General features: G+C 43.4%; 44 protein-coding genes and 1 pseudogene (1 of these 45 running past the window's edge). 28 read left to right on the forward strand and 17 right to left on the reverse strand.

Going from position 1 to position 57,671, the window contains the following annotated elements; all coding sequences use genetic code 11:
• The 3 genes from PN466_RS23025 to gor all read right to left on the reverse strand — a co-directional run.
• On the reverse strand, positions 1-2,219 hold a 2,219-nt coding region (locus tag PN466_RS23025), incomplete at its 3' end, for a two-partner secretion domain-containing protein (RefSeq protein ID WP_271944396.1).
• Positions 2,220-2,225: 6 nt separating this feature from the next.
• Positions 2,226-2,978: a DUF928 domain-containing protein gene (locus PN466_RS23030; protein WP_271944397.1), complete on the reverse strand. Its 753-nt coding sequence runs from the start codon at positions 2,976-2,978 to the stop codon at positions 2,226-2,228.
• 492 nt (positions 2,979-3,470) lie between these two features.
• Positions 3,471-4,820: a glutathione-disulfide reductase gene (gene gor, locus PN466_RS23035; RefSeq protein ID WP_271944399.1), complete on the reverse strand. Its 1,350-nt coding sequence runs from the start codon at positions 4,818-4,820 to the stop codon at positions 3,471-3,473.
• A 241-nt stretch (positions 4,821-5,061) separates the two neighbouring features.
• Here gor and PN466_RS23040 point away from each other — a divergent pair, with 241 nt between their 5' ends.
• Together PN466_RS23040 and PN466_RS23045 are read left to right on the forward strand one after the other, a co-directional pair.
• Positions 5,062-5,298 carry a DUF4160 domain-containing protein gene (locus tag PN466_RS23040; protein WP_271944401.1) on the forward strand — a complete coding sequence of 79 codons (237 nt, stop codon included), beginning with the start codon at positions 5,062-5,064 and terminating at the stop codon, positions 5,296-5,298.
• Positions 5,279-5,548: a DUF2442 domain-containing protein gene (locus PN466_RS23045; RefSeq protein ID WP_271944403.1), complete on the forward strand. Its 270-nt coding sequence runs from the start codon at positions 5,279-5,281 to the stop codon at positions 5,546-5,548. The genes PN466_RS23040 and PN466_RS23045 overlap by 20 nt, the downstream gene beginning before the upstream one ends.
• Positions 5,549-5,598: 50 nt before the next feature.
• Here the strand turns inward: PN466_RS23045 and PN466_RS23050 are convergent, their stop codons facing one another.
• On the reverse strand, positions 5,599-5,925 hold the full coding sequence (locus tag PN466_RS23050) for a GUN4 domain-containing protein (RefSeq protein ID WP_271944405.1): 327 nt from the start codon (positions 5,923-5,925) through the stop codon (positions 5,599-5,601).
• Positions 5,926-6,210: 285 nt separating this feature from the next.
• On the opposite strand from PN466_RS23050, the gene tatC reads away from it, so the two are divergent.
• Positions 6,211-6,972 (forward strand): twin-arginine translocase subunit TatC, encoded by a 762-nt coding sequence (gene tatC, locus PN466_RS23055; RefSeq protein ID WP_271944407.1) that lies wholly within the window; start codon positions 6,211-6,213, stop codon positions 6,970-6,972.
• Positions 6,973-7,074: 102 nt separating this feature from the next.
• A complete protein-coding gene (locus tag PN466_RS23060; protein ID WP_271944409.1) occupies positions 7,075-7,746 on the forward strand; it encodes a lamin tail domain-containing protein in 672 nt (223 codons plus the stop codon).
• Positions 7,747-8,222: 476 nt separating this feature from the next.
• Here the strand turns inward: PN466_RS23060 and PN466_RS23065 are convergent, their stop codons facing one another.
• Positions 8,223-9,623 (reverse strand): DUF1517 domain-containing protein, encoded by a 1,401-nt coding sequence (locus tag PN466_RS23065; protein WP_271944410.1) that lies wholly within the window; start codon positions 9,621-9,623, stop codon positions 8,223-8,225.
• 220 nt (positions 9,624-9,843) lie between these two features.
• On the opposite strand from PN466_RS23065, the gene PN466_RS23070 reads away from it, so the two are divergent.
• The 6 genes from PN466_RS23070 to PN466_RS23095 all read left to right on the forward strand — a co-directional run bounded on the left by PN466_RS23070 (position 9,844) and on the right by PN466_RS23095 (position 19,246).
• Entirely contained in the window at positions 9,844-11,238 is a 1,395-nt protein-coding gene (locus tag PN466_RS23070; RefSeq protein ID WP_313898687.1) for an NCS2 family permease, read from the forward strand.
• A 223-nt stretch (positions 11,239-11,461) separates the two neighbouring features.
• On the forward strand, positions 11,462-11,851 hold the full coding sequence (locus PN466_RS23075) for a DUF1823 family protein (RefSeq protein WP_271944412.1): 390 nt from the start codon (positions 11,462-11,464) through the stop codon (positions 11,849-11,851).
• Positions 11,852-12,141: 290 nt separating this feature from the next.
• Positions 12,142-15,315 (forward strand): PAS domain-containing sensor histidine kinase, encoded by a 3,174-nt coding sequence (locus PN466_RS23080; protein ID WP_271944414.1) that lies wholly within the window; start codon positions 12,142-12,144, stop codon positions 15,313-15,315.
• A 15-nt stretch (positions 15,316-15,330) separates the two neighbouring features.
• Positions 15,331-15,786 carry a response regulator gene (locus tag PN466_RS23085; protein ID WP_271944416.1) on the forward strand — a complete coding sequence of 152 codons (456 nt, stop codon included), beginning with the start codon at positions 15,331-15,333 and terminating at the stop codon, positions 15,784-15,786.
• Positions 15,787-15,960: 174 nt separating this feature from the next.
• Positions 15,961-17,886: a diguanylate cyclase domain-containing protein gene (locus PN466_RS23090; protein WP_271944418.1), complete on the forward strand. Its 1,926-nt coding sequence runs from the start codon at positions 15,961-15,963 to the stop codon at positions 17,884-17,886.
• 190 nt (positions 17,887-18,076) lie between these two features.
• Positions 18,077-19,246 carry an ATP-binding response regulator gene (locus PN466_RS23095; RefSeq protein WP_271944420.1) on the forward strand — a complete coding sequence of 390 codons (1,170 nt, stop codon included), beginning with the start codon at positions 18,077-18,079 and terminating at the stop codon, positions 19,244-19,246.
• On the opposite strand, the gene patD is transcribed toward PN466_RS23095, so the two are convergent.
• A complete protein-coding gene (gene patD / locus PN466_RS23100; RefSeq protein WP_271944422.1) occupies positions 19,229-19,591 on the reverse strand; it encodes a heterocyst frequency control protein PatD in 363 nt (120 codons plus the stop codon). The genes PN466_RS23095 and patD overlap by 18 nt on opposite strands.
• 214 nt (positions 19,592-19,805) lie before the next feature.
• On the opposite strand from patD, the gene PN466_RS23105 reads away from it, so the two are divergent.
• From PN466_RS23105 to PN466_RS23115, 3 genes are all read left to right on the forward strand, one after another.
• Positions 19,806-22,094 (forward strand): RelA/SpoT family protein, encoded by a 2,289-nt coding sequence (locus PN466_RS23105; protein WP_271944424.1) that lies wholly within the window; start codon positions 19,806-19,808, stop codon positions 22,092-22,094.
• A gap of 25 nt (positions 22,095-22,119) precedes the next feature.
• On the forward strand, positions 22,120-23,559 hold the full coding sequence (locus tag PN466_RS23110) for a protein adenylyltransferase SelO (protein WP_271944426.1): 1,440 nt from the start codon (positions 22,120-22,122) through the stop codon (positions 23,557-23,559).
• 85 nt (positions 23,560-23,644) lie between these two features.
• Positions 23,645-25,900 carry a sensor histidine kinase gene (locus PN466_RS23115; RefSeq protein WP_271944428.1) on the forward strand — a complete coding sequence of 752 codons (2,256 nt, stop codon included), beginning with the start codon at positions 23,645-23,647 and terminating at the stop codon, positions 25,898-25,900.
• On the opposite strand, the gene PN466_RS23120 is transcribed toward PN466_RS23115, so the two are convergent.
• Entirely contained in the window at positions 25,890-26,075 is a 186-nt protein-coding gene (locus PN466_RS23120; RefSeq protein WP_271944430.1) for a hypothetical protein, read from the reverse strand. The two genes, PN466_RS23115 and PN466_RS23120, sit on opposite strands and share 11 nt — an antisense overlap.
• 68 nt (positions 26,076-26,143) lie before the next feature.
• Here PN466_RS23120 and PN466_RS23125 point away from each other — a divergent pair, with 68 nt between their 5' ends.
• Both PN466_RS23125 and PN466_RS23130 read left to right on the forward strand, forming a co-directional pair.
• Positions 26,144-26,980: an LmeA family phospholipid-binding protein gene (locus PN466_RS23125; RefSeq protein WP_271944431.1), complete on the forward strand. Its 837-nt coding sequence runs from the start codon at positions 26,144-26,146 to the stop codon at positions 26,978-26,980.
• Positions 26,981-27,090: 110 nt separating this feature from the next.
• Positions 27,091-27,687, forward strand: coding sequence for a GerMN domain-containing protein (locus tag PN466_RS23130; protein ID WP_271944433.1), 597 nt, complete (start codon positions 27,091-27,093; stop codon positions 27,685-27,687).
• On the opposite strand, the gene PN466_RS23135 is transcribed toward PN466_RS23130, so the two are convergent.
• A complete protein-coding gene (locus PN466_RS23135; RefSeq protein WP_271944434.1) occupies positions 27,684-28,043 on the reverse strand; it encodes an ArsR/SmtB family transcription factor in 360 nt (119 codons plus the stop codon). The two genes, PN466_RS23130 and PN466_RS23135, sit on opposite strands and share 4 nt — an antisense overlap.
• Before the next feature lie 150 nt (positions 28,044-28,193).
• Here PN466_RS23135 and PN466_RS26545 point away from each other — a divergent pair, with 150 nt between their 5' ends.
• Positions 28,194-28,499 carry an EF-Tu C-terminal domain-related protein gene (locus tag PN466_RS26545; protein WP_390890059.1) on the forward strand — a complete coding sequence of 102 codons (306 nt, stop codon included), beginning with the start codon at positions 28,194-28,196 and terminating at the stop codon, positions 28,497-28,499.
• Positions 28,500-28,554: 55 nt separating this feature from the next.
• Here PN466_RS26545 and argZ read toward each other — a convergent pair whose 3' ends face one another.
• Positions 28,555-30,663 carry a bifunctional arginine dihydrolase/ornithine cyclodeaminase gene (gene argZ, locus PN466_RS23140; protein WP_271944436.1) on the reverse strand — a complete coding sequence of 703 codons (2,109 nt, stop codon included), beginning with the start codon at positions 30,661-30,663 and terminating at the stop codon, positions 28,555-28,557.
• A 377-nt stretch (positions 30,664-31,040) separates the two neighbouring features.
• Between argZ and PN466_RS23145 the strand changes: the two genes are divergently transcribed.
• Entirely contained in the window at positions 31,041-32,162 is a 1,122-nt protein-coding gene (locus PN466_RS23145) for a saccharopine dehydrogenase family protein (protein ID WP_271944438.1), read from the forward strand.
• Between the two features lie 72 nt (positions 32,163-32,234).
• Here the strand turns inward: PN466_RS23145 and hpsJ-A are convergent, their stop codons facing one another.
• Positions 32,235-33,020, reverse strand: coding sequence for an HpsJ-like protein, cyanoexosortase A-associated (hpsJ-A, locus tag PN466_RS23150; protein ID WP_271944440.1), 786 nt, complete (start codon positions 33,018-33,020; stop codon positions 32,235-32,237).
• Positions 33,021-33,217: 197 nt separating this feature from the next.
• Here hpsJ-A and PN466_RS23155 point away from each other — a divergent pair, with 197 nt between their 5' ends.
• Positions 33,218-34,612 carry an adenylate/guanylate cyclase domain-containing protein gene (locus tag PN466_RS23155; protein WP_271944442.1) on the forward strand — a complete coding sequence of 465 codons (1,395 nt, stop codon included), beginning with the start codon at positions 33,218-33,220 and terminating at the stop codon, positions 34,610-34,612.
• 42 nt (positions 34,613-34,654) lie between these two features.
• On the opposite strand, the gene PN466_RS23160 is transcribed toward PN466_RS23155, so the two are convergent.
• Both PN466_RS23160 and PN466_RS23165 read right to left on the reverse strand, forming a co-directional pair.
• Positions 34,655-35,497, reverse strand: a complete 843-nt coding sequence (locus PN466_RS23160; protein WP_271944444.1) for a calcium-binding protein — start codon at positions 35,495-35,497, stop codon at positions 34,655-34,657.
• Positions 35,498-35,709: 212 nt separating this feature from the next.
• A complete protein-coding gene (locus PN466_RS23165; RefSeq protein ID WP_271944527.1) occupies positions 35,710-36,099 on the reverse strand; it encodes a hypothetical protein in 390 nt (129 codons plus the stop codon).
• Positions 36,100-36,312: 213 nt separating this feature from the next.
• On the opposite strand from PN466_RS23165, the gene queA reads away from it, so the two are divergent.
• Positions 36,313-37,491 (forward strand): tRNA preQ1(34) S-adenosylmethionine ribosyltransferase-isomerase QueA, encoded by a 1,179-nt coding sequence (gene queA, locus PN466_RS23170; RefSeq protein ID WP_271944446.1) that lies wholly within the window; start codon positions 36,313-36,315, stop codon positions 37,489-37,491.
• Between the two features lie 48 nt (positions 37,492-37,539).
• Complete coding sequence (locus PN466_RS23175; RefSeq protein ID WP_271944448.1) at positions 37,540-38,202, forward strand: tetratricopeptide repeat protein; 663 nt, start codon at positions 37,540-37,542, stop codon at positions 38,200-38,202.
• On the opposite strand, the gene PN466_RS23180 is transcribed toward PN466_RS23175, so the two are convergent.
• On the reverse strand, positions 38,203-40,197 hold the full coding sequence (locus PN466_RS23180; protein ID WP_271944450.1) for a response regulator: 1,995 nt from the start codon (positions 40,195-40,197) through the stop codon (positions 38,203-38,205).
• Positions 40,198-40,696: 499 nt separating this feature from the next.
• On the opposite strand from PN466_RS23180, the gene PN466_RS23185 reads away from it, so the two are divergent.
• From PN466_RS23185 to PN466_RS23195, 3 genes are all read left to right on the forward strand, one after another.
• Positions 40,697-42,760 carry an adenylate/guanylate cyclase domain-containing protein gene (locus PN466_RS23185; RefSeq protein ID WP_271944452.1) on the forward strand — a complete coding sequence of 688 codons (2,064 nt, stop codon included), beginning with the start codon at positions 40,697-40,699 and terminating at the stop codon, positions 42,758-42,760.
• A 26-nt stretch (positions 42,761-42,786) separates the two neighbouring features.
• Positions 42,787-43,473: a DUF3386 domain-containing protein gene (locus tag PN466_RS23190; RefSeq protein ID WP_313898688.1), complete on the forward strand. Its 687-nt coding sequence runs from the start codon at positions 42,787-42,789 to the stop codon at positions 43,471-43,473.
• Positions 43,474-43,547: 74 nt separating this feature from the next.
• Entirely contained in the window at positions 43,548-43,802 is a 255-nt protein-coding gene (locus PN466_RS23195) for a NifU family protein (protein ID WP_271944454.1), read from the forward strand.
• Between the two features lie 327 nt (positions 43,803-44,129).
• Here the strand turns inward: PN466_RS23195 and PN466_RS23200 are convergent, their stop codons facing one another.
• Complete coding sequence (locus PN466_RS23200; protein ID WP_271944456.1) at positions 44,130-48,827, reverse strand: hypothetical protein; 4,698 nt, start codon at positions 48,825-48,827, stop codon at positions 44,130-44,132.
• 59 nt (positions 48,828-48,886) lie between these two features.
• Positions 48,887-51,355 carry an MAC/perforin domain-containing protein gene (locus tag PN466_RS23205; RefSeq protein WP_271944458.1) on the reverse strand — a complete coding sequence of 823 codons (2,469 nt, stop codon included), beginning with the start codon at positions 51,353-51,355 and terminating at the stop codon, positions 48,887-48,889.
• Between the two features lie 884 nt (positions 51,356-52,239).
• Between PN466_RS23205 and PN466_RS23210 the strand changes: the two genes are divergently transcribed.
• The 4 genes and pseudogenes from PN466_RS23210 to PN466_RS26550 form a co-directional block, all read left to right on the forward strand.
• A complete protein-coding gene (locus PN466_RS23210; RefSeq protein WP_271944460.1) occupies positions 52,240-52,875 on the forward strand; it encodes a MerR family transcriptional regulator in 636 nt (211 codons plus the stop codon).
• A gap of 20 nt (positions 52,876-52,895) precedes the next feature.
• Positions 52,896-54,704: a macro domain-containing protein gene (locus PN466_RS23215; protein ID WP_271944462.1), complete on the forward strand. Its 1,809-nt coding sequence runs from the start codon at positions 52,896-52,898 to the stop codon at positions 54,702-54,704.
• A 218-nt stretch (positions 54,705-54,922) separates the two neighbouring features.
• Positions 54,923-55,321 (forward strand): Uma2 family endonuclease, encoded by a 399-nt coding sequence (locus PN466_RS23220; protein ID WP_271944464.1) that lies wholly within the window; start codon positions 54,923-54,925, stop codon positions 55,319-55,321.
• A gap of 202 nt (positions 55,322-55,523) precedes the next feature.
• Positions 55,524-55,631: pseudogene (locus tag PN466_RS26550) on the forward strand (Uma2 family endonuclease); the annotation flags it as partial.
• Between the two features lie 509 nt (positions 55,632-56,140).
• Here the strand turns inward: PN466_RS26550 and PN466_RS23225 are convergent.
• Positions 56,141-56,434, reverse strand: a complete 294-nt coding sequence (locus PN466_RS23225; RefSeq protein WP_271944466.1) for a hypothetical protein — start codon at positions 56,432-56,434, stop codon at positions 56,141-56,143.
• 57 nt (positions 56,435-56,491) lie between these two features.
• The gene (locus tag PN466_RS23230; RefSeq protein ID WP_271944468.1) at positions 56,492-56,950 is read right to left on the reverse strand and encodes a hypothetical protein; all 459 of its coding nucleotides are present in this window, start codon (positions 56,948-56,950) and stop codon (positions 56,492-56,494) included.
• Between the two features lie 219 nt (positions 56,951-57,169).
• Between PN466_RS23230 and PN466_RS23235 the strand changes: the two genes are divergently transcribed.
• On the forward strand, positions 57,170-57,671 hold the beginning of the coding sequence (locus tag PN466_RS23235) for a DUF262 domain-containing protein (RefSeq protein ID WP_271944470.1). The gene runs 1,289 nt beyond the window's last position; 502 of the gene's 1,791 nt are visible here — the first part of the coding sequence; the start codon lies at positions 57,170-57,172; the stop codon falls past the right edge of the window.

Genomic DNA, 57,671 nt, shown 5'->3' on the forward strand with positions numbered 1-57,671 from the left:
GGCGTTGGGGTTGGAGTCGGCGTTGGGGTTGGAGTCGGCGTTGGAGTCGGGGTGGGAGAAACAAGAATTATGCCATTGCTGCCATTATTTGCACTAGCATCTAAGATTCCATGGGAGATCGACCCATTTCCGGAAGTAATTTTGAGGGTAATATCCCCCCCCTGACTATCATTGGTCGTTGAGTCAATACCTTGTACAACAATGTTCCCTTGTTGAGTTTCAAAGAAAACATGTCCTGCATTCCCATTTTGGGCACTCGAACGGATAGAACTCAATGTTGTAATGTTCCCAATTGTTTGAATCCATAGGTTAATGTTGCCACCGTTTCCAGCTAGCTGAGTAGCGCTTGAGTTCAATTCTCCTGTGGTTATATCACCCATCTCCGTCGTCAATTGAATCGTACCAGCATTACCGGCTTGGGTGGATGTATTCAGATTTCCCGTACTAATACTTCCCCCAGAAGTAGTTAGGGATATATTCCCCCCTTGTCCATCGGAATGAGTATTGAGGTTTGCGGTGGTAATAGTGCCCGCAGAAGCCGTTAAAGAAATATTTCCCCCTTGTGAATTATCGCTGGTATTTAAGTTTCCAAGGGTAATACTGGCTCCTGAAATATTAATCTCTCTACCCGGAGCGGTAAAGGTGGCGGATGAGTCCATCATAAATGAACCGTTGTTATTCCTATCCGCATCAGCCCTAAAGATGATAGAACCCGTACCCGGTAAGAAATTTAAGGAGACTCCATTGGCAATGGTAATGTTCTTGGTCGCTTCTAAAACAATATTGCCTGCCACCTGTTCTAAAGTAGTAGCATTAAGGGTAATATCAGTTCCTGGAAATTGGTTAAAGTCAATGCTGGGCAGGTTATTCTCGGCTTCTGGAGGGTCAAAGGTATTGGCAATTAGAATATTTTCCGGATCGAGTAAGAGGGTTCCCCAATTTCCGGCTGGAGCGCTGACATTAACTTTGCCGGAAAAAGTAAGGGTGTCTTTGCCGGAAACTTCTACTAATCCCCCATTTCCTCCAGTTTCTCCTCCTCGCGCTTCTACTGTGCCGTAAAATTGGGTATTTCCATCTGACCAAATGATAATTTCTCCTCCATTTCCGTTATCCAAACTATTAGAGCGGATGTGGGAATCAGGACTAATGAGGGTTTGTTGGGCGTTGGGTAGGGGGCCTTTTCCTTGGTAAGATCCGCCGATGTAAATTTGACCGCCATTTTCAGGACTAGAAGCATCAAGGTTTGCGTCAATTACGCCGACTTGAGTACCGATTACGTTTATGGTTCCGGAGGTGAAGGTAGGTTGGGTATGGGAAACATCGAGAGTGCCAGAGGCGATCGCCACACCTGGATTGTCTGGTATGGTAATCTCAGAACGGGTTAATACCAATTGTCCCTGAGCATTTACCTCGATCTGGGAAACATGATGGGGAATCTTTCCCCCCGTGAGCAATTCAGGAACCGACAGGGGGTTAAAGGGGATAGACTGGCGATCGCCAGCCGGAATTTCTAAACTGAGTAAATGTCCCTCTTGGGAAATCCGTAGAGTATGATGACCTGGAACTGCGCCCAAGGTGATTGTACCTCCTGGTGCATTGAGGGTTCCTAAATTGATGACTGTGCCACCAGTTAAGCTCAAGGCTTCACCGTCATCAACCGTTAAGTTGCCCCAATTCAAAATTACACCTGGACTGGCTCCATCAAACCTAAATTCATTGGGTGTACCGGTCAAAATTTGCCAGTTATTGTCCCCAAATGCATTCAACCATTGATTTTGACCAAAACCAATACCCGTGGCAGTTGTAGCGTGAAATGCAGCGGGAACATTGAGTTGAGTATTGGGGCCAAATAGAATCCCCGCAGGATTAATGAGATAGAGGTTAGAATTACCTCCTAAAACTTGGATTAACCCATTAATCGTAGATGGGTTTCCCCCATTAATGCGGCTGAAAATATTCTCAATTCCTGGTGTAGACAAAAAATTGGCCACCTGATGAGGGGTCAGGCCAAATTGAATAAAACTATGAAAGAGGTTCGCACCATCAGCAGAGGTACTCCCCCCTTGGATATAGAATTGATTCCCCTGGGGAATCACTGTCGTTCCTGTACCATCAGCCGCTGGTACAATGGTTTGGGCTTGGGTAATTTGGACATAGCTTCCGCACAACCACAGGGATAGGGTGAGCAGGAGATTCAAGCTGTTTATCCGCAGGGACATAAGTAATTACTCGGATTCACTCGATGAAAGGAGTTGGCTTTGGGCAAATGCATCGAGTTGAACAGAGCGGAGCAACGTTTCCCATTGGTTGGCGATCGCCCCATCTTGGGGATGGCGATCGTAGAGTTGAGCCATCGCTGATAGCGCGTCATGCCAAATACCTGACTCAGCATAAATCTTGGGGAGAGCTTCTGGACTAGCTTGTTGAATTTGGGCTTTTAGAGGGTCGCTTGCTTCAATACGTTCTATCCAACCATCTACAATTATATCACCCGTACGGTCTTGAGGATCGCAAACCAAGGATAAATACCAATGGTAGAGTTCATTGTTTTTGAGTCCTTCTGCTTCCTCTTTCGATAAGCGGATACTGACAATTCCCGATTCAGAAGGAGCAGGCAGTGCTTTCTCGTAGATAATTGTTGTGTCGTTTTTGTCCATCAAGGTGAATTTCAGCATTTTACCTTCAGCATGAGGCACATACCAGAAGAGGGTAGGATGGCTTTCTAAAGTTAAGGCTAAATCTTTGACAGGAACTAAAGCGGTTAAGGGTTGGTTATTCCCTTCAGAAACACTACAGCCACGAGTTCCTGCATCTGAGGTTCTGGGGGGTGCTCCTCTTCTTGGAGGATTAAAGGCTTGGGCAATTTCAAAACTGGGTTTAGGGAGGGCAGTAGATCCACTGTGCCAACCCAGAATTGCCAAGAAAGTTAAGGTGGCTAGTTTACGGGTTGTTCCTGACAAAAAAGTATTTTTTTTCACCTTAAATAACCTCAATTATTACGATGGACACAAGGGAGGCGATCTAGAGATCTCAGCAATCTTAATGATAGTCTTCATCTACCTGCTCGGAAGATAAGGAAGGAGAGACGTTCTCATATAACCAGTTTAGTTTTTTCCCGTTCTCTTTTTAACCGAACAAGTACGGATTTTTCTTTTAAGTTTTCATTAAGACATCCACCAAGAGTTTTCAAGGAGGATCGAGCACTGAAATCAAATATTTTGGGTTTAGGTTTCAAAAATTTTCCGGAAGAGACCAAAGGATTGAGCTAGATTGTAGATTGATCTTAAGTGATACATTGGTGAGAAAAAAAGGGGGTGAGACCCCCTCCTCTCTGACCATCCTCTCTTCTATGGAGTACAACTTGAAGCTTTATACCCTAAGCAATGCAAGCCTATTGCCTAGCGCTTCGCGCTATATTACGGCAATGCTTCAATATGATTCTCAATCCCTCAATCTTTCAGGGATTAGAACTAACGCATGGTGACAAATTCTTCGGCTGAACTGGGGTGGATGCCAACTGTAGCATCAAAGTTGGCTTTAGTGGCTCCCATTTTCAGAGCGATCGCCACGCCTTGGATAATTTCTCCCGCATGTTCTCCTACCATATGCGCTCCTAATACTTTATCCGTTTCCTCATTAACTACCAATTTCATTAATGTACGGTCTTCTTGGCCACTCACAGTATGATAAAGGGGTCTAAATTTGGCACGGTAAATTTTAACCTTATCACCATACTGAGCGCGAGCTTCTTCTTCCGTCAAGCCTACAGTTCCTGCTTCAGGATTAGAAAAGACAGCAGTCGGTATATTATCATAACTCATTTGCCGAGATTTCCCCCCAAAATGGGTATCAGAAAAAGCGCGACCTTCTCCAATGGCAACCGGGGTTAAATTTACCCGATCTGTACAGTCTCCAACAGCGTAGATATGTTCGATGTTGGTGCGACTATTAGCATCAACGGCGATCGCCCCTTTTTCCACGGTTATCCCTACTTTATCTAACCCTAATTTCTCTAAATTGGGTTTGCGTCCCGTCGCCGAGATTCCCACCGCATCAGCAATAACGATTTCCTCCTCATTTTCTCGCGCAATCGTCACCGCCAGTCCTGCGTCCGTTTTTTCCACCTGCTTAATCACACTCTTATTTAAAACTCGGACACCATGGCGCTCCATTTCCGATTGAATATGGGTGCGAATATCCTCATCGAAGCCATGAAGAATATGCTCCCGACGGATCACTTCCGTCACTTCCGTTCCCAGTCCATGGAGAATACAGGCAAACTCTACGCCAATATAGCCACCCCCTAAAATCACCACCCGTTTCGGTTGCTCCGCGATCTGGAAAATTTGATCGGAAATTAAGGTATGTTCAATTCCCGGAATATCGGGTTTAACCGGTTTGCCTCCCACGGCAATCAGGATTTTATCCGCCGTTACTGTATCTTCACCAATTTTCAGGGTATGGGGATCGACAAACTCAGCATATCCCTGGTATACTTTTACCTCAGACTTATCTAACATTCTCTGATACACCCCATTCAGGCGATCGACTTCCCCATTCACGGCGGTAATCATTTTCGTCCAATCTAGGTGACTTTCCACCGGACTCCAGCCGTAGCCTTGGCTCTCTTCAAACAAACTGGGAAAATGGGAAGCGTACACCATTAGTTTTTTGGGAATACAGCCTCGGTTCACGCAGGTTCCCCCCAGGCGATCGAATTCAGCAATTCCCACCTTAGCGCCATATTCGGCGGCACGTCTAGCACTGGCAATACCCCCTGAACCGGCACCAATGACAAATAAATCGAAATCGTAACTCATGGTTGTGTTTCTCTCAAATTTCCCCTATTGTAGTAGACCAAGCATCACAAGTTGTTGCACTTCAGCACTAAATCCTTCAGAGTACTAAAGCACAATAATGAACCCAGTCAGGACAGTAAGGTGGACAGGAGAATAAGGATATTGTTGGGCGAGTTCAAGTACACGGGTTTCTAGAGACTAATCCCTGACCAAATTGTGATAAAATCTTCCTAGTCAATATAAAAAATAAAATCTTGCTTGAGTGCCAACTGTTTTAAGATTTGAAGCTTATCGCTTTTATTTTTATAGTCATGAGCCGAATGAACCACCCCATATTCACGTTGATAGAGATAATCAATCAGCTAAATTCTGGTTATCTCGTGTATCATTGGCAAAAAATATTGGCTTTAGTGCTAAAGAGTTAAGGAAAATTCAATCCATTGTAGAATCTCATCAGGAACAATTTTTAGAGGCATGGTATGAATACTTTGATAGTTGAAACGGATATTCGTGTCAACCAAGTTCTTATTCATGATGATTCCTTTAGTGTGGAATTGATGGATGGACGAACGATTACTGTTCCCTTAGCTTGGTTTCCTCGTCTTTTAAGTGCCACTTCTGAGCAGTTACAAAACTGGGAAATTTGTGGCGGTGGGTATGGAATTCACTGGGAAGATATCGATGAAGATATCAGTACTGAAGGATTGTTACGTGGTGCTGCTGCTCCTCGTCGTTCTTCTCCTGTTTGAAGGCAGATCGTGGGGGTGGGGCGAGTTTACGATATGTATGGATGAGTTTCCTATAGCTTTCCTCCCAAGTCAAGCCAAATCTGCTTTTGCACGCTAAAACCAAATTGACCCTTACTATATTTCACCCATAATCGGTCAATGCTTCTCAAGTCAGTGCGCGAAAAATTTCTTAAGTCTTTAACACGCAACCACTCCTCTTTTTTCCGTTTCACCGCTTCGAGTATCCTGCGGCAGCTTTCCTCATCCGCGTCTTTCCATCTCTGCTGCTGCAACAGTCTCTGCAACCGAGTATAGTCCACCCCTCGCTCTGACTTTAAATCATCCCCTGGGGGCGGATTTAGATTTAAGTTTAGTGTAGGAAAAGGAGAACTAGTCACTGGTGATTTAACGCTTTGTTGAGGAGCAGGAGCCGCAGCCCCCCGAAAAACAGGGTAACTCCAACCATTTCTGTATCGACTGCGGACGATCTTTTGCTTCCAATGCCATCCCCCAGACAATGGCATAGTTCAAATTGGCACTAATCCCTCAATGCTGTTTCGGCTCAATCAATTTTGCATTCCGCATCCCCCTACCGGTTTACTTGAGCTGAAACGGTCTACTCGGTCGTAAATTCTGCCAATTCTCGATACAATTTTCATAGACCTGGTGACTGATAACTGAACATGACTGTAGAGACCGAAACACCAACTCCATTGCCTGCTGTAGATCCTCTGGATGAATTGCCCGATGATGTGGAAATGTCGTTGTTTGACCATTTGGAAGAACTACGGCAACGGTTTTTCTATGCCTTGATTGCGGTGGCGATCGCCGTGGTAGGCTGTTTTGTGTTAGTCAAGCCGATTGTACAATTCCTGGAAATTCCCGCAGGAAATGTGAAGTTTTTACAATTAGCTCCGGGAGAATACTTCTTTGTTTCCCTGAAAGTGGCCGGCTATAGTGGTATCATTCTGGCTACTCCGGCGATTCTCTATCAAATTATCCAATTTGTTCTCCCTGGACTGACGCGCAGAGAGCGGCGCTTAGTGCTGCCAGTGGTAGTGGGATCGAGTGTCTTATTTCTCACTGGGCTGCTGTTTGCCCAAATGGTGTTAATTCCCGCAGCGCTGAACTTTTTTATCACCTATGGCGCGGAAGTCGTTGAGCAAGCCTGGTCAATTGACCGCTATTTTGAGTTTGTATTGCTGCTGATGTTTAGTACCGGATTGGCGTTTCAAGTCCCCGTCATTCAAGTACTATTGAGTGTCTTAGGACTCGTTTCATCGCAACAAATGCTTGCCGGATGGCGCTATGTGGTGATGGGAGGCGTACTCCTTGGCGCTATCCTGACTCCCTCTACCGATCCGGTGACGCAAAGTTTACTCGCGGGAGCCGTTTTAGGGCTGTATTTTGGGGGTGTTGGGTTAGTAAAGGCGATCGGTCGTTAACAGTGTGGTAAAATACGGGTTCTGAACCTTAAAATTGGCTCTCAACTGGGTTTTCACCAGTATGAGCTGTGGTCAAAGATAGGATAATTAGGAATTAAATAGATGGAAGTTGTATTAAGCAAGATTCTTTATAAGGGTGAAATCAAAGGGTCTCAATCCGATGAATATATTGAGATCGCCAATTATGGAGATGGAAGTGCGGATTTATCGGGTTGGAAAGTTGCTTCATCAGGAACCAACCAAGAATTTACTTTTCCCGAAGGGACAGCTTTAGCCTCGGGTAAAAAATGCCGGGTATATACCAATCAAATTAATCAAGAGTCCGGTGGATTTAGTTTTGAACATAAAAGTGCCCTCTGGAACGATCTAGGAAGTACAGGAAAACTCTTTGATGACCAAGGCAATGAAGTCTCTAGTATTTCTTATTCATCCAATGGTAAAGTGGCGATCTCCGAAATTGGCTATAAAGGCCAGATCAAAGGATCTCAATCTGATGAATATATTGCGATCGCCAATCATAGCGATAAAAGTGCTGATTTATCAGGCTGGAAGGTTCTTTCCTCCGGCAGAAATAAAGAATTTATCTTTCCTGAAAGCACATCTTTAGCCTCTAGTCAAACCGTACGAGTCTATACGGATCAAATCAATCAAGAGTCCGGGGGATTTAGTTTTGAGTACAAAAGTGCCCTCTGGAACGATCAAGGGGGTACGGGAAAACTCTTTGACGCTCAAGGAAATGAGGTTTCCAGTTATAGCTATCAAAATTCTAATTAACAACCGAACCCACACTGTCCTTAACAACTGGATTAGAGCTAAGTTTTCTTCCTTTCAAATTAAGTAGTCGACCGTTTTATCTAATTTGGTATAGCAGTGGAAAGGATAGTTAGGACATTTTCCATTGCCTGTTGCCTATTACCTCAAACCATAACCTCACTGTCCTAACCAACTTATTCACTGCTATAAATTAGATAAAAATGGGGATAGGGAGAGAAATGTGCCATACACTTTCCTTCGTTGTTGCACTTTAGTACTATGGCAGCTCAGAGTACTAAAGTGCAACAACGAAGGAAATCTAATTCAGCATTTTAGACAGGTATAGTTGTTTTAATTAAGGATGGGACATGGTTGTAGGGGCGAACGGCCGTTCGCCCCTACAGATACCGTTGTTGTAGATAAATCTTGGTGTGTCAATCTTAATTAAAATGACTATAACAGTAATACAGAATTTATCTATTTCCTGGTATTTATCACTATAACGGAATCATATGGCTGTAGGAAGTTAGGAGTTCATCACTCGATAAGTTAGCACTTTCTTCTTGGGGACTCCACAGTAATTCAAACACGAGGAGATAGTCGGGAGAAATAGCACCTAAACGTCCTAATACTTCTCTTAAAGATTCTGGAGTTTGGATATCCTTAAATAGAGGTTGATCGTCGGCGGTTCCCACTAGGAAGGTGACGACGACATAAGAACCGGGAGTGGAGAATTCCTGACTTAAAGCGGCGAGTTTTTCTTGGACTGCACCGTTAACATTCACTAAGGTTTCGGAGGTGAATTTACTCCTTTCCTCTAGAGAGAGTTGTTCAAATAACTGTTGTGCTTCTTCGCGAGAGTTAACGGTTTGAGAACTGGAAGAAACATAACACCAGCGATCGCTCCTTCGCATGAGAGCCAATGCTCCCTCTTGCAACATATCTATCAATCCCTCTGGCGTTTCGGTATCCCCATTGAACGTTAACTGAGTTAACTGCTGTTGAAGATCGCCTTCTGGAGCCAACAGAGCCACTTGTAACTTACTCACCGTCACAATATCATTGTCCAACTCATTACCAGGAGAACGACGAGTGAAAATTAAATAAGCAATAAATACAACGCCCCCAATAATGAGCAACCACAGCACAAAGCCCATCCAGTTGGCTCGCGAATGATGATGACTGGCATAAGCGCCACTCCTGCCCGGGTCGGGCCTGCGATGCCGATGAGGAGGAGGAGGGGCATGATTTAAGGGCTGATGTGGTTCTAGATGGCTACCAGGAGGTGGTGGTTCAGGAGAATGAGGGGGGGGATCGGTTCTGGGAACAACATCCTCAGCAGGGCGGCGATCGCCCGATATGGGCACAGGAACAGGAACGGGAATAACCGGTCTTGGGGGAGGTGGTGCAGCATGACCTGGAGGAGGAGGTGGTGGTGGAGCAGAATGCAGTGGAGGGGGCGGGGGGGCAAACGATCCCCCCCGTATCCGTCCCCCTGTACTATTGCTATTGGAAGAATTTGGGGCAACTGAAGGTCTAGGCTGAGAACGAGGCGTTGAGGTTGGAGATTTCTGTAGAGACGGTGTAGAACTTGATGAACTGCCAGAGCGGTTAGTAGAACTGCTCGAACTACCTGAAGACCGAGGGCGTGAAGAACCCCCACTAGCGCTAGAACCGCTAGAACGAGAGCGATTACCACCCGATCGCGATCGCCCCCCAGAGCTAGAACCAAACGATCCGCCTCGCGATCGCCCCCCACTCCTTTTCGCCACTGCTTCCGTACCGATCTCAAACTCCGTATTCAGCAATGATGCAGATACCGAAATCGGAACCCCTTGAATCATCAACCACAAGACGATCGTCGTGACCAAAAACCTTAAATTAGCATTAAGACGCATCTTAAGCTTATCCTCTGAAGCCCATTACCTCCAGTGTGCCGTTTCCATCCTCCAACTGTCCAATTAAACGCTCAAAAAGCACTCTAGTAATAGGCAAAAGGGGAAACAGAGCTTTACTCTTTCCTTCAACTGTCGATCAACGCGTTTTTGTATTCACGGTTGCTCCCTTAGAGCAGCAGACAGTGGTATTGTGTGGTGACACGGCTTAATTTTAACAGTTATGAGTGCAGACCAAGAACAATCTCAGTCTAATTCCTCATCTTTATTAGAAAGGATGGGTGCATTCTTCCAATGGGAGAGTTTGAATACAAGTTGGCAGACGGAAGTTTTAGCCGGAGCGACGACATTTATTACCATGGCCTATATTTTGGTCGTCAATCCTGATATTCTGTCGAACGCCATTTTTTTACAAGAGAGTCGCGATTTATTTGGGGAATTGGTCATTGCTACGGCCTTCTCAGCAGCGATCGCCTCTTTAATCATGGGATGCTATGCAAAATACCCCTTTGCCCTCGCTCCAGGCATGGGATTGAACGCCTATTTTGCCTTCTCCATTGTCCTCAGACTTGGCATTGATTGGCGAGTTGCCTTAACCGCAGTTTTTCTCGAAGGGCTGATTTTTATCGGTTTAACGCTCTCCAATATTCGCGCTCAGATGGTAACGGCCATTCCCGCTTGTATTAAGCAATCTACCGCTGCTGGAATTGGCTTATTTATTACTTATATTGGACTCAAAAATGGTGGATTAATCGTCGGCGATCAAATCACCATAACCACTTTAGGAGAATTAAATAGTCCCGTCACCTTAATGGCTATTTTCGGAATCCTGATTACCTCCGCATTTATGGTACGACGAATTCGGGGAGCGTTGCTATTAGGAATCTTGGCTACCGCCATTTTAGCCTGGATTTTGGGTGTTGCCCCCTTACCAAGCGGTATTCTCGCCTTTCCCCAATGGCCGAGTGATTTATTCGGTCAAGCCTTTGTTGGATTGGCAAACCTGAATCAAATCCCCTTTTGGGAACTGTTAGCCATTCTATTTGTTCTCCTATTTGTTGATTTATTTGATACTGTAGGAACCCTGGCCGGCATTGGCATGAAAGCGGGTTTAATTAATGACCGAGGAGAACTTCCCCGAGCCAGTCAAGCATTTATGGCTGATGCCGTTGGCACGACCATGGGCGCAATTTTAGGGACATCAACTGTAACCACTTACATCGAGTCAGCTTCGGGAATTTCCGAGGGAGGGAGATCGGGATTTACCTCCGTGGTTTGTGCCCTATTGTTTGCACTCTCCATCTTCTTTATTCCCCTGATTTCCGGCATTCCTCCCTTTGCCACTGCACCCGCGTTGGTCATTATTGGCGTGTTGATGATGGGCAGTGTACGCTCTATCCATTGGGATGATCCAGCCGAATCTATCCCTTCATTCTTGACATTAGTTTTTATACCTCTTAGTTTCTCGATCGCCGAAGGTTTGGCGATCGGATTTATCACCTATCCGTTGCTCAAATCCTTTCAAGGTAAAATGCACGAAGTTGCTCCTGCGGTATGGGCGATCGCAGCTATCTTTACTCTACGGTTTGTGTTAATGGCGCTACAGATTGGAGGGTAATGCTTGGATGTCCACTCTTTTTAAAAAAATCAATCCATTGTAGTAATTCCCCAGATATAGAATACTGGGGGATATACAGCAGAATTGATCCATTAATCCATCTGATCTAAAATAGAGTCATCCTCTATTGAGGTCGGTAATAACTGAAATGCTGGCGATGGCTTCCCTGCGATCGCCATAACCAATTTTTAACCTAAATTTTGATTAGCTCAAAAGTTAAAGTATGTCTGATTTACCCCCACTTACCGATGAAACCATTTGGGCAATTGTGGATGAAACCCTAGAAAATAGCCTAGAAGATCAAAGGGTTAATGAATTAGTATGGTATCATTTGGGCTATCGTTATAATTCAGATAACCAAACTTGGGATATCAGCCAAGCGAGCGATGATTGGGGTGAAGTTTATCCGGAACCTCCTGATTTTATAGATTCTCGTCCAGCAACCCTAAAGTTAACTCGCTCTATCCCTCCAGAAAATAAACAACTGCTGAAACAGGAATTAGGATTTAAAGGATATAAAATTGGTGAATTTGGCCCACGACAAACTCGACGAGCAACGATGGCAAATTGGTTGCTGAGTTATCGGAAACTTCAGCCACCTATCCAATCTTAACATCAGTTTAAGCCTTGTGTCTTGATAGAACGACTGAACTATTTTAATACACTTCTTTATTCCTATGGATTGATGTACAAGTTGCCAACTACAGTCCGTTAGAGTTAAGCCTGATTTTTGATTCATACGATAGATCAAGAAAACGAGAGACTTGTTACTCAAAATAGGAGAAATTAGTGATGAATAGTTCAGGAAACTTAAACCATCCTCTTCCCAGATCCTCGAGTTTGGCACTCTGTAATCGGTTTAACGATTTCTGTTCCTCTCATGTCTGGAGTGATTTGAAGTGTGTGGAAACTAAACTACAAGAAGTCCTTCAAGAAAATCAGAGACTAAAGTATTTACTCAATCAAACAGAAGAACGCTACACCCTAGCAATTTCCAGTAGTCAAGTCGGAGTATGGGATTGGAATTTACAGACGAATGAACTGTATATTTCGCCCAACTTAAAAGGAGTTTTGGGATATCAAGATGAAGAAATTCCCAACTATATCGAGTCTTGGATGGATTTGATTCATCCTGACGATCGAGAGATGACAAAGAAGTCAGCTCAAGAACACTTAGATGGCTCAACCCCTCTTTATGAAGTTGAACATCGGATCGTCCATAAAGATGGAAGTATTCGCTGGCTGTTAACCCGAGGAATTGCGTTTCGAGATAGTGAAGGCAAGCCTTATCGCATGGCAGGTACAGATACAGATATCACGTCTCAAAAACAGAGTTCTAATTTAATAAACAGATTGCTAGATCGCCTATTAATGGTGATTAAGACGGTGGGAGAAGGTATTACTCTGAGTGATAAAAAGGGACATTTCACGATTTTTAATCCTAAAATGGAAACTCTGACCGGATATTCTCAAGAAGAAGCGAATAAAGCGAATAACTTCTTAAACTTGTTATATCCGAACCCAGCAGATTTAAAGCGAGTGACTGCTCAGATGAATCAGGTGCGCGATCGTGGAAAAATAGAGGATGTGGAAACGGTGATTTGCACGAAAAATGGAGAACAGAAAACATTGTTGGTTTCTACCTCTATGATTTGGGAAGAAGAACGATATTGGTATTTGAGTGTTTATCGAGATATTACCGATCGCAAGCACACAGAAGAAGAATTACGCCACAATAAACGCTTTATTGAACAACTGACTGATGCTTCTCCTGAAGTCCTCTACTTGTATGATTTGCAAACGGAGAAAAATATTTATGTTAATCGCTCTCTAGAAAGTGTGCTGGGTTATTCTCCCGAAGAAGTTCAATCCCAAGGATCGATGTTTTTTACGCAAAATTATCATTCAGATGAATTGGAACATATTGAAACTATACAACAGGAGTGGTTAAGTTTAGCCGATGGGGAAGTACAGGAAGTTGAGTATCGGATGCGCCATCGGAATGGGTCTTGGGTGTGGTTGCGATCGCGTAATATGATCTTTAAGCGCAATGCACAAGGAGTTCCGATTGAAATTTTAGGCACAGCGATTGATATTACCACCCACAAATTAATTGAATTACAACTCTGGGAGAGTGAGGCACGACTACATACGATTATTAATAGCGCTTCTGATGGCTTGCTGATTGTGGATCTTCAGGGTGTGATTCAGTTTGTTAATCCCGCAGCAGAAAAATTGTTTAATCGTCCCCTATCTAGTTTAGTCGATCACGATTTTGGTCAACCCCTAACCGTGGGGAGTGTAACAGAAATTGATTTAATTCAAGGGAAACAAGTGATGGGTGTTGGAGAAATGAGTGTTTCTCAAACCTATTGGTTGGGCGAACCCGTTTATGTGATCAGTATTCGCGATATTACAGAGCGCAGACAAGCAGAAGAGGCACTCAGAGAAAGTGAAGAACGGTTTCGTCAATTAGCCGGCAATATTGAGGATGTATTTTGGCTCGCTTCCACCCATCCCTATCGGATCGAATATATGAGTCCTGCGTATGAACAGGTTTGGGAGAGATCGATCTCAAAAGCCTATGAGCCTAATTTTTCTTGGTTAGAGAGCATTGATCCCCAAGATCGCGATCGCGTCAAAGAAACCTGGGATCGGCAAATCCAGGGCGAACATACCTTTTGTGAATATCGAATTCTTTGCCCCAATGGGGAAACTCGATGGATTTGGGATCGAGCCTTTCCCATCGAAGATCAATGGGGGAATATTGAGCGCGTTGCCGGAATTGCCGAAGATATTACCGATCGCAAACAAGCAGAAGAAGAATTAAAATATCGCCTCAAATTGGAAACTGCCTTATCTGAAGTGTCCAAATGGCTCACTCGCCATGATACCCTCGATTTTGACGATCTCTTGGGAATTTTAGCCCAAGCTATGGGAGCCAACCGCGTCTATTTAATTCGCTTGAATTTAGAAGAAACTCAGCTCAGTTTAACCGATGAATGGTGTGATGCTCAGAGTATATCATTTCGCGATCTGCTTCAAGACCTGGATGTGGCTCCTTTTGTCTGGTGGTTTGAGACTCTGCGTCAACAGGATATGTTGATATTTAATTCCTTTGATGAGCTGCCGGCGATCGCGAAGTTAGAGAAAGCCTATTTAGAATCGTTGCAGATTGGTTCCCTCTTAGCTGTTCCCATTTGGACAGCATCCGGAAAACTCTGGGGACAGATTACATGTGAGTCTCATTGTCAGAACCCGAAACAATGGTCTGTCAAAGATAGTCGGATTTTACAGGTGGTAGGGGAAATGCTCTATACCCATACCGCCCGTCAGCAAGCCCAACTCGAGCAACAAGAGTCAATTTCTCAACAAATCCGCCAACAACAAGAGTTAGCTCGCTCTAACGCCGAATTACAGCAATTTGCTTATGTTGCTTCCCATGATTTACAGGAACCCCTGCGAGGAGTCGTGAGCTTTAGTCAACTGTTGCAGGAAGATTATGGCAATCTTCTCGATGATGAAGGGCAAAGCTATCTTCACTGTATCCTCAGTGAAGGACAACGAATGCAAAGCTTAATCCGAGATTTATTAGCCTTTTCACGGGTGGGAACTCGCGCTCAAGAGAGGCTTCCCACCGATCTTGACAAGGTCTTAGAACAGGTATGGATTAACTTAAAAGTGGCGATCGAGGAAAGTGGTGCTACGATCACCCATGATCCCTTACCGACAGTCCATGCCGATCGCTCCCAGATGGTACAACTGTGGCAAAATTTATGCAGTAACGCCATTAAGTTTCGCAGCGATCGCCCCCTGAAGATTCATCTTGGCGCTCAACGTCAAGATTGCCAGTGGTTATTTTGGGTACAAGATAACGGTATTGGTATTGATCCTTATTATGCCGAGCGCATCTTTGTCCTTTTCCAAAGGCTCCATTCCCAAAACGCTTTTCCAGGCACAGGCATTGGGTTAGCAATCTGCGATAAGATTATTCAACGCCATGGGGGAACGATTTGGGTTGAGTCCCACCTGAACCAGGGAGCGACATTTTATTTTACAATTGGCGATCGCACCTGATGGTAATTTTGTACTTTGAATTACAGTTCTGAACCCGTCCATATTCTATTGGTCGAAGACTCTCCGAGTCAAGCTGCCTTAACAATGCGGGCATTTCGGGAAGGCTCGATGACCTATCAGATCCATGTGGTAGAGACTGGGGAACAGGCGATCGCCTTTTTATATCAGCAGGAACCCTATCAGCAAAGTCCGCGCCCCCAGATCATACTATTAGACTTCAAGTTACCGACTAAAACGGGCTTAGAAGTCTTAGCGGAAATTAAAGCCGATCTATCTCTGAGGGTAATTCCTGTGATCATGTTAAGCAACTCAGAGAATGAAGCTGATATTCTGTCGAGTTACGAAAATTATGCCAATTGTTATCTGAGTAAACCTTCCTCTTTTTATCAGTTCCAAGACTTGATTCGCCGAGTAGAAGACTTTTGGTTAACTTCTGTTAAGCTACCTCCCATACCCGGTACGATATTCTAACCTGAGAAGAAAATCCCAATCCTACGAATAATCCCTGAGAAGAAAATCCTAATCATGCAAATAATCACATTGAAGCTACGGTAATTGCAACATCAAGGCAGATCAAAAGGAATCTCATGTATAATTGTTTCTCAATTAGCCTTTTGTCCTGAAGATAGTCAAGGATTAAGCCTGGTGAATCAAGTTATCCTAAATGTACTATTGATTGAAGATAATCCTACTGATGTCCGTCTGATTGAAACTTTACTCAGAAGGACACAAGGATGCGATTACCAAATTGATCATGTGGAAACCATGACTGAAGCCATAGAATGGGTCTTAAAAAATTCTTATGCAGTAATTTTATTAGATTTGTCGTTGCCAGACATCCGAGGCTTAGAGACTTGTCAAGTTATGTATCAAAAAGCGCCTCATATTCCCATCATTGTGCTGACTGGCTTAGAAGATGAAATAACCGCCATATCTGCACTCAAAGTAGGGGCACAGGATTATATTTTTAAGAATGAGTTACGTCCCAATATGCTGGCCCGTGCCATTCATTATGCAATCAAGCGAAAAGAAACCCTAGAAAAATTACGGCAAAGTGAAGCTCGCTACCGAGGCATTATTGAAGATCAAACAGAATTTATTTGTCGATTTTTGGTCGATGGAACCCTTACATTTATTAACCGATCCTTTAGTTTATTTTGCCATCAATCCCCAGACTCCTTAATTGGCCAGTGTGCTTCCTACAAATTGTTTGCCCAAGACTGGCCTCAACTTCAGACACAACTGAGCCAAATTACCCCCAAAAGTCCCACCATTACCCTAGAATTCCCCATCCTTGGCCATGCCCCTCATCTGATTTGGCAGTCTTGGACGATTCGAGGGATTTTTACGTCCCAGAATACTCTAGTGGAATATCAGGCAGTAGGTCGAGATATTACCCACACCAAAAAAGCAGAATTGATTTTAAGAAAACAAGCCCAACAGGAAAAAATTTTTAGTATTATCACCCAAAAAATTCGCCAATCCCTTAATTTAGAGGAGATCTTAAAAACTACGGTTCAGGAAGTCCAGCAACTGCTGCAAGTAGATCGAGTGTTAATCTATGGTTTACACCCGGAACCGCAGTTAAGTGTTTTGATGGAGTCAGTCGCTCCTGATTGTACTTCAGTTTTAGGAGAAATCATTGAGGAAGTGAACCTCGAAGAAATTCTCGATTGGGGGTCAGAATCGGAGTTAAAACTGGGGGTAATTGAAGAAATTTTACCCCCAGCTCGTTCTGCATTTCAAGAAAAGTTACATCAATGGCAGGTTAAATCCCAATTGGTGATTCAAATTAAGTGCTTTGAGTTACTCACACCCGATCAAGATGTGGGGATAAAATTACCAGAAGAATTACGGCAAAAAACACCCGAATCGCTGTGGGGGCTTTTGGCCTTACAGGATTGTCGATCGCCGCGTACGTGGCCAGAAGATCAACTAGAACTGCTAAGAAAAATTACCCATCAGGTGGCGATCGCTATCCGTCAAGGACAACTGTATCAACAATTAGCTCAAACCAATCGGGTCCTTCAACAAATGGCTACCCTAGACGGCTTAACAGGTATTGCCAATCGGCGATGCTTCGATCAATACTTAGCGGTGGAATGGCGCAGACTTGCCCGTGAAGGAACTCCCCTCTCCGTTATCCTATGTGATGTCGATTATTTCAAACTCTATAATGATACCTATGGCCATCAAGCTGGAGATGATTGCTTACGGAAAGTTGCCCAGGCGATCGCCTCATCAGCCCAACGTCCAGCCGATTTAGTCGCTCGCTATGGTGGGGAAGAATTTGTGGTGCTTCTCCCCAACACTCCCTTAGATGGTGCTCTAGAAGTCGCTGACAAAATTCAGGAAGAGATTCAGGATCGAGAAATTGAGCATCTCGCTTCCCCAATTCGATCGAACTTAACGTTATCTCTAGGAGTCGCGTGCCAAACTCCTCGATTAGACATGGAACCCTATCAGCTACTGATCAATGCCGATGAAGCTCTCTATCAATCTAAAGCTCAGGGGCGCAATACCATTCAGACCCATGGATTAAGCTTGGATAATCACTCAAGATTAGTGTAGACTTTCATCAATTTTCATCAATTTTCATCAATTCAGGTATGATTCTCTTGAAGGTGCATCTAGACCATAAACTTCTTCCAGAAGTCAGGCAAAAGGCAATAAGCACAAATCGCAATAGTCATAAGACTCTATGATTGCTGCATGGCTATACTCGCTCTCTAACCCTAAATCTTAAGATGCAAAATCTGAGATGATGACAGATGTTACCTCTAAGCACTATATCCAATCTCTGATGTCTTCGTTGATTCTTATTATTGAAGAAGATCCTCCCTTCGCAAAAGAATTGAGTTTATCGACCTATCCACCTTTAGCCGAGGTGATCTCTCCACATCAATATGTCACGCAAACCGTCCGTGAGATCGCAGAACTGACAACGGAACAGCCCCATTTGATCGTTGTTGATGTTAACAGCAGCAACTTGAAACCTCTCACGGAGGCGCTCACTTATCAACAGAAGTGCCAAACTTACCCTCCAGCGATTTTAGCCATCAGTGAGTGCCACCAACCCAATTTTATTAGCGAAATTTTGGATCTCGGAGCTGATGATTATTTACCGAAACCCCTTCATCCTGAACTGCTCAACAAACGAATTGCCAGCTTACTGGGCATCTCTCGCCCCCAAGATCGTTGCTTAATCGACCCCTATCTTAATCAAGCGTTAAATCATCTACAAGCGCTCAATGAGCTAAAATCCCGGATTATTACCACCATCTCCCACGAATATCGCACCCCCCTCACCACTATCGGTTTATCCATTGGGATGCTAGAGCGATATCGAGATAAGTGGGATCGGGAAAAACAAAATAAGCATTTTGACCGGATTCATAAAGCTATTAACCATATGACTAGCCTCTTAGAGGATATCCTGTTTATTAAGGATGCGGATTTTGGCTTGCTGGAATTTAACCCCACACTGGTGGATGTGATTCCCCTATTTGAACAAGCGATCGCCCGGATGCAGGCGATCTCCGGTTCCCAATATTCCCTAGAATTTCTCCCCCAAGACTCAGTCCTCTCATGGATGCTCGATAGCAGCTTAATTGAGCAAATCCTCGTTCACTTACTCTCCAATGCCATTAAGTATTCTCCCGAAGGGGGAATCGTATCTGTTCGCGTGCGTTGTCTGAACAACACCATGGAATTTCAGATTCAAGATCGAGGAATTGGTATTCCTGAATCTGAGCAACAGCATCTGTTTGATTCCTTTCATCGAGGCAGCAATATTGGCAATATCGGTGGAACAGGCTTAGGACTTTCTATTGTCAAAAAAAGTGTGGATTTACACAACGGAACCATTCACATTGACAGCCAAGTGAACCAAGGAACCACCTTCACCATTACCTTACCCGCCAGACCCTAAAATTATCTCGCAATAGTGAATTAGATTCTGGGTATAATTACTAATCTTATTTTTTCTCTGCTGTTTCGCTAATTCCTGGCGACTCATTTGGTAAAATGTAATCTCAGTTACCAATAATTTCATTTGTTTATGCATCTCCGTGTGAATCGACTGCCAAGTCATCTCAGTAGGGGAATCGGGTTCATCCCCAAACCGGGGTGCAATCTGTTGCTCAAAAAAATCTTCCGCCTCCTGGCAAGCTGGAATTAATCCCTCTAAATTAGTCTTGCTTGTAGCCAGCATTAAGACTTTCCTTAAGCGTTCGAGAAAGTGCTGGTAAATCTGCTTGTGTTGTTGCCATAACATACAGGTATTTCATCCCCTCGCTTTTTTTTAAGGTGTAAAGTTATAGTATTAAATAACAGAGCATCAGAGATAACCTGAAATCAGGATCTGCATCTTTGTTATCTCCACCACCAGCTATTTTTCCATTGCGATTATCCTAATCTCGTAATCTTGAGTCCCTTCGATGATTCCGAGATTAGATTAGCTATTATCATTCCCAAAACATCCACCTGCTATGAAAACCATCACTGAACCCAACTCCCTCGATCTTACCCTTCCCCACTGGTTAACCGCTTGTTTAAACCCAGAGCAAGTTCTCGCTGAATCCATTCCTCCCCCTGAATTGCCAGAAGATCGACGCTTAATTCGGGAAGCCTTTGAATTTGCTTATCAACTCCATAAAGGACAATACCGAAAATCAGGAGAGGCCTATATTTCTCACCCGGTTGCAGTCGCGGGATTATTGCGCGAACTCGGAGGAAGTGCCCCCATGATTGCCGCCGGTTTTCTCCATGATGTGGTGGAAGATACAGAGGTAACCCCAGAAGAGTTGGAAGAGCGCTTTGGTTCAGAAGTCCGGCAATTGGTCGAAGGAGTAACCAAACTCTCTAAGTTCAAATTTTCTAGTAAAACTGAACGCCAAGCAGAAAACTTTCGGCGGATGTTTTTGGCTATGGCCCAAGATATTCGGGTGATTGTGGTGAAGTTAGCCGACCGACTTCATAATATGAGAACCCTAGAATTTATGAAGGAGGATAAACAACGGACGATCGCCTTAGAAACCCGTGAAATTTTTGCGCCTTTAGCTAATCGCTTGGGAATCGGGCGCATTAAATGGGAACTCGAAGACCTAGCATTTAAGTATTTAGAACCCACCTACTATCGGGAAGTGCAATGCCTAGTCGCTGAAAAGCGAATAGACCGGGAAACACACCTGAAGAATGTGATTGAAATTCTAGAGATTCGGATGGAACAGATTGGCATTACCACTGTAGAAATTACGGGCCGTCCTAAACATCTGTATGGCATTTATCGCAAAATGCACAAGCAGCAAAAGGAGTTCCATGAAATTTTTGACATAGCAGGAATTCGTATAATCACTGAAAATCACGATCAATGCTATCGGGCGTTGGCGATCGTTCATGACTCTTTCCGGCCGATCCCAGGTCGATTTAAGGACTATATTGGTCTGCCGAAACCGAATCGCTATCAATCTTTGCACACAGGCGTGATTGGGCCCACCGGTCGGCCTCTAGAGGTGCAAATCCGTACCCAGGAAATGCATCAAGTGGCAGAATATGGGATTGCTGCTCATTGGAAATACAAGGAAGCCGGATCGAACTATGGCGACATGACCGATACTGATGAAAAGTTTACTTGGTTACGTCAACTGCTCGATTGGCAAAATGATCTCAAAGATGCTCAGGAATACTTAGAGAATATCAAAGATAATTTATTTGAAGATGATGTCTATGTCTTCACTCCCCGTGGGGATGTTCTATCCCTGACTTCGGGATCGTCAACGGTTGATTTTGCCTATCGAATTCACTCGGAAGTGGGCAATCATTGCTCGGGTGCTAGGGTCAATGGCCGGATGGTTCCGTTGAATACGATGTTGAAAAATGGCGATATTGTGGAAATTTTGACGCAAAAAAATAGCCATCCTAGCTTAGATTGGCTCAATTTTGTCAAGACCGCAGGGGCGCGGAACCGAATTCGCCAATGGTACAAGCGATCGCATCGAGAAGAAAATGTTGCCCGAGGTCGGGAATTGCTGGAAAAAGAAATGGGTAAATCTGGGTTTGAAGCTCTACTCAAATCCCAACCTATGCAATGGGTTGTCGAACGCTGTAATTATCACGCGGTTGATGATTTACTCGCTGCTTTGGGTTATGGAGAGTTGACCTTAAACTTGGTTGTGAATCGTCTGCGAGATGCGATTCGCGCCACTCAACCCTTAGAACCAGAGTGTAAAGAAGGACTCAAAGGTGAGGCGGTGATTCCGTCGTCGTCTTCTGCACCTCAGTCTTCTGGTGGAGATTATAGTTCTCCCATTGTGGGGATTGAAGGCTTGCTTTATTATCTGGCTGGATGCTGTAATCCTATTCCGGGAGAATTGATTATTGGAGTGGTTACTCGGGGACGAGGAATTTCTGTTCATCGCCAAGGCTGTCAAAATGTGGAAAATGTGGAAGGAGATCGCCTGATCCCGATCAGTTGGAATGGTAAAAACCAGAAAAGAACTCCGACTGCTATGACCTATATTGTCCAAGTGCAAATCCAAACCATTGACCGGGTAGGCATTCTCAAGGATATTCTCTCTCGGTTAAGCGATCAAGGGATTAATGTGCGTAACGTGGATGTGAACACCACACCAGGGAAACCTGCAACGATCAACTTAGGGATGGAAATTCGCGATCGCCCCCAACTTGAATCTGTGTTTACCCAAATTCGCAATATGAGCGATGTCCTCAATATTCGTCGTTTGGGACAAGCAGAAGATGCCACTTCTGAGTCAGAATAGGAGAGGGAAATAATTAGGACAAGTGATGAGTGACACGGTAGATACGAATCCTTTTGAGAGTTTAAACACCGAAAGTGCCCTAGAAAACTTAGGGGATGATTATTACGATCCCGTGGTACCTGCCCAATTTCCCCAACATATTCTACGATGGCGAAATAACGATCTGCTTGTGCAAATGGGACTCAATCCCCAGCAAGTGAGCGATCGCCATTTTATCGACTTTTTTGGCCAATTTGAAAGCGGTCGCCCTTGTTTAGCGCTCAAATATCATGGTTATCAATTTGGAGAATACAACCCCTGGTTAGGCGATGGTCGGGGGTTTTTGTATGGCCAGGTACGAGCAATTGATGGCCAATTGTATGATTTTGGCACAAAAGGATCGGGCATGACTCCCTATTCCAGGGGGGCAGATGGGCGGTTAACGCTCAAGGGGGGCGTGCGGGAAGTGTTAGCGGGGGAAATGTTGCATCGGTTAGGGGTAACCACCTCTCGCTGTTTGAGTCTGATCGAAACTGGAGAGTCATTATGGAGAGGAGATGAACCGTCTCCGACAAGATCGTGCGTGATGGTACGCTGGAGTCGGTCCCATATTCGCTTTGGTACGTTTGAACGGCTGCGATATTTCGAGCGATCAGATTTAATCACACAACTCTTAGATCATGTCATCGAAACCTATTATCCAGCGCCCTTCCCTCTAGTGCAGCCTGAATCTGCACGCGATCGCTACATCCGATTTTACGATCAATTGGTGCAACGAGTCGCTCAATTAGCTGCTCAATGGATGGCCGCAGGCTTTTGTCATGGGGTTTTAAATACCGATAATATGTCGATTACCGGTGAAAGTTTTGACTATGGGCCCTATGCCTTTATTCCCCATTACGATCCTAATTTTACAGCCGCTTATTTCGATTATTCTGGACGCTACAGTTATGGGAATCAACCTCTGATTTGTCAACTCAATTTAGAACTGCTTAGTGTTGCTCTAGCTAAAGTGATCCCCAAAACGGCTATGCAAGAGAGTTTAGAGCAGTTTAAGGTTCATTATGAACAGGCTTACCAGGAAGTCATGTTACGTCGGCTAGGCTTAGATCGTTATCAAATGGAGGAAAAAGAAGCCCAGGAGTTGGTTGAGTTAACCTTAAAATTACTCAAAGATACTCAGAAAGGATACCCTCAATTTTTTATGGGTCTGCGCGATTGCTTTGATCCCATTTGGTCAAAAAATAGGGATGAAATCCCCAACTGGTCTAGCGCTGGCCCCAGTTCGATTTGGCAGGCTTGGAAAATCTTGTATCATAGAGTATTAGCTCGAAACTGCGAGGAAAAATTGGCTGAAATTAGCGATCGCCTGCAAAAGGCTAATCCGCAAGTCGATCTGTTAAGGCCAGCGATCGAAGCCATATGGAACCCCATTATGGTGGATGATAATTGGCAACCATTCATCAACTTTTTAGAACAACTTTAACCTTAATCCAGTGAAGTCTTAAAGATCAAAAAAAACATCACTTTTTCTGTATATTCACGAATAATGCATCTTTAACCTTGTCATTATGATTCGTTTCTTTGAAAAAAGTCTGCTTAAAAAACTCGCTATTTATTATTCCAGTCTCTCGTTTTTAATTCTGGTTCTTGTTGCAGGTAGCGCTTATATCCTAGCCCGTTCTTCCCTCAAACAATCTATGATTAATCAGCTTGGATTAGCTGTTTCGATCAAAGAAAACGAAATCAATCAATGGTTTTTACTACAGTTGGAAGATGCATTTTTATTGGCCCAACTTCCAGAAATAATTGATCGAATCGATGTTTTTTTTAATTCTAAATCCGATCCTAGCCTCTCTCAAGACATCATTCATGAACAGATCAAAGATATCTTAATTAAAGTCACCGATATTAAATCTAACATAAAAATTGCTTCTATTGTAAGTAATCAAGGTATTGTCCTTATCTCAACGAATTCTTTTCTAGAAAAAACCTACCAGCCATTAGGAGATTTAACCACTTATGTAACGAACCGAGAAGATCCCATCAACCCCATCTTTTATAATTCTGTTCTGACTCAAAATAAAGCAATTACTTTTGTCACTCCAATTTATAGAGATAATCAGAAACTTGCTTATATTTCCATAGAACTAGACTTGGGTGAAGTCGATAAAGTTCTTCACAATAGCAAAGATTATAACCAGGATAATCAGATTTACTTGATTAGTCGTATTGGTGGAAAAAATACATTTGTAAATTCCCTAAACTTAGGGGATGAAAATCAAGATCGGCCGATTCGTAGCCTAGCTATTGACTCTGTTCTTGAAGGTCAAAATGGAACCGGATTATATATTAACCATGAAGATGTTCCAGTCCTAGGCTTTTATCGGTGGCTGGAAGATAAAAATATGGGTTTAATTGCTGAAATTTCTCAAAAGCAAGCGTTTGATTTAGCCGAAAACTTGGCTCGCCAAATCCTTATGATTGGCTGTCTTTTTCTGGTCATCATTCTAACAATGATCTATATTATTTCCCGCAGATTAGTAAAACCTATTGCCGAAATATCCGAAGCAGCAATAAGAATTTCTCAAGGAAACTTGAATTTTAATATACCGGTATTGAGTAAAGATGAAATTGGCACGCTGGCAATGAGCTTTAATGTAATGACACAAAAACTCAATCAATCATTTCAGGAATTAGAGTTAATTAATGAACAGCTAAAAGTTAACATCGATCAACTCAAAACAGCCAATGAAATAGCCGAAAAAGCGAATCAAGTTAAAAGTGAGTTTATTAGTCAAATGAGTCATGAATTACGAACTCCCTTAAATAGCATTTTAGGATTCAGCCAAATCTTGCGTGAAGAGCGGGATTTTTCGGACAAGCAAAACCATCTAATTGAAGGAATTTATAGTGGTGGTTATAAGCTTTTGGAATTGATAAATAATGTTATATCCATCTGTAATGAAGAGGAGAAAGATACATCGACATACCTGAGTGTTGTAGCGATAAATGATATAATTCATGAACTGGTTGGTAAATTTGACAGTCAATTGTCTTTTCAAAATGTGTCCCTAATTTGCACAGTGGATTCAGAAGTCCCCGCCTGGATTCAAATCGAGGCTTATCCTTTACAAACCATTCTTAGATATTTGTTAGACAATGCAGCCAAATTTACCTCTGAAGGTGAGATCGCTATCCAGGTCACTCTATTAGATTGTGAGAGAGTCGATCGGCTCTCTCACAATATTCCTGATTATTTGAATTTCAATCCAAATACGATCAATTGGATAACTTGGAAAATTAAAGATACAGGCTGTGGGATTAAACCAGAAGAACTAGATCATTTATTTGAACCTTTTTCACGTCATGTTAAGCCGGGAGACTTTCAAGAAGGAATGGGATTAGGCTTACCCATATGCCAGAAGTTAGTTAAGCAAATGGGCGGCCAAATTCAGCTTGAGAGTCAGGTGGATATAGGAACAACGGCAACCGTTATTCTACCCTTCCAAAAGCTGGAAGAAAGTGCTGAGATGCAACTTAATACTGAAGAAGAAAAGCAAGAACAACAACCCAGTAACCATTTCATTCGCAGTTCTGTAGACTCTTGGGAAAAATTGAGAGAATTCATGCAGTCTATATCGGTGGCTTGGCTGGAAAAAATGTATAAAGCCTGTTGTGAAGCCGACGATCAAAAAGTGCTAGAGCTGCTGGATGAATTACCTGAATCTCAAGTAGAAATTAAAGATCAAATCGGCGAACTCGCTCACAATTATCGGTTAGATAAAATTCTGGATCTAATTGAACCTTTATTACTTAAGGATTAGGCGGTTTTCGACGATCGCGTCCTGCTTGAAAGCCCAACTCAACTAATCCTCCGATCGCTGCTCCCCAGACTAACATAGACCAGTTGGTTTGAGTCCAAAAACTCATCGACCCATAAGCTAAAAACGCTGTAACCACCGCATTCCGAAGAATCCGAGTCCAATCTAAAATTTTCATCAAGACCGCGATCAAACCCTGTTATAGCATTGTATAACATCAAGGAACCTCTTACTGAAGATGCAGTCATGGAAGGCCTAACCCTTATCTTATCGAGTTTATTCCTAGTGGGATCGCCTTCTGGACTATTTGTCGATCAAATCACCCAATCTCTGCTTAAATCTACCTTTAATAGGGCAGAAACTTGGCATGTGCGAGTCGATAATGCTCCCGTTCATCGACTGCTACAAGGTCAAGCGGAACAGGTAAGGATTGCTGGCAGAGGGATTTGGCTCACTGACGACTTACAAATGGCTAAACTAGAAATAGAAACCGATGCCATTGATTTAAATCTAGACGATTTGAGAAATCGCCCCAGCTTTTCTCTCCTAGAGCGACCCTTACAAGCGGGAATTAACATTGGCTTCACAGATGCAGCGCTCAACGAGTGGTTAAACTCACCCCAAATGAGTGACGTTCTGCGTCAACTGGGAATTTCTTCCCTCCCTCGCCTGGCAGCCGACCAACTGGAGCGCTATCATATCGTTAACCCAGAAATCACCTTTTTAGACAACCGGATACGGCTTCAAGTCCAACTCCAGCAAATCCCCAACTCGGACACCGAATCCTCCTCCCAACCCTTTGAACTTGAGCTTGCTGTTGAATCCGGTTTCACTATCATAAAAGGGTGGGGTTTAGAGCTCGTCGATCTGGAGGTCACCGTCAACCAAGAACCGGTTCCTCCCCTAATCACAAACCTGATTCAACGGGGAGTTCGCGAACAAGTTGACCTCCGGACCCTCGAATCAAACTCCGTAATCCTGCGCCTATTGCAGATGCACATTACTCCAGGTCAACTGGAAATCGCTGGATTTCTTAGAATTCAGCCCTTTGAGCCTTCAGACAATCCTGATTTAGAGGAGTAGACCTCGATCCATATCATATGTTGGTAATGGGTAGAAGGGAAAACCAGGTTTACCCTATGCCCTATTCCCTAGTGTATTCAACATCGCGTAATTCAAGAAGGACGGTAATTATGGAACAACCCAAACAAAATCGCGGTATTCATATTGGCCTAGTCGTCGGACTATCGGCCTTAATTCTAGGGTCTGGAGGGGGTACAGCCTGGTGGATGATTAATTCTATGCAGGCCCCTAACAGTTCATCTTCGATTCTAGAAGAAGTCAAACCTATCCCATCGGAAAATAATATCCCTCGAGCCTATTGGCTTAAAGATACGGGGAATAGTTTAGAGTTGGTCTCTACACCTGTGCAGATGAAAACAATTGGGTCATCCGAAGAGCAGTTGACCCTGGCCTTGAAAACGGTTTTAGAAACTCCTGCCGGTCCGGAAATGTCGAGTACTATTCCCCCAGGCACAACTGTGTTAAGTTTAGAGCAGAAATCTGATGGTATTCACCTGGATTTTTCCCAGGAATTTACCACAGGAGGCGGCAGCGCCTCGATGACAGGACGATTAGGGCAAATTTTGTATACAGCCACCAGTTTAGACCCAGATGCCCAAGTTTGGCTGTCTGTTGAAGGTGAACCCTTGGAGTATTTAGGGGGTGGAGGCTTGGAAATTCAGCAACCCATGACTCGCGCAGTCTATGACCAAGAGTTTGCCCTTTAGGAGATCAGTTGTTTGCCCGTCATACTAAAACTTCGGAAGTGACGGGCTTGTTGTTCAATCCGACTGGCGATGCGATCGCAGACTAAATTACACAATTCAAAGATTAATTCGTCTTTAACGCTATAGTAAGCAGATGTTCCTTCCGATCGTCGTTTCAGAATTCCTGCTTGTAACATCAGTTTGAGGTGCTTGGAGACGTTCGCTTGACTGGTTTGGGTGGCTTCGACTAATTCTTGTACACAATGCTCGCGATCGCGCAATAAGTTTAAAAGCTTTAAGCGCATGGGTTCTGAGAGAATACTGAAATATTCAGCGACTTGATCGACGACTTCTTGGGGAACCTGTTGGGATGCCATGTTGATTAAAGTCTTAATGACAATGAATGGGCAGTTGTTCCTCAAATTGTAGCAATTTATTGATCAATGGCAATAGGGTCATGAAGTAAGGGCATTAAGGCTAAACCGATGCAAAACTTCCAGTCAGTATCAGACCATCAGCTAGAAGGAATGGTTTTGATGATTCCGACAAAATATGGTGGTAGAAAGGCCTACGTTTACTCTGGCTACCGAGGCCAGTTCTTCTGGCAAATCAACAACGAGTCATGTGCAGATTGGCTGGCACGATTCTACTTTGAGAATGATCCTCTCAAACCAGGTGAATCCAGCAATGTGAAAATTCAGCTTGCGGGGACAATAATGGAATTGGGCAGGAAGACAGGTATGCCCGCAGGGAGACAGTTTGGCCTACGAGAAGGATCGAGGATAATTGGAGTAGGGGTTATCACTGCTTCCCTATACCCAGCTCCCCAATGAAAAAAACCTTCTTTTGTCAAGTGGTAGGGTGGGCTGCCCACCCTACTGGCTTAGGCTACGAAACGGTTTGATAAACAGTGGTTAGTTTATGGAGTTGGTTCACGAGCAGACTCAGGAATAAGCCGACATCAGTAACCACACCAATCGATTCTAACGAACCGCGATCGCTTAATTTGGTCACGACGGCTGGACTAATATCCACGCAAACCATTTTTACACCCGCAGGAGTCATATTGCCGACACCGATGGAATGGAGCATCGATGAGAGCATCAGCACCATATCCGCACCTTGTAGGAGTTGGGCATACTCTTGTTGGGCCGCGATCATATTCATTTGGGTATCGGGTAAGGGACCATCATCGCGGATGGAACCCGCTAAGACAAAGGGTACTTGATTCTGGACACATTCATACATCACCCCTTTGGTTAAGACTCCAGATTCTACCGCTTGGGCAATGCTCCCACAGCGACGAATCTTATTAATCACCTTCAGATGATGACGATGCCCTCCTTGTACGGCTACGCCTTGATTCATATCCACACCCAAGGAGGTTCCCATTAGTGCTTGTTCGATATCATGGACGGCGATCGCATTTCCACCCAGTAGCACTTGTACATAACCTTCCCGGATCAGTCTCGCTAAGTGCTGTCCGCCACCAGTATGAATAACCACCGGGCCAGCCGTCACCACGACTTTACCGCCTTGATCGCGAATATGACGCAACTCCCAAGCCACCTGCTCAACCATTAATTCTACGCGGCGCTCGCTGGAGACTCCACCACTCATAAAGCTAAATTCTTGAGGTGCTTTTTGATCCCGGTTTTCCACCTTATGCAGTGTGCGAATGCCACGAGTACCGACAATTACATCTTCACCGATTACCAGGTCTCGTATTAATTTACATTGAGCCACTGGTCCTTCATCCGTATAGGTAACGGCGATCGAAGCATCCATGCGTTGTTTTTGTACCTTCACCCAAGTACCATTTATCCGCACTTCTGTGGGATAGATGGTACTGACATAGAAATCATCTGGTGCAGTTCCGGGTTGGGGAACCGGTTCGCGTCGCGATTCTTGCTCGTCTTCAGATGCTGGTATTGCCCCTAAGTCAATCAATTGGGACATAATATCATCAAGCACTTCAGCCGAAGGAGCAGACACTTTCACATCCGCTTCGGAAGGACTTTGCCGTTGTTCGCCCAAATTGAAGTTCAAAACCTTGAAGCTACCGCCACCATCCACGATCAAATCTAACGCCCGGTTCATTAATCCTGCATCGAGTAAATGGCCGACCATGTGAATGGTACGGGTATCAATTTGCGTGGTAGCGTGGAGTTCCGTGCGTACCGGTTCCGTAATTCGCAGGGTGAGACATTTCGATGCACCCCCAGCTTTCAAAAATTCCGTTAACGGGGTTTCAATGACTCGGAAACCGGCAGTTTCTAAGCGATTTCTTAAATCTTGACTGGCTTTATTGAGAATGACAATATCGTTAATATTGACCGCATTGCACGCAAAAGTAACGGCATCGGGTTCACTAATGGCAATCCGTTTTTCCGCTGGAACCCGCATTTCAATGAGGCGATTAGAATATCCATCAAAGGCAGGTGGGTAGTAGAGCAGATAGCCACCGCTTAAGGGACAGAAACAGGTATCGAGATGGTAGAAGCGCTCATCCATTAAGCGTAAGGAGAGCACTTCTACATCTAACCATTCAGCGATCGCCGGATGAGCATCGAGTTCAGACCGGAATCCATACCCAGCCCACAACCATCTTCCTTCCCGGTCAAATAAAGCATCACCTGCTCCTTCAAAAGGTACATCTTTCGGTAATTCATGCACTGTGAATCCTTGAGATTCAAACCAGGTCTTAAAATGAGGTTCTTCTCCTTGTCGTTCAGGATGATAAAATCGGCTAAGAACAACCGTCTTACCCAGTACTAAACCTGCATTAGCAGTAAACACCATATCCGGCCATCCCTGTTCCGGTTTGACCAATTCTACGATGGCATGTTCTTTAATAATATGGTGAAGTTTGTTCCATTGTTCTACAGCTATAGAACGAGAGGATTTGTGAATATTTCCTTCCATCCAAGGATTAATGACATAATCCACGTCATAGTGTTCAGGATCACACATTAAAAAGCGAATTTGATCGGTCATAATTCAATTTAAGATAGGGTAGACGCGAAGGGTAACCAGTCAAGGAAGGAGGCAAGAGGCAAAAGGCAATGCAAGAAAACGGGATTCCACACTTTCCTTGAATAGCCTATATAGCGTTTCTCTCTTCTATGAGGTACAGCTTGAAGCCTTAGAACCTAAGCCATACAAGCTATTGCCTATTGCCTATTGCCTAGCGCGAAGCGCTATATAAGCGTCTCATTCAATTGCTTTACCCCCATTTGAGTCTATCGGTTTTCTGTTTTTTAGGCTGAAAACGGTTAAGATGGTTAAGCCTTATGCCAACCCATTATCCTATCATAGTTAAAAGCATTTCTTGGGAAAGAGTCAGGATTTCATAACGAATTGAGGTAAAGACGTTGGCTAAAGATCAAATCTTAATTGTGGGAGGAACCGGAAGAATTGGTCATCACGTGGCCCAAGATTTACAAGGGCGCATGGGGGCAAAGATTGTAGTTACAGGTCGCCAGCGTCCGAGGCATGATTGGGATTTCATTGGGCAATTTTTGGCTCTTGATTTAGGGAACCGGGAACAGCTCAAAGAGGCGATCGCCGAAAGTCAACTGGTAATTCATTGCGCTGGGCCGTTTCACTATCGGGACGCTAGGGTTCTCAAGAATTGTATTGAGCAAGGGGTGGATTATCTGGATGTTAGCGATCATCGCTCGTTTACCCAAAAAGCATTGGCCTTAGCCCCCGCAGCTCAAGAAGCGGGAATTACTGCCATTGTAAATACGGGAGTTTTTCCGGGCATTTCTAATAGCATGGTACGGCACGCGGTAGACCCATTCGATCGAGTAGAAACGATTCGCCTATATTATGCCGTAGGAGGGTCTGGAGGCGCAGGGATAACGGTAATGCGAACAACATTTTTAGGCCTGCAACATCCGTTTTTAGCCTGGATAGAGGGAAAATGGCAAACGATCGCCCCCTACAGCGATCGCCAAATTATTGACTTTGGCCCCCCATTCGATCGCCTGGGAGTCTATTGGTACGATGTCCCCGAAGCTTGGACATTAGCGGAAAGTTTCCCCGTAAAGAATGTGATTACTAAATTCGGCTCTGCACCCGATATTTACAACCGTTTAACGGCTCTGATGACTAAATTACCCCAATCTTGGATTAATCATCCTTGGGTCATTGAAGGACTCTCCCAAATTAGTTATCGCATGACCCAAGTTAGCGATCGCTTCTCTGGTGTCGGTATTGTCATGATTGTCGAAGTGGAAGGAGAGCGCCAGGGTAAACCGGCCCAATATCAAAGCCGATTTTACCATCCTCATACAGCGATCGCTGCCGGATGGAGCACAGGAACCTTAGCTGAATGGATTTGGCAGGGAAAACTGAAAAAACCAGGGGTTTGGCCTGTTGAACAAGCGGTTAGCTCAGACGACTTCGTCGAGATGATGCGATCGCGAAGTGAAACGGAGTTTTATCGCGCTAGCAATCTAGATTTCCACAACACTTGGAGAGCTCTTTAGAGCATTTTATCAACTGTAGGGGCAAAAAATTTTTTGCCCCTACAAATCATTCTTTTAGACCCATAACCCATTTTAACGCAATCGCACATGACGGCTCCAACGAGTCTTATTCCAAAGCCACAAAAACGCCACGCCCCCTATAATTGCCCCCAAATTCCACTTAACCGACTTTTTCATCAGCGTCAACCGTTGTGCCCTCCTCTGACTTCTCAATTGCCCTTCCCATGCCCGTTGGGTTTGTGCCAATTCCTGCTGTAATTCTTTCTTCAACTCTTGGGGATTATCACGGATAGGTAAGACCCGATTCGGAAACATCCAAACCCTTAATTCATTTAAATCTTCGATGGATTTGCTTTGTTGAAGACGCTCCTGAGCATCGGCAAAAACCTGAGTGTGTTCAACCATTTGGGACTGTAACTGAGCCTGATTCATCCCCTCGATTTTCCAAGTTTGACGAATTCCCACAGGAACCATCAATAAATAACCCAAACCCACCAACAACATCATCCGAGACAAAAAACGCCATAACCTTAACTCCCAACGATCCACATAACCCCAGCGACCATAAAGAACACACACCAATCCCAATAAAGGAAACCAGCATCCCTCAACCAAATGTCCCATCGTCTCCAATACCCAAACCGGATTTAAAGGTTGGAAAGGAATAAACAGAATAATTGTATTAATCACTGTTAAACCTAAGACCGTGTACCCTACCATAGGAAGTAGCACGAGCGTGCGGTTAAAAACAGCTTCAGAAAGAAACAATCCTGAATCCTTGGGATGGAGAGGATCTTGGAACCAGGGAGGAGATAATTTCTTAGTTGGGGGATTGGGCTTGGGTTGTTGCTCTAGCATAGGAATAGCAATGGATGACTGAGGGTGAAAAGCTTTTAGACCCGATAAGATACACTGAGATTGGTATAAACTTATGGTAGCTGATCCTGAATTCCCTTCTGCATCCATTCAGCAGTCATTTAACTTTGGGTGACATCATGATAAATAAGGATCTCTGATGTAGAGATCTCTAAGCTTGTACTCTTAGGATCTGATGGATGTCTATTCAGTTTTCCACCCTAGTCAACCTATTGAGCGCCCAGTTATCCCGTAAGATTGCGGGTTGGGTGTTTGTAAGTTTAATGGCGATCGAAGGGCTTATTTTAATTCCGTCCTATTCTCGGCAAGAACAACAGGAGTTAATGCAACTTGAAGAAGTCTCTTCAGCGGTTATTGATTCTATTGTCCGTTTAAGCTCACTGGGAATGGATAACGATCCAGAGTTTTATCAAAAGCTAAAAACGATAACAGAAGATTCGATTATTGTGGGAGTTACCATTTACGATCGCACTGGAAAAGCCATTTCTGAGTTTGGCGAGTCACCCGAAATTTCCTTTAAGCAAACCCAACAGGCGGACATTGTCCGCGATCGCAATTGGAATGGACTGCGCTATGATGTGGCTTGGTCTGGAGACTATTTAGGCATTGAGTATACTTTGGTTGCTCGCCACAATGCTGAACGGATTCAACCCTTGCTCAATGCCTATAAATGGCGAATTCTGGGATTAGTGATCATTATCGCGATCGTAGTCACATCCTCAACCTTATTGGTTTTAGGGATAACTGTCATTATTCCTATTCTACGCCTGAGAGATGATTTGATTGCCGCAGGAGAAGCCTTATCGAATCCGGATCATCACCCTGTTAATCTTCAATTTTATTCTTTTTCTTCTAGCCAACGCTCTGATGAATTAGGTGCAGTCATGCAAGCCTTTCATCAAATGTTTGTTCGAGTGTATCAGGAGCAAGAAAAATCAGAGCGCTTATTGCTCAACATTTTGCCCCAGGCGATCGCCTCTGAATTGAGAAATGGCCACTCGACTATTGCCAATGGTTTTGCTGAAGTTACCATCCTGTTTGCTGACTTAGTGGGGTTTACCCAACTGGCCGAGCGGTTTTCACCGTCTGAATTAGTCGGGTTTCTCAATCAAATTTTTTCTCAGTTCGATGCTCTGACTCAAAAGTATCATCTAGAGAAAATAAAGACTATCGGTGATGCTTACATGGTCGCTGGGGGAATTCCCATAGAGCGATCCGATCATGCCGAGGCTATTGCTAATATGGCCTTAGAGATGCAAGAAGCGATCAAGCAATTTAATCACCAATCTCAAGAACAATTTAAGATCCGCATTGGTATTAATACTGGGCCAGTTGTTGCTGGAGTGATCGGCACAAAAAAATTTAGTTATGACTTGTGGGGAGATGCTGTCAATACAGCCAGTCGTATGGAATCCCATGGTCTTCCTGGCATGATTCAGGTCAGTCAATCCACCTATGAAAAACTCCAGGGAAAATATCAATTTCAAGAGCGAGGCAAAATTCCCATCAAAGGAAAAGGTCAACTGAAAACCTATTTTTTAATCGGTAAACTGCAATCAAAAGGGCTACCCTAAATCGATAGGATAGCCCCTGACGGAAATTAATTTATGGTATAACTAGGCTATGCCATCAATAAAGGGGCCAAAGAAATCAGATCCTAGATTTTGCTGGAAGGGAGTGAGTGTCTGGACATCAAACCTATTGATACCCAAATTATAGTCTTGAAGAACTGCCAGAACCTGGTTGTTCAAGTTGTTGAAAATAATTGTATCGTTAGCGGTTCCTCCAACAATGTTCTGGCCGGTATCGAATCTCAAGTTAGCATAGACCAGACCACTGTCTAGACCTATCTTATCTTCTTGAGGATTGAAATCAGTAATCACATCAGCATTCAGGGGGTTAGCTGGATCGACCGTGCTGTTGGGCACTCCTCCAATCACTGTATCAAATCCATTACTACGGATAACGAAGGTGTCGAATCCTGCTCCTCCGGTTAATTCATCTTTGCCAAAATCACCGAAAAGCCAGTCGTCACCAGCACCACCATTAAGCTCGTCATTTCCTCGACCACCTCGTAGGGTATCCTCATCTTGATTCCCCGACAGGTTATCGTCACCAAGATTACCGAGAAGCAAGTCTCTACCAGAAAAACCAATTAGACGGTCATTTCCTTGGCCACCAGCGAGTTTATCTTGATTGTTGCCGCCATAAAGCCAATCATCGCCTGCATTCCCTAGAATTCGTTGGTTACCGACAGAACCAATTACAGTGTCATTTCCCTCAAGCATCCAGAGTCCGCCAGGACCGGTGGTAAAATCAGCCCCCAGACTCACAAAATCATTGGTGGGCGCTGTAATCTGAGGAAAAACTAAACCAACAGGTGTTGGGGTGGCAACAGTCCGAGATAAACCATTAATTCCAGAAGGGTCGTTGGTTAATACAGTAGGTATGATTCCCATAATCAATCACTCCTCACATTAAATAGCTATGGTTATGGCGTACGCCTAGAAGATTATAGCAGTAGTCTCCCTGAAGTGTGTCAATCCCTCTCACGAATCTCTTAAAATTGCTTCTAGGTAAATGATTCGGAGGACAGATCCAAAATAATCAATCAGGTCTTCTTCATCGCTGGCTGCATTATAGCTTGACGAGGTTATTGATTGGTTAGGAATTAGGCTAAAGTTTCTGGACAGTATCCTAGTCCCATCACAAATTGTTTGCGGAAAGTTTCTATTTCAATACGATTGGGTCTTCCATGGGATACGACTGCTACTTGGTAGCGACGCATGACATGGGTGGGGGATTGACCGGTTTCTAGACTCCATAGGGCCATTTGCACACGAATCTCTGGTTGATATGCAAATCCTAATTCGTTCAGGACGGCACGGAAGTTACCCGCTTCTTGTGAATTGAGTTCTCGGGCCAGCTTGATCCGGACGACCCAACCATCAATTTGATGAATAACGGTAACAAAATCGACCTGAAATTGAGGTAAAAGGTTTAGATACTCAATAATCCGGAGGGTTAAGCTGGCATTCGCGAGGTAGTAAAGATAGTCCATAAGTTTTCCTTCAGTCACCTGGCAAATGCTACAGTTCCATTGTCTCTGGATAGCGGAGATCATGAGTAGGGGAAGGTTCCCCGATATGATCTGGGTAGATTCCCCCAATTTTGGTGGGGGAGTGGGGAGATGGGGAGATGGGGGACACGGGGCACGGAGACACGGAGACACGGAGAATGGGGTATCTTGAAGAGTGTTGATTGGAATTGAGTGATGGATCGAGAGCGCGAATTAAGGGATGATCGGGATTATGATTTGGATGCGTATGATTACGTTCTCCCAGAGGAGTGTATTGCCCAAAATCCGGTTACTCCTAGGGATAGTTCGCGGTTGTTGGTGGTAGATTCATCCGCAGGATGTCATCATGAAGTGTTTCGCGAGTTGCCCCAATGGTTGCGGCGTGAGGATTTATTGGTAATGAATGATACTCGTGTGATTCCGGCGCGGTTGTATGGGTATAAGTCTACGGGGATGGAGATGGAGGCGCTGCTGCTGGAGAGAGTGGAGCGTCATGTATGGTTGGCACTGGTGAAGCCGGGACGACGGTTGAAACCGGGGGCTGTGGTTGAGTTTTCTGCCCATAGCGGTGAAGATTTGCCCCCATTAAAGGCAAAGATTCGAGGGACGGATGAGGCGACTGGGGGGCGGTTTTTGGAGTTTGAGTTATCTGGAGATCAAGAGTTACAGGATCTGTTGGATGATTATGGTCATGTGCCGTTTCCCCCTTATGTGACGGATACACAGGCAGAGGCGGATCAGTATCAGACGGTGTATGCACAGGCAGCAGGTTCGGTGGCTGCGCCGACTGCGGGGTTGCATTTTACGCCTCGGCTGCTGGAGGAGTTGGAGGATTTGGGAATTGAGCGGGCAATGGTGACGTTGCATGTGGGGGTAGGGACGTTTCGCCCGGTGGAGGTGAAGGATATTCGCACGCATGAGATGCATCAGGAGTGGTTGGAGGTCTCTGGGGAGACTTGGCAGAAGGTACGGGAGACTCAAAAGCGGGGTGGACGAGTCATTTCGGTGGGCACAACGTCAGTGAGAGCGTTGGAAGGAGCGGCTCATTGGTGGAAGGATCGGGGTTCTGTAGGGGCGGGTTCATTTAATTTTGGGTCTTCCAAGCGAGATCTTGGTGAACCTGCCCTTACATCTGGGCCTGGAGCAGGATTTTATGGCAAGACGGATTTATTTATTTATCCAGGGTATGAGTGGCAGGTGGTTGAGGGATTAATTACAAATTTCCATTTGCCTCGTTCGAGTTTGTTGATGCTGGTGAGTGCTTTGGTGGGCCGATCGCGACTACTACAGTTGTATCAGGAGGCGATCGCCGAGGACTATCGCTTTTATTCATTTGGCGATGCGATGCTGATCTTACCGGAAGCTCGGTTCTGAGCCTGAACAAGAACATCAGTTCAGTTCAAATTGGAGAGCAATATAATAATGAATACTAATGGTGTGGTTTGGGGAACGGTGGTGGCGATCGCCCTGGGTATGGGTTTTCCAGCGCTCTCATCTGCTGAGGAAACGAGTGCGGATGAGTTTTATCGCTTTGGGGTGGTTTTGCAGCAAGAGGGGTTATTGGAGGAAGCGATCGCCCAATATCGGGAGGCTTTGCGGTTAAATCCCCAGTTGGCCCAGGTGTATGTGAATTTGGGGGTTGCCTTGACAGATCTCGGAGATCGAGAGGAGGCGATCTCTGCCTATCAGCAGGCGTTGCAGGTCGATCCGAGGTTGGGGGAGGCTTATTTTAATTGGGGTAATGTTTTGATTGGTCAAAATCAGATCAATCAAGCGATTGAGAAGTATGAACGGGCGGTTCAAGTGCAGCCCAATTATGATAAAGCGTATTACAATCTGGCCAATGCTTTGGCGTTGGTTGAGGAGTTTGAGGGGGCGATCGCTGCGTGGAATCAGGCAATTCGGATCAATCCAGAGTTTGCCCAAGCGTATGCCAATTTAGGGGTAGTCTTGCATCAGCAAGAGCAAATTCCTCAAGCTCTGGCAAGTTTGGAGAGGGCATATGCATTGTTTCAACAACAGGGGAATTTAGGGCAAGCGGAGAGGATTGAGGGATATTTACAGCATTTACCCAATAATGAATGATTAATGGTCTGAGTTGGCGATCTCCTCGGTAACTTCAGTAATGGTCTCGAAGTCAAAGTTCTTGACTAGAGTGGTTAAAGTATGAGCGAGAGGGCGATCTCCTTCTTCAATTTCAGCAATTAAAGCCAGGAGCAAGTCGCTGTCTGCTTCAGTGGCGGCTTGATGTAGGCGATCGAGCCAGGATTTAGGCAGGGGGGTGAGGCGATCGGGGGTGAGGGCGATCTCTTCTCTAGCTAACGGTAAATCATCCTCACCGATCCCTTTTTCTTCTTCATAAACATACTCAATATCAAGATAGCGAGCCATCTTTTCCAGCAACTCTACTTCATCAAACGGTTTACTTAAATAATCATCACAACCACTGGCTAACATCTTTTCTTTATCCTGGACAAAAGCATGCGCACTTAAGGCAATAATCACCGTTGATTCCCCCCCTGGAAACGACTTAATTTTTTCAGTTGCTTCATATCCATCCATCACCGGCATTCGCATATCCATCCAGATTAAATCCGAATGCCTAGTTTTCCAAATCTCAATAGCTTCGAGTCCATTCACCGCTTCCTGGACTTCAAACCCAACTCGTTTTAATAAATTCACGAGTAATATCCGATTCGGCCAATGATCCTCAACCACCAAAATCTTATACATGGGTTGACCTTTAGCAATACCGATAATTTTTCGATTTTTATGGAGTGAACTTTGACTTACCGAATCAGCAACTTTGACTGGAATATAAAACTCAAATACGGTTCCTTCACCCAATGCGCTACTTACCCAAATGTCTCCACCCATCAACTTGATAAATTCACGAGTAATCGGTAAACCTAGTCCTGTACCTTGATTCAGCCTTATACTCTGATTAACTTGAAAAAATACATCAAACAAATTTTCTAGATCGTCTGGAGCAATTCCTATGCCAGTATCTTGTATCTTAAACATCAGACACCTATTTTCTTGCTCACCTTCTGGGTCCTCATCTGGACAGTATTGGTCAACTTGCACCTTAATCCATCCTTGTTCCGTAAACTTAATCGAATTATCAATTAAATTAATCAAAATCTGTCTTAGCTTTCCTTCATCAGTCTTCAAAAATCGATCGACATTATCCAGAGGAGAAAATATCAAAGTTAAGTGTTTCGATTCAGCCTTAAGAGACAACATTTGATCGATCGTTTTAAGGAGTTGATATAAATCAACATAGACTTCATATAGTTCTGATTTTCTCGCTTCAATTTTAGATAACTCCAAAATATCATTGATCAATTGTAGCAACTGTTTACCACTATGAAGAATTACATCTAAATATTGATTGTAGTCCTCAAAAGTAACACCTTCTTTTTTTAAGACTTGTGCAAATCCCAAGATAGCATTTAATGGGGTTCTTAATTCATGACTCATACGAGCTAAGAATTCACTTTTAGCACGATTGGCTTGCTCGGCTTCTTCTTTAGCAAATTGCAATTCCAAGGTGCGAGATTGAACCCGACTTTCTAGTTCTTCCGTGATTTTTTTTAAGGCAGCTTCTGCCAGCCCTCTTTCTTCAACTTCATGGTGAAGCTGTTGGTTCTTTTGTGCTAAATTCTGATTCAAGAATCGTAGCTTAAGGTGGACTTTAATCCGAGCTAATACTTCTTTTTGACGAAAAGGTTTGGTTATATAATCCACTGCACCCAGAGCAAAACCCTGCATCTTATCCTCAATTTCTCCTAATGCAGTCGTAAAAATAATAGGAATATCTTGAGTTGAAGGAGAAGACTTAAGGCGACGACAGGTTTCAAAACCATCAATGCCTGGCATCATCACATCTAAAAGAATTAAATCAGGCTTGGCATATTCCACTTGTTCAATCGCACTTTCTCCATCAACAGCTACTAAAATTTCCCATCCTAAATCTTTGAGAGTATCCGATAAAACTTTTAAGTTCGTTGGATTATCATCTACAATAAGAATAACGATCTCTTGTAAAGCATTGTGACTATGGGGAAAGAAATGCATTAGAGTATATCAATCTTGTCTAAACTCACGATATCAAGACTATATCTAAATATTAGGTCAAAACAGCGTCATATGATCGCAACAGTCAATCATTATCGTTCTGCTCCCCCGTGTACAGGGTTGAGAGATGAGTCTGATACTTTATAATACATAGAAAATGGATTGACAACTCCGTTTATCATACTCTACAGATCTGTATATATTGTTGTATAAAGGACTGTGCTTTAGCGATTGATACTGGTTATTCGTAAAAATCCTGGTGTTGACTCACGTGATTCATTAAACTTGTAAAGTTTTATGACACTGAATCCAAAAGGTTCAAGATGCACAGTTAGCCACTAGGATAATATTAGGTCAGATAAGGGAAAGCGTTATAATAAGAGTTAGACTACTCTAAACCATGGGTAGAGAGTCACACTGAGGGTTCATCAAGCTTACAATTATTAACCATTATGAATAATCCATGGTGGAGACCAATCTCAAGCCGAAGGACACAAGTATGACAGAGATTGAAGAGAATGAATCCTTACAGAATAAGTCGTTAGCTCCTGCAAGAAACAGCAAAATTTCCAGACTTCAATCGCTGAATTGCTCTCAAGATATTCCCCTGAGATTACTCTTAGTCATTCCCTTTATTGTACAAATTGTGGGAGCAGTGGGATTAACGGGGTGGTTATCTTTACGCAATGGTCAACAAGCGGTTCGGGCAGTGACCTTACAACTTCGAGATGAAGCCAGTGCTAGGATTAGGCAACATTTGGATGATTATCTAGAAGCGCCTCGGATCGTTGCCCAAGTGAATACAAACAGCTTAGAATTAGGACAATTAGATACACAAGATCCATCTCGTTTAACTCGTACCTTTTGGCGACAGAGAAATTTGTTCGATCCGATTGAAGTTTCAGCGATTTATTTTGGCACAGTAGAGGGAGAGTTCACGGGTTTAGGATTCCAGAATGATCAAACTTGGCAAGTGGGAAGATCCGGTGAAGAGACAGATTTTCATTTTTATAGTTATGCGACAGATGATCGAGGAAATCCAACTGAACTTCTAGAAAAGGGAAATACTTACGATCCGAGGGTGCGTCCTTGGTACAAAAAAGCAGTAGAGGCTCAGGAAGGAACTTGGAGTGACGTTTATGCAGATTTTAAGGAACCGAGGTTGAAAATAACCCTAGCTGAACCGGTATTTCAAGAGTCGGGAGAATTGTGGGGAGTGTTAGGGGTAGACTTTGTGTTATCGCATATTCGTAATTTTTTGCAAGCGATTAGAATTGGTGAATCGGGAAAAACGTTTATCATGGATCGTTCTGGTTTTTTGGTGGCAACTTCTACTGAAGATCTACCTTTTATGATTAAACCAGATACGGTAGAGCGATTGCCCGCCGTTGAGATAGAGAATAGGGTGATTCAAAAAACAGCCCTATATTTGTATGATCGTTTTGGAGATTTTGAGAAAATCAAAGATGCGTTTAATTTAGAGATTAATCTTGATAGAGAGCGTTATTTTTTACAAGTTGTTCCCTTTAGTCAAGGACAGAATCTAGATTGGTTAATTGTGGTCATAGTTCCAGAATCTGATTTTATGGGACAAATCAAAAAGAATACTCAACGGACGATCGCCCTCTGTCTGGTTGCTCTATTCGTGGCGACCTGCTTTGGATGGATAACGGCGAAGTGGATCACCGATCCGATTATGCAGTTAAGTGATGGGAGTCGTCGGTTAGCGAGTGCGGCTCTGACACGCTGGACTCATGAAAGTTTAGCTCAAAATGTAGCGGTGAAAGGTGTAGCTGAATTGAAAATTTTAGCTGAATCGTTTAATCAAATGGCTAATCAGCTCCAAGAGTCGTTTACAGCTCTAGAAAAGAGTAATGAGGAATTGGAGTTACGGGTAGAAGAGAGAACTGCTGATTTACGTCGAGAGCAGGAAAAATCGGAAACGCTGTTGTTGAATATTCTGCCAGAGGCGATCGCCAAACAGCTCAAGCAAGAAGCTCAGGCGATCGCTGAACATTTTGAATCGGTGACGATCCTATTTTCTGATATTGTCGGCTTTACCTCTTTATCTTCCCGCATGGCTCCCATTAACTTGGTCACTTGGCTCAATGAACTGTTCTCTAGCTTTGATTATTTAGTCGAAAAACATGGATTAGAAAAAATTAAAACCATTGGTGATGCGTATATGGTGGTTGGAGGTCTACCTGTTCCCCAACGTGAGCATCAAGCAGCGATGGCAGCGATGGCCTTAGAAATGCAGGAGAGTATGCAACAATTTTGTTTAGAGAATGGAGAATGTCTACAAATTCGTATTGGTCTTCATACCGGCCCAGTGGTTGCAGGAGTGATTGGTGTGCGCAAGTTTAGTTATGATTTATGGGGCGATACGGTGAATGTGGCTTCACGGATGGAGTCTTCGGGGATGCCGGGAAAAATTCAAGTCAGTGAGCAATTTTATCAGAGTCTTAAAGACCAGTTTGAGTTTGAAGAACGGGGAATCATTTCGGTCAAAGGCAAGGGGAAGATGAAAACCTATTGGTTGGAAGGAGTCGGGAGAATCTGAGCCATTAGGGATTAAGATCGGGATATGTGCAAAATTACGATACGAATCAAATTGTAGCGAAAATGACTCAAACCACCAACGCTCGTGACCTTTTCCAAAGCGCTTATGAAAATCGTTATACCTGGGATGACGAGTTTCCGGGAATGAGTGCTGAGATTGATATTGAACAAGGCAATGAAATCTATAGTGGTTCCATTCAGATTAACCAAGATCTAACTATTGAAATCTCTGGTATTGAGAATGAGATGGTGAAAAAATCGGTAGAAACCCAACTTAAGGATGTGGTTACTCACCGTAAGCGTAGAGCTTTTGAGGAGACCCATGGGAAAAATAGCTTTACTCTGGGTGAAACGGATGATTGCGGTGCAGTAGGAATCCAGGTTTCTGGTGCAGCGATGGGTTCAGAATATAGAGTGCGCGATCGCGTGATTTGCTATGTGCAACGGGTGGTCGGTCAAATGACGTTTTATATTGATACCCATGAAACCTTGGATACGGGAGAGGGATATCTACCCACCCGCTATGAGGCCGTGTTCCGTAATACGGAGACAGAGGAGATGATCCAGCAGGTGCAGTTTGAAGACCGCTATCAACTGGTTGGGGATTATTTTTTGCTTACCCATCAAACTTTGCATACGGAACGCCCAGATGAAAAAGTGACTACCCAGTTTACGTACTCTAAGATTAAATTGTTAGAGCCAAGTGTGGTTTAGGGCGATCGCTGAATTGCAAGAATCGAGTTAAGATAATTTAAGGAATTTTACGTCCATTGTGGTGAATCAAACCTATGTCTAGCACTTTAACCCCTCCCCTGGAATTAACCCCGGACAATGTAGAAGCTGTTTTAGATGACCTCCGTCCTTACCTGATGGCTGATGGGGGGAATGTAGCGCTCGAAGAAATTGATGGCCCCATTGTGAAACTGCGTTTACAAGGTGCTTGTGGATCTTGTCCGAGTTCGGCAATGACCCTGAAAATGGGAATTGAGCGTCGTTTGCGCGAATTTATTCCAGAAATTGCTGAAGTTGAACAGGTTCTCTAGCGCAGTGCCCTCGTAATGGGCAATGGGTAATGGGTAATTGCAGGTTATCAACCTCTCTGTTAACTCCCCCCATGCCCCCACTCCCCCATTCTCCCACTACACGGCTTTGCGCTGTATCTGAAACACAACTACTCTGTACTCTGAAGATGGGTTGGCCAAAGGGCTGACCCATTTTTTCATGGATAGCTCTTCGCCCTAGATGCGGGGATGGACAATGGGGAAGCAGGGGGTTTTCAAAGTCATTTTTTCAGATCGGTCCAAGTCTGATTAGGAGACACTTTTATACTTTTTTTCAAAAGTTGACCCCTAATCATAAGAAAAATAGCCTTAAATTTTTTTCCGCAATTTTTCAATTTCTTGTTCCTTCGTCAGTTTTTTCCAAGACGCTGGGATATTCGGTTCCTTGGCACCATATAGATCGGCGAGTTCAGCGGAAAATGTCGCCATAAACCACTTCCAGTAGCTATCCGCTTCTAGGGAAAGATCGCCATTAATTTTCCAGGAAGCATAGTAGTCGTTGACTGTCCGATAATCCTTGTAGGGGACATATCGTTCATCTCCATATTTTGCTCGGGTAGCATCATCTTGGAATCTTCCATCACTTGCTACAACTTGAGAGCAAGTTTCAATAACAAGCTTTCCTTGGTCAGGCCCACTTTCTCGATAATAGCCCCCTACTCCTTTTGGTCGATGAAAGGGAGTTTCATGATCTATATCATGGCCGTCCACACCATGAATACAAATTGCTCCACAGAATGGACAAGACTCAACGCAGCCAATAATACCCTTGAATAGTTTGTTTGTCACCTTACCTCGAAACGATTGATCATTGAACGACTTAAACCCGAGCAACATCTCGTTAAAAATCGAGTTTAGAACATTTGGCGATTGCCATATATCCTTTTCTTCTTGTTGAGTATCCGAACTGAAAGTCTGAGACATTTCACTTATTAGATCCAGTTGCCGATTCTTTAATTCCTGAATCAGTTCCTCCTTGAGAGCCTCAAAATCAAATCCGTCAATTTCCTCCACTTCACAAACCTGCTTAATTGCTTTCTGAATTTCGTTGACAATAATATGCTCTTTGACGAATTCACAAAATTTATCAACCCAATCTACAATAGATAGCGAATTCTCTGATGTTGCGGACTCAATATATTGATGGGTCTGTTTTACGATTTCTGCAACTTGATTTAATTTGATTTTAATTTCATCCTCTAAAATCTTTTCAATGTGATTGTCTTTCTTGAAATCATCAACATCCCGAGCAATCCAATACTTGATACTATATTCAGGAGAGTGAATATAGTCATAGTACAAATCAAAAGACTCTTTCTCCGCTAAAGATATCAGAACGCTGTTAATCAAAGACTGTTTGTTGTTGAGCTTTTTAGAGTAAGGCGGGATTGCTCGCATTTGCTCTACTACCTTATTGGGCAAATTATCTTCGATCGCGTCCTTGATACCCTCAATGATGTTATCTCGCAATAATTCAACAACGGCAGTTCCAAACTTTACCTTAGCAAAATAAACTTTAAAAAGTTTATACCATTTACTGTCCTTCTCACTTTCCAGCGCTGCTATAGGATTATTCGCTTTTCTGAATTCATCATCTAGCTTTTTCAGTCGTTTAACTGCATTTCCACAAATACATACCGCTAAATCAATTTCTAAGTTGTTAGGCAACTGAACTTTAAATTCAGTTTTAATATCTTTAGCTTTTTTTTCAAACTCCTGATGAAAGTCATTGACGATCGCTTCAATCAAGCTTTTGTGATAGGGCTGCTTGCCCATTGCCTTTTCCTGGTCTAGTAAACTGCTATTTGCTTTTTGAAATAGCTGCTGAACCATCGTTTCGATTTTTGGCTGAATCTTATTATCAGACCCCAATAAATTTTTAAATTCTTTGACCAACCAATCCCACAAACCTTCTGAATCTTTATCGCCATCAACTTTAAAATCATTAAAATCATAGTCTTCCAGAGACTTGGGACCAAGTTTTTCTGCGATCCATTTTTCTCGATCTGAATACTTATCATAGAGAACTGCTTCTGCTTCAGTTCCGATATTTGCTGGAGGTTCTTCCTGCCAATCCTGTTTTAACTCACCCATCCACTTTGTCCAGTTGTGTTCAAACAAGTTTCGCAACTCAGTGTCAGAGTAATTGGCTATCTCCTCATACTTTCCGTCCTTTTTCTGCTCTTGGACAAACTGCTTGAGTTCGTCGGACATCCGAGTTTCATACTGACTCGTCTCTATGTCTACATTTAGCTTCAGCTTTTGGGTTTGGTAATAACTACGGATTGCTTTCTCGGCTTCATTTTTTAACTCTGCCCGTAAATCCTTAAGTCTAGCCTCAGTATTTGCCTTCCACTGCTCCATGTACTCTTGGTACATTCCTTTGGCCGACTCCTCAAAAAACTCAGCCATCAATTTTTGTTTATCCGAAAATATTTCAGCAAAATCTCGGTTGAAATCTTGTTTAACCCTGTTATAAGTGTTTTCTAATGTTTCTCGATCAGTACAGTTAAAAATCTGGATTCTCGCTTTTGATTGTAATTCAGAAACTTCTTGACTAAATTCATTCGTAATCTCATTCCAACGCCGATCTAATGTCTTGCGAGCCTGACTTTCAATTGTGTTTCTGAACTCGTAGACAAAATCATCTTTTTTCACCGCATCCCAAAGGTTTCCCAGGTGTTTGCTAAAGCCCTCCGCAGAAAATATATCTTCTGAAGTTATTTCTGAACCAAGAATTTCCTCTTTCAGCTTATTCACCCCTGTACTGTATCCAGGACTCACCGGAGCCATTGGGCCATTTCCTTCCTGTAAACCAGGCAAGTATTTAATATCTTGGTTAGCTTTAAACTGAATAATGTCTTGGAACAGCTTTACAGGTTGCCCTTCCGATTCACAGGCTATTTTTGTGTATTTATCCAGTTCGCCTTCCAGAACTCGACGTTGCGTCATTAATTTATCTTCTGACGGCGGATCGACATTTTGGTGAATCACTTTACATTGAGGAGCTAAACCCACTTCCTCCATCCGCAAGAAAGCCTGAACGGAGATGGGCAAAATTTCTTGCAAATAAGTGTTATTTTCTCCCATCATATTAATTAAGGTCAGATTCCCCAACCCAATCACAAAGGTGGAAAGTTCGTTGTCATGGCTGCGAGTTGACTTGGAGGAAAGCTCTGGTGCTTTCAAGCCTTCTGTATCTACTACAAAAATATAGTCAACTTTGAGTTGTTCCCGTAGTTTTTCTTCTAGCTTTACTGGCTGAAAATAAACCCCACGAGTACAACGCCCAGCACTGACCGCAAATTGCAGCCCAAACATAGTATTGAGCAAAGTCGATTTGCCCGAACTTTGAATCCCCAGAGTTGACAGGACTAAAATGCGCGAATTTTTTTCAGTTTCTGAATCGCGCAGCCGTTGATTGAGTTCTGTCATCACGGCCTGAACCCAGGTAACAGGCACAGAACTCACATCCCCATCCATAATTTCTATGGGATATCCACTCAGTAGTAAATCGACGGCAATTTCTGGCAAGCGGTTGATGTTTGGAATTCTCTTAGACGGGGGAGCGGTCATCACTGCCTCATACATTTGCCCCATCTCGCGCATTAAATGCTCTAAGCCAAAAGACCAATGTAAAATCTGTCGATCCAGTTGTTCTAATTCTTTACCGATCTTCTCTTTATCGTCAGCAGATTTAGCCTTTTCTATTTTGCTCATTTTTTCGCGGTACTGAGCATATAGCTGAGGCAATTCTTGGCGGGAAATCTCATCAAGGCCCTGTTTCAGCCACCGGACAAAGTATTCCTTCACTGAGCTGGGTTCGTTGGACAATGCGCTCAAAAACAACTCCATCACTGGAGAAAGGTTATTTTTAACAATCTCGAATTGCTTCTCCCGACATTCTTGCTTACGCTCTTCTTGCTGTTCTACATAAGCACTGGTTTCTAGATTTGAAGGCTTGTATTTACGCCGATACACTTCTTTTTCCGCTTCCGACCACTCTTTCCAAAGTTGTCTTTGCAGGGGCAGGAATTCCTGTTTGCGCTGATATTTTTCACAAGCTTGAATCTTCCGCAAGATCGCATTCGCCTGCTGAATTCCCTTTTGGCAATCCGGTTCTAGCTCATCGACTGTCATTCCTGTTTGTTGTCGAGTCACTGCCTCTAGACTGACTTTAGGAAGATCGAAAAAGCCCATTTCTTCTCGTTTCAAAGTTTTCTGAAGCCAGTCAGTCATCTCTGGCAATGTTTGGCCTGCGACAGACTTAATTGCCCATTTAGCAATCCGCGCCTCGAATTCTGTATAAAAACGTTTGAACGATTGTTTATCCTCATCGCTCAGTTCTCGATCCGTCAGCAGAATCATTACTTTTTTCTGATTCGCCAGAATTTCTCTCACTATGTCAGCTCCTGTTTCTGCCAACTCTTTAGCTGAGGAAAAAATCACCACTACCGATGAGAGTTGGGTGATAAATTTTAACTGCTGGGGATATTGACGCGCATCGCCTCGAAGGTTGGCAAAAGAAATGATATCCTCAAACTTATCCTCGGCATCACCCTTGGGCAAATACCATGCCAACTCCACCATTCCTGCTGCCAGTTGACGATTTCCGGTAGAGCCTACAGAATTGCGGTGGAAGAAAATGGGGTGGGGGTTTTCGGCTCCACCAATGACTCGATTGAGTAAATCAGACTTGGAGGTTTCCGATCGATCTAAGCGAATAAAGCTCACGGTAGTCACTGGATGCTTGACAATGGAAGTTTCTTGATATTTCCACTCTTGTCGTTGCCGAGTTTTCCAGTTGAGAACTAAAGAGCGCAGTGACCACAGGAATAGTTGTTGCTGTTGTTGCTGATTTTGCGCCTTATCTTGAACGATCAGGGGAATTGCTAATTTACAACCCCAGAGTCTTTGAACCAAATCTTGCCGAATAGTCGGACTACAGCAGAGAAATGTGGATGCAACTACATCGAGAGGATGTATTTTGGGTTTGGGTGAATTCATGTTTACTCTCCAATTCAAAAATCAGGTTTTCTAGCTACACAAGAGCTAAGATCGCTGAGTTACAACCAATCTTCCAGAATTTCGCCATTGTCCTTATGCGGATCTTCCTCTACAATCATCTTTAATTGTCGCGCTTCATAGTTGAATAACAGAAGCTTGCCAATGAAATGTTGAGTTAATTGTTCGGGTTCAGTTAATGTATCCTCCTTCATTGAAGCCTCGGTCACTTGATAAATTTCTTGTCTGTCCAATTTTTCAGGATAATACTGACTCAACCCTAAATGATTGAGCATTTCTTTTAAATCAGGAGAAGGTTCCGAGTGAGTCTTAGGTTGAGGATTTTCCATTGGTTGTTTCTTTCTCAGTACATCATCTAAGCCGACACCTTTAGGTTTCTGCTTGCTTTGAGGCTTGTGTTGAATAATCTCCTTTAATTCCTGGGTAGCCTCTTGGCGTTCACTTAGTGATTGAAAATTGGATTTTTTGATGATCCTATTCACCAATTTAGACTCGATGTTTGGCTTGATGGTTTCTTTAATGAAAAAATCTGCTCTATCTTCTTCTCCGAACTCAATATTCTCAATCAATTTTAGCAGCAGATGAGCCTCTCGCTTCTCCACAGACACTCCTGTCCTTTTGATGTCAAATAGATTTGTTGATTCCTCCTCGATGAGATTTTCTAATTTATGATAATCTTCCGGTTCCAACGATTTTTTGAAAATATTCTTAACTGGATCGTAGGCAAATGGGAACAGCAGCACCAACAGATACAGTTCACTCAGCGGATTTTGCTCTCTCAAGCTAGACCGTAAACTTATGATTTTTTGTTCCAAATCCTCTTCTTCTTTTTCTGGATTAGATTGTCCCAGAGTTAAACGCTCTACAATCTTTGGAGCACGATCTCTCAACTCTTTCAAGGTGTTGAGGGGTTCATCAATACTCAGTATTGGTTTATCTTTTACCCAAGTAAATACATCTTTTAATTTCTCATAAGCCTTCTCTTTTAAATCTCCAGCATCTTGTGGTGTTAGTAATCGTTTTATCCAGTTTTTAGACTCGCGATCCGGTTCTTTGTTCTCTCCAAGATATTGTTGCAGATATTCTTGAAGTTTTGGCTCCGATAGAAACTCTTGTGCCCAATATTTTCCCTGAGAGTTGACGCTTTCAATTTGCTCTCTCATCTTCTCTAGGGTTTTTAAAGGTCGAGTTGTGAAGTCTCGCTTTTCAATCCAGCTAGATATTTGGTATCGTAAGGCATCACGAAAAATATGAATGGCATCACGATCTTCAAACGGCTCGTAACAACCACTAACCTGTATCCATTCTTGATAGAGTCGTTTTACCAGTTGAAATGAATTTTCAAATTCTGTTGCATGATGGTAACCAATAATTTTCCAAACCGCAATGGGTTTCATCTCTCGGTTAATAATCGCTAAGTTTTGGCCATCTCTTAATGTGTTTTTCCACGCTTGTACATTGTCACCCTCTAAGGAATTTCCACCAATAGTCCTGGTTTCCACCCGAACAGTCGAGGCAATTCGTTCTACTGTTGTGGAATTCTCAGATTGATTCTCAGACCACTTTTCTCTGCTTCCATGAATATTAGCTTGGTTTCCTTGTGGTTTTTGGCTGTTGGAATTCTGTGCTTGTTTTGGTTCAGAATTCTGTGCTTGTTTCGGTTCAGAATTTTCAGCTTGTTTCGGTTCGGAATTCTCTGCTTGTTTCCCTGTTTTTGGGCTTGATCCTGAAGTGGGATCTATCCCCATCCATAGCTTGATTTTTTCATCCAATTTATCACTAACAATACGTTTAATTGTATTTGTGTCGATGCTAGAAAAATCCTGGGTATATGAAGATAAAACATAAATGCCACCCAAAGTAATTCTTCCCAACAAAGCATGGGAGCCATATTGGTGAAAAAAGTTTTGGCAAACTTGGCTAATCTCCGGATTGTTAGCATCTCTGGTACTCAACAGCCTGTCAATTTTTTTCAGCTCATCCAAAGCATCATCGTCAAGTTGAATATTGCTTTCTTTTAGAGTGCAAGCATCTACAGGAACGATCGCGAGATGAACTTTTGAATAATAATTAGATTTTGTTTCTGAACTGTTTGATATTTCAGATTTGTTATTGGTTTCGCTGGTGCGGCTAAATCCTCCCCCAATATTAATTTTCGGCAAAAACAATGCAGTGATAATCTGGGTAATATTGATTCCTTCCTGTAAGATACTAGCATCGAGATTACCGCCAAAGCTAAGATTAGCATCTACCCCAATTGTATGCTTATACCCATATATTTCTACCAACTTTATGAATGTTTTCTCATTGTGTTCCAGGGTAAATTCTTCTTCGATATCTAACCCACCGTCATGGGGTTGAACTCGCACGATTGAGTCTTTGACTTTGATTAAATTGTATCGACTTGACATGACCTGTTCATATTGGTCACAACAAAAAATCCCTTGTAATGCTAATCCAGCCGAAGCAGACTGAATAGCTAAATTAGCATTTTGTATTTCTTGGTTCATTATTTCTTAATCCTGTATTAACTATTGACTCAACTCAGATAGATCTTATTTTTTTCAATTTTAATTCTAAGAAGTTAGAGTGATTACCGGCATTTCCTGAGAGATTGCTTCATGAGAGTGCCGATTCATGTGTGAGCCTACATGAATCGGCTAAACTAACGATTAACCTAGCACACAGTTACAGTTCCAATACACTGTGATGTTATAACCCAATGCACCAGCAACTCTTTCAGTCCAGTGATTGCAGTTAAATTTCGTTCCGTATGTACTGCAATCGAATCTTTTGACTGCTGTGTAGACTTCATCTAATGTATGTTCACCTAATGTCAAGCAGTGATACCCGCCAATTTTTTCGCACGCATAGCTTAAGCGTCCTTTGGGTTCCCATTCGTGGACAACCCATTTGTCTGAATTAGGAACATCAACATAAATACAATGGTGTACCCCAAGTCCTAGAGCGGTTTTGACCCGACCAGAGCGGACTTTCACCGTGCCTCTATCCGATCCAGAATAATATGACTCATGGGTGTACTTAGTACCTTGTGGAATACTAGATTTCTCTAAAAAGCTCATTGGCTGTGTGGAAACTGTACTTACTCTTTGATATTACTCAAATCTTCACTCATGCGACAACTAACAAGGAGTAACAAGCGAATGTTTTTTAGGGTAAACATCGGTGCAAGAATAAACATCCGAATGTTCTGCGGAGCAAATCACTGTAAAAACCAATACTTATTTTTCTAAAAAAGGGAGGCCAATCCTTAGTCTTTTCTTGGAGATCGCTGACTGCAATGACAGAAATTTCCGCTTCGCGGAGATGAAGCGTCACTATGACATATATTTTTGTTATTGACACTTTTAATTGTAATTGTTAGACTGGAGCTATGAAAACATTGCAACAGCTTTCACGAGAGCAGCCCCTCTGGTCTCTGGAGGAATTTGCCCAGGTGTTAAATGAGTTGTTGCCTCAATTTTTACCGGATCAGAAATCCCACTCCCGGCGATCGCGTGAAGAGGTCAACCCTCGTTTAGTACGTCATTATGCCAGCCAAGGATTACTGGATGAGCCATTAAAACAGGGGAGGAGAGCCAGCTATACTTACCGCCATCTGTTACAGATGTTGTTAATCAGACGATTACTCAGTGAGGGATTCGGCATTAGTGCCATGCAATCGTTTGTAGTAGCAAAAACAAATACTGAGTTAGAGTCCCTGTTACAGGGAGGAATTCAACTATCCTTAGAACCAGCAAATCCGGCTTTAGCCTTTCTGCAACAAGTGAAAGAGCGATCGCCAGAAGCCTCCCCTCCAAACCAACGGAACCTCAGTCCCCCTAGTCAAAAAATTACACGGGTTTCCGAGGCAACACAATCAGCCCCAGAAGACTGGAAACACCTAGAAATTTTACCGGGTTTAGAAATTCATCTGCGCTCAGATGTCACCTTACCCACCAGCCCCCAAGAGCAGGAAAACCTGGTGCAAGCGATCGCCCAGGCCCTCTTAGCTCTGCGTTACCCCTAATTGCTTTGGAGAGAGTTTTTATGCAACCGGCGATCGAATTTATCCCCCTACGTGCAGCTTTATGCACAGAAATCCCCACCACCTTAGATGTTTTAATCCGCCTTACCCCTCCTGCCCCCCAAGTGACCTCCGAACGGCCCCCCATCAATCTCAGCTTAGTACTAGATCGCTCCGGTTCCATGGCAGATCGGAACAAAATCACCTTCACCAAACAAGCGGCTGCCTATGCCGTCAATCAATTGCAATCGAGCGATCGCGTTAGTGTTGTTACCTTTCAGAGCCACATCAACACCCCCGTTCGCAGTCAACTCGTACAAAACAAACGCTATATCCTGCAACAAATCGAACAAATTAATGTCGGGGGAGGAACAGCCCTTCATGCCGGTTGGATTGAAGGAGGCGTACAGGTCAGTCAACATCTCAAACCCAATTCCCTCAACCGGGTGATTTTGCTCTCAGACGGCATTGCTAACGTGGGCGAAACCAACCCCGATGTGATTTCCACCGATGTCCATGGACTCGCCCAGAGAGGAGTCAGTACAACAACAATGGGCGTGGGCGATGACTATAATGAAAGTCTATTAGAGGCGATCGCTGCCAGTGGAGATGGCAACTATTACTACATCGAAAGTCCCGAACAACTGCCCGACATTTTCGCCATGGAATTGCAAGGCCTGATGGCAACCCTGGGCAAAAACGTCACATTAAGCTTCACTCTCCCCTCCCAAGTACAACTGCTCGATATCTTCAACGACTTTGCAACCCTTCCGAACGGCCAATATCAACTGCCTAACCTCATTGCTGGCAATCCCTTTACCCTTGCCCTGCGGCTCAAAGTTCCCGCCCAAACCCTCCCCTCAATCCTCACCCTGCACCTTTCCTGGGATGATATTGAAACCAGTACACGCCAACAAATCGATCAATCCCTCAGCTTACCCTGGGTTAACCGTCAAAGCTTAAACGAATTTCCCTTTAACCCAGAAGTACAACAAGAAGTTGCAGCTCTCCTCGCCGCTCGTGCCAAAAACGAAGCCGCCGAGCAAGCCAGACTGGGGCAATATGACCTCGCCGAACAAACCATCGCCAAAGGAATGGAACTCATTCAGGCAGCTCCTGCATCCACCGCGATGAATCAAGAATCAGAGTCCTTACAATCCTTAAGTACCAACTTGAAACGGCGGGAATATGAGCAATTTCAAAAGCGCAGTCATTTTGAATCCCATAGTCGCTCTCGGGCGTGGGGACAGTCCCACTATGAAGAATATCAACAAGAGCGCCAAAAGAGAGTAGGGACTTCCGGACAGGGGGCAAAACCCTGGCAACAGATCCAAGGACGAATTAAAGTTGTTAAAGGAGACATTACCCAAATTGCAGTCGATGCCATAGTCAATGCCACCAATCCTCTAATGACCGGCACATTTGGGGTAGATTCCGCCATTCACCGAGCCGCCGGGGCAGAATTACGCCAAGCCTGTAACGCCCTCGTGACCTGTGATGTGGGAGAAGCTAAAATTACTCCCGCCTTTAATCTTCCTGCCCAAGTTATCATTCACACAGTTGGCCCTGGTTGGCAAAACGGACGCGCTCAGGAAGAAGAACTGCTGACTAACTGTTACCGCAATTCTCTCAATTTAGTCGTACAAAAGGGATTAAAAACTGTCTCTTTCCCTTCCATTGCCACTGGTGCGTTAGGATGTCCCCCAGACTGGGCTGCCTCTATCGCCCTACGGACTATTAGCCAAGTCTTGCAACAACAGTCCTCAATCGAGCAAGTCATTATTGTCTGTTGGGACGATCGCAATTACCAGTGTTATCAAGCCATTCTGTAATCTATAGTACTGGGCGCTAGGCAAGAGGGAATAGTGAACACGCGGTTGTTCCTATTCCCTCTTCCTTCTTACTTGTTTATGTCCGCAAAGCAGAAAGCACTATAAAATAGAGCCACAAGCAACGGGTGCCGATCGCAGAAATGATTTTTAAACAGTCTAATGAGCTAAATGAACTCTGCCTTAATGATTTTGAGGGAAAGCTAACCCAGACTATAGTTTTGTCCCCTATTAGTTGGTCAACCTATCAAGCCATGCTTAGGGATATGGGACAAAACCGGACAATTCGCACTGCCTATAGTCAAGGTATTCTCTCCCTAAAAAGTCCTTCTAGAGTGCATGAAAAGATTAATCGCTTATTAGCCGCCATTGTCCAAATCTTAAGCAAAGAACTCCATTGCCAAGGACACAATTTAGGCTTGAAAACCATAGAATGTCCAGACATGGCTCAAGCTATTGATCCAGATAGTGGATTCTATTTCAATTCTTCCGTCCCCGAAACTTCAGAGGGTGGGGAAGAGAAAACCGGACTGCCAGATTTAGTCATTGAAATTGATCTGACCAGTCCCTCAACCCAACGAATGGATATTTATTCTGCTTTAGAGATACCCGAAGTTTAGCGCTATAGCAAACGTCGAGGTTTAGTAATTTGTCAGCATCAGACCTTCGAGTATATCGAATCAGAACTTAGTCACATTTTCCCTAAGGTAACTGCCACTCGATTAAATGATTTTCTTATTTTGCGCCAAACTCAACCTCACAATCGAGTGATTCGAGCCGTGCAAAACTGGAGTTGGAAATTGGAGCAACGAAAATGACTCTGAAGACTTAGGAGAAAAGAAATACATCTACGCTCAATCTGGCATTCAAGAATACTGGATTTCCAATCTCCAAAATCAGCAATTGTATGTCTTTTTCAACTTAGCGTAAGGTGATTATAAAACCACCTTGAAATTCGATCAGGGAACCGTTTCACTCCAATGTTTTCCAGACATTTCCATTGATATTCGATGACTTTTGAGTTAAATCAGCTACGGTTCGGTTGTTCTTGGAGTATTTTCCTGGACAAAAATAGCTAATACCATTTCTCTTTAAGTTTGCAACTAATGATTTCTATTGAGGCAATTGTCTGAGAGTATTCATTAAGCGTAATATCATGGAGAAATGGGATAACCCTCTTCTATCAAACTGGGAAAACACTTGTCTTGACTGAATTCTAGAACTCTTACAGTATCGGCGATCGCGACAGTTTTTCCTAACAGAAACTCGAAAATCCAGTCAGATCAGTACATGTCTCTCTCCATAAGGGATACAGCGATCGCGATTTCCGAAAGTGATAGAAGAGGGATAACTCCTGCCAGTTTCAGTTGGTCAGGCACATCGAATTTTGTTGACACACCCCTGAGTTTAGCTGAGGCAAGTTTCTCCAGTCTATGTAATCAATCATTCTCCAACAAGTTTAGATATTCAGGGATACTAAAAGATTTGTTACCATTCATCCACGCTTTCCTAAATGCATTGTAAACCCGATCTCTTGTGATCTCATCTTTAAAATTATCCAACATTTCGATTTCATTTACTTCCGTGCATTCACTGGATTCATCTACACCCACACCTCTTATGCGCCGAGCATGGATTGCATAAGTTCCACCTTCATAAAGTGAAAAACCTCTATAAACACAATCGAATCGGTTCAAATTAAAAAGATCTTGATCTTGATTTTCTAAAATCATTTTATTCTCCTCTCTTTTTGATACTGTACTTATAATATCCCATTGGTATTATTTAGTTTAGACAATATCCGATAAATCGACCTTGGTATGGTTGTTGAGTTTCAAAATTTTATCGTCTTCTACGCGATGGAGGGAATAGTAAGACTCACCATCTAATGTAACTTCTACGATTTTTGTTTCGATACCTTTCTGACGATAGGGTTCAATCGAATCTTCTACCAGTTGACGGTCTTTGACCACTTTCAATTCATTATTGTCTAAAACTCGTTCAATGGCGCTTTTATATTCTAGACCGCAGATATAATTAAGTCCCGAAACTACGACATCTAAATCACATCCAGCATCAAGGAGTTTGGCTAAGTTTCTTTTCTTTAGGGCTTTCCTGAGTTCACGCAATTCTTCTTCAATTCTTTGGGTCTGATTTTCTAATAAAACCCAATAGGCTTCATCCTTGAGAGAAACTGGAGATTTTCCCGCTTTTTGATTCCATAAGGCGATTCTTTCGTAGGGAGTCATGGGTGTTATCTAGAGATACTGTTGTGGATCGTCATGTTATGCACTTTCCCTAAATCCCTCTGCCACTCCGAGAGGGACTTTTCCCTCATCTCCAAATAGAGAAGGGGTGAGGAAATGAGATTTAAAATCCACAAATAGTGTACTATCAGTATAGTAGCTTAACTTTGTGAATTAAGCTACTATACACATTTGACTCAACCGACTCACCCTTCGTAGCATATGTCATCAACTCCTACCATTGAATCAAGTAACTTGAGTATCAAACAATTATTTGATGCTTTCTACAGTGTCCCCGATTTTCAACGGGAATATGTTTGGCAGGAAAATGAGGTTCAAAAATTACTTCAAGATTTGTTTGAAGGATTAGGTTTAGAAGAAGGAGAAAGTAATAAGCTTGAGTATTTCTTAGGATCGATTGTTGTCTATCCAGATTATACAGATGATATCCCCACTTTTCAACTCATTGATGGTCAACAAAGATTAACAACTATCTATCTTATATTTTGTGTTCTTAGGGATTGCATTCAAGAATTTGGTAGCAGTTCAAAATCCATAGAAAGCTATTTGCAAGGGACAACTCAGAATATGGATACCGGTGAGGATGTTGATAGACCTCGATTATGCCTTCAATATGATACACATGGTAAGAAAGTTCTAGATGAATATCTACTACATAGTCGAGTCCCAGAGAAAGAACTATTGAAATCTTCAGCCTCTGCAA

It is taken from the genome of Roseofilum reptotaenium CS-1145 (genome assembly GCF_028330985.1).
Lineage (GTDB): Bacteria > Cyanobacteriota > Cyanobacteriia > Cyanobacteriales > Desertifilaceae > Roseofilum > Roseofilum reptotaenium.

Coding starts and splice junctions, on each gene's coding strand:
- gor (WP_271944399.1), bottom strand. CDS start 4,820: ATGAGTTACGATTTCGATTTATTTGTCATTGGTGCCGGTTCAGGGGGT.
- PN466_RS23045 (WP_271944403.1), top strand. CDS start 5,279: ATGAATACTTTGATAGTTGAAACGGATATTCGTGTCAACCAAGTTCTT.
- tatC (WP_271944407.1), top strand. CDS start 6,211: ATGACTGTAGAGACCGAAACACCAACTCCATTGCCTGCTGTAGATCCT.
- PN466_RS23060 (WP_271944409.1), top strand. CDS start 7,075: ATGGAAGTTGTATTAAGCAAGATTCTTTATAAGGGTGAAATCAAAGGG.
- PN466_RS23065 (WP_271944410.1), bottom strand. CDS start 9,623: ATGCGTCTTAATGCTAATTTAAGGTTTTTGGTCACGACGATCGTCTTG.
- PN466_RS23070 (WP_313898687.1), top strand. CDS start 9,844: ATGAGTGCAGACCAAGAACAATCTCAGTCTAATTCCTCATCTTTATTA.
- PN466_RS23075 (WP_271944412.1), top strand. CDS start 11,462: ATGTCTGATTTACCCCCACTTACCGATGAAACCATTTGGGCAATTGTG.
- PN466_RS23095 (WP_271944420.1), top strand. CDS start 18,077: ATGATGACAGATGTTACCTCTAAGCACTATATCCAATCTCTGATGTCT.
- patD (WP_271944422.1), bottom strand. CDS start 19,591: ATGTTATGGCAACAACACAAGCAGATTTACCAGCACTTTCTCGAACGC.
- PN466_RS23105 (WP_271944424.1), top strand. CDS start 19,806: ATGAAAACCATCACTGAACCCAACTCCCTCGATCTTACCCTTCCCCAC.
- PN466_RS23110 (WP_271944426.1), top strand. CDS start 22,120: ATGAGTGACACGGTAGATACGAATCCTTTTGAGAGTTTAAACACCGAA.
- PN466_RS23115 (WP_271944428.1), top strand. CDS start 23,645: ATGATTCGTTTCTTTGAAAAAAGTCTGCTTAAAAAACTCGCTATTTAT.
- PN466_RS23120 (WP_271944430.1), bottom strand. CDS start 26,075: ATGAAAATTTTAGATTGGACTCGGATTCTTCGGAATGCGGTGGTTACA.
- PN466_RS23125 (WP_271944431.1), top strand. CDS start 26,144: ATGGAAGGCCTAACCCTTATCTTATCGAGTTTATTCCTAGTGGGATCG.
- PN466_RS23130 (WP_271944433.1), top strand. CDS start 27,091: ATGGAACAACCCAAACAAAATCGCGGTATTCATATTGGCCTAGTCGTC.
- PN466_RS23135 (WP_271944434.1), bottom strand. CDS start 28,043: ATGGCATCCCAACAGGTTCCCCAAGAAGTCGTCGATCAAGTCGCTGAA.
- PN466_RS26545 (WP_390890059.1), top strand. CDS start 28,194: ATGGTTTTGATGATTCCGACAAAATATGGTGGTAGAAAGGCCTACGTT.
- argZ (WP_271944436.1), bottom strand. CDS start 30,663: ATGACCGATCAAATTCGCTTTTTAATGTGTGATCCTGAACACTATGAC.
- hpsJ-A (WP_271944440.1), bottom strand. CDS start 33,020: ATGCTAGAGCAACAACCCAAGCCCAATCCCCCAACTAAGAAATTATCT.
- PN466_RS23155 (WP_271944442.1), top strand. CDS start 33,218: ATGTCTATTCAGTTTTCCACCCTAGTCAACCTATTGAGCGCCCAGTTA.
- PN466_RS23160 (WP_271944444.1), bottom strand. CDS start 35,497: ATGGGAATCATACCTACTGTATTAACCAACGACCCTTCTGGAATTAAT.
- PN466_RS23165 (WP_271944527.1), bottom strand. CDS start 36,099: ATGGACTATCTTTACTACCTCGCGAATGCCAGCTTAACCCTCCGGATT.
- queA (WP_271944446.1), top strand. CDS start 36,313: ATGGATCGAGAGCGCGAATTAAGGGATGATCGGGATTATGATTTGGAT.
- PN466_RS23175 (WP_271944448.1), top strand. CDS start 37,540: ATGAATACTAATGGTGTGGTTTGGGGAACGGTGGTGGCGATCGCCCTG.
- PN466_RS23180 (WP_271944450.1), bottom strand. CDS start 40,197: ATGCATTTCTTTCCCCATAGTCACAATGCTTTACAAGAGATCGTTATT.
- PN466_RS23185 (WP_271944452.1), top strand. CDS start 40,697: ATGACAGAGATTGAAGAGAATGAATCCTTACAGAATAAGTCGTTAGCT.
- PN466_RS23195 (WP_271944454.1), top strand. CDS start 43,548: ATGTCTAGCACTTTAACCCCTCCCCTGGAATTAACCCCGGACAATGTA.
- PN466_RS23200 (WP_271944456.1), bottom strand. CDS start 48,827: ATGAATTCACCCAAACCCAAAATACATCCTCTCGATGTAGTTGCATCC.
- PN466_RS23205 (WP_271944458.1), bottom strand. CDS start 51,355: ATGAACCAAGAAATACAAAATGCTAATTTAGCTATTCAGTCTGCTTCG.
- PN466_RS23210 (WP_271944460.1), top strand. CDS start 52,240: ATGAAAACATTGCAACAGCTTTCACGAGAGCAGCCCCTCTGGTCTCTG.
- PN466_RS23215 (WP_271944462.1), top strand. CDS start 52,896: ATGCAACCGGCGATCGAATTTATCCCCCTACGTGCAGCTTTATGCACA.
- PN466_RS23225 (WP_271944466.1), bottom strand. CDS start 56,434: ATGATTTTAGAAAATCAAGATCAAGATCTTTTTAATTTGAACCGATTC.
- PN466_RS23230 (WP_271944468.1), bottom strand. CDS start 56,950: ATGACTCCCTACGAAAGAATCGCCTTATGGAATCAAAAAGCGGGAAAA.